This window comes from Rhodohalobacter barkolensis, assembly GCF_002834295.1.
GTDB lineage: Bacteria > Bacteroidota > Rhodothermia > Balneolales > Balneolaceae > Rhodohalobacter > Rhodohalobacter barkolensis.
On the sequence record NZ_PISP01000001.1, the window covers coordinates 1326444 to 1384114 of the forward strand.

Consider the following 57671-nt stretch of genomic DNA (forward strand, 5'->3'; position numbering starts at 1 on the left):
TGCTGAGGAATTTGAAGAGTGGCTATCCACCATCGACGGTAAGTTTGTATTGGTGTCCATGCCGCAAATAACCGGCCGGCCCGACTATAACTGGGAAGAGTGGGCTACGGAAGAGTCGTTCGAAAAAATGCGCCAGGATCGCGACGAACAGATGCGCGCCTGGAGAGCAAATATTGAAAACACCGGATACAATCAGCGTACACTGCCTGAAGCTTTGGAAGAAGCCGGTGCAGCGGGGCTGTTGATGTCGAACTGGAGTCGCGGATTTGGAACCAACAAAATTTTTGGTGCCGCCACGGATAACATCCCTCATATCGATGTTCTGCTCGAAGATTACGGAATGCTTTGGAGACTGGCTGAAAATGGCTCAAGTCCTGTGATTCGGGTAAATGCTCAATCAAAAGATATGGGAGAAGTTCCAACATTTAACACCATCGCTGAAATACGAGGAACGGAGAAACCGGAAGAGTATATCATCCTTTCTGCCCACTACGACTCCTGGGACGGCGGAACCGGAGCAACCGATAACGGTACCGGATCAATCACCATGATGGAAGTTGCCCGAATTCTGAAGAAAATTTATCCAAATCCAAAGCGTACCATCCTGGTCGGTCTTTGGGGAGGTGAAGAGCAGGGGCTGAATGGCTCAAGTGCTTTTGTTGCAGATAACCCGGAGATCGTTGATGGAATGCAGGCGCTGTTCAATCAGGATAACGGAACCGGCCGTGTGGCAAATATCAGCGGACAGGGATTCCTGCACTCCTACGATTATCTTACGCGTTGGCTTTCCGCTGTTCCGCGCGACGTTACCCAGAATATCGAAACCAGTTTTCCTGGACTGCCAAGCGGTGGTGGAAGTGATCATTCATCCTTTGTTTCAGCCGGGGCTCCGGGCTTTATGACAAGCTCTCTAAGCTGGGATTACTATAGCTATACCTGGCACACCAACCGAGATACATACGATAAAATCGTGTTTGATGATGTGAGAAATAATGTGATTCTGATTGCTACACTAGCCTATATGGCAAGTGAAGATCCGGAGACAACGTCTCGGGAAAGACGGATTCTTCCCATAAATCCAAGAACAGGTGAGCAGATGACCTGGCCTGAACCAAGAACACCAAATCGTCAGGGCGGATTGGATTAATTTCATTGATTTCTTCGTGGCACGTCTTCAAGCCGTGACACGAATCTTATAGCAAACATTTCTAAAACATCCGATCATTAAATAAATGGTCGGATGTTTTTTTGTTGCGTACCTACGGCACGCAAATATAATGGAAGGATCCTATTCCCACTTCTACCCATGTTTTGTCCCTGACGGGACATTTCTATTCAGGACAAATTCACTTGAAAGTAATTTCAGAAATATCTTTTTGATAAAAAAAGGGTAAGCACACTCATAATCCTTCGTCCTGTAGGGACGAAACATGGGTAGAAATGTGCATCTGTAACCAAATCATCCGTGCCGTAGGTACGGTACGTATCTGCGCCACCTGAGATGAATCCTAAACGATCGTTAACAGACGCTTTCAGGAGCCGACTAACGGCGTCACGCTGAAAGGTCCTTTTATATAAACTCCCTGATGTTTGCATAAACTCCGTCTATCATCTCTGTACGGGCCTCCACGCTTGACCAGGTGATGTGCGGCAGCATCAACAATCTGGAACTGTTCTGAACCTTCAGCAGCGGATTATCCTCACTCATCGGCTCCTGCTCAAAAACATCCAGTGCAGCGCCGGCAATCAACTCCTCATCCAGCGCCATGGCAAGATCGGACTCATTCACAATTCGCCCCCTTCCGGTATTGATCAGAATTGCAGACTTCTTCATTTTTTTGATCTGATTGTAGGCGATCAAATTATTTGTATTCTCATTCAAAGGCGCATGAATAGACACCACATCAGAAGTTTGCAACAGTTCTTCCAGATCCAAACGTTTGTATGGCTGATCCGTATTTTTACCGGATGTGGAGTAGTAAACCACTTCGGCACCAAAAACCTCTGCAATCTCAGCCACTCTTTGGCCGATTGTCCCCAAGCCGATAATGCCGAATCGTTTCCCTTTCAGCTCATGAAACGGACGATCCAGATTCGTGAAAATCTCGCTCTTTGAGTACTCTCCGCTCTTGATGAATTGATCATAATACTCCAAATCCTGCATCAGCCGAAAGAGCATCGAAAACGTGGATTGAGCCACACTGTCAGTAGCATAACCCGCCACATTTTTGACCTTTACGCCATGTTTCTCAGCCGCTTCCTGATCCACATTATTCATACCAGTAGCTGCAATGGCAATCATTTTCAGCTGACCGGCGTATTTGGAAATCAGTTCTTCATCAAGTACCACTTTGTTGGTGATAACAATCTCTGCATCCTTAATTCGCTCCTCGGTTTGGTCCGGCCGGGTTGATGGATAGAACGTCACATCTCCCAGTTCCTTCAGTTTATCCAGGTTTGGCGGTGTTCCAACGGTTTTGGCGTCCAGAAATACGATGTTCATGATATACTCAATTTATTATCCAAAATTTGATTTGGTACTAAAACAAAAAAAGCGAGATAACTCGCTTTTTAAAATTAAATTTCGATATATAGGATCAGATTATTGAGATACCCATACTCCGTCAACTACAACTTCAGCTGCTGTATTCTGACGGATACTTTTCCTGAAATTCCCGTTTCTGATTTGTTCCGCATTCAGTTCTGTTCCCGATACATCATAATAAAACGTATCTCCGTCTGTAGTAATTTTAAAATAGATCTCATACTCAGAAATATCCGAATCTGTATTTAGGTTTTTCAGCCGGTATTCGACATCTACATAGGTAGTGTCATCTACCACCGCATTTGCCCAGGAGGTGACCTCAGCCTCTAAATCCTCTTCTGACACATCGGGGGTCTCATCAACAGGCGTCAACACAATCTGAGCTGTCGTCACTCGGTCTTCCTGTACATTGACGCTTACTGATACATTACTGTAGCCACTTTTTCTAGCCTGAATCGTATAATTACCAACCGGTAAATTATTCAGGTTGAAGCTGCCGTCACTGTTTGAAGTGATGGAGTTGGATGGAGGGGTCGTAGTCAAATTAACCCTGGGTATTGGATCATCAGAATCACTATCGATGACAATACCTTCAATATCTCCAAAGAGTTGAACATCTACAGTCTCTTTTGAGCAGGATGAGAAAATAAACGCTATTGTGATAAATATAAGTGCTGGAATACTTCGAAATTTCATAAGATGATATTCAAATAATTAATTGTACCCTCTTCGGGTTGTTACTGAGACTCCCGCTCCATCCCCGCTTCCATTTCCGTACTGCTCTATTGATACGGGCAGACCGTCACCTGAGATTTCCAACATCAGATTATTTCCGCTTTGCAGAACCTGGTCCCGGAGTCCATTGCCTTGCCTGAAATTGAAATAGCTGTTAAAACTTCCTTCCTGTGTTAGTCCAAGATTGTTGTCATCTCCAAGTAAATAGATTAATGCCGTATTGAGATTCCCATCCTGTTGAACTCCCGTTCTGTTGTCAATTCCCTCCAGCTGCACAAATGCATAATTTCCAATTCCATTTTGATCGATTTCTGCGATATTGCGCTCGCCAATCTGAATAACCTGTGCGCTGTTACCGGCACCGGTAAGTGTTGATTCAAGGCTCCCGAAAGCAGGTAAATTATCGAATAAGGTAGTAACGAAGCGCTGACTATGCTTTTGCACGGCTTCATTATGCTCTGTATTTGCCTGCGATGGAAAAACCTCGCTGTTTGTCGATTGAGCTGACAAACCTGAAAAACTTGCTACGATGAATATGACCAGTAATATTATTTTCTTCATGTCTCTAAGATAATTTTGTGTGATCGGTTTATAAAATAATTTGTTCTAACAGCACATATGCTTGAAGGCATAGACCACATTTCAATACTGTGTTACCTGTACCTTATTTTTCTCTCCACTCTGGTTTACCTTTATCAAGTTCATTTCACCCTTCAGGCCGTCATCTTTTTGAGTTTGGAAAACTGTGATCAAATTATGAGTTCCATCTTGCCTGACATTCAAGGAATCTTGACTCTGCATTGACATCATCCATACTAAATTATCAGAACCTGCCTGGTCAATCTTTTTCTTGCTAAGAATCTTTTTACAGTTAGCTTTGCCTGAAAAAAGTAAATAGAAGCTGTTGGTATTTTCCTTACTAACAGTCAGAGTTTGAAAATCCCCGAATGAAACACATTTATCTACTTTATCATCGGTGCTCTCAGATTGTGCTGATGCTACCCCTGCTGTGAGCAGAAAAATTAGAGTTAATATGATTCGAATCTTCATGATTTTCTAAAATATATGATGTAGCAGTTTTAAAGGTTCACCAAAAATATGCAGGTACTAATTTCTTAAAACTTTGATATAGTAACCTACGTTTTTGTTAAACCTTTCATTGAACAGGCTACAGCCCTATCAAGGCCATAGCCAAGATTATTTAAAATATCTTCCAACAAATTAATTACTCTGTGTGATAAGTGCAGTATTACCTGATCCGTTAACAGTTACATTTGCAGTGTTTGAAACACCTGTTTGATAAATATTATAATAATTAGCATCTCCAGTAATCATAACATCTGACGTATGGCCCTGACCATCTTGATATATATAACTTGAACCCGTACTGGTCATATTATTCGCTTCTCCAACTATGTCAACATTTGCGGTGTGACCGCCAACGCCTAGTTGCTGTATTTCAACTCGATTGATTGAACCGTTTAAGCTTACATCCATAATATTGTTATCGCCTAACTGGTTTAATCTTGCAACATTGCTGATTCCGCCGCCCTGGTATACATCTATAGAGTTGCCACTTCCTATTTGATCAACTCGTACCTGACTGAAATTATTTCTCTGTGTAATATTGAGAACATTTTGGTCACCGCCAGTATTCTCTTGAATTGCAGGATAGTCAAGACCCGTACCCGGGGCAGAACTAAAACCAGCAACCGTATGCTTTCCATCTTGATCAATAGTTGCAGAGTTATTACCGATTTGTTCAAGATTCACAAAGTTAGCTCCCCCTGTTTGATCAATGTCTGCAAATGAAGAACCAGATCCGTTTTCAGTTTGACTTAAATTTACAGTAGCACCGATAGATACAACTTGATCAATTTGTGCTTCATTAGTATTACCGGTTTGAGTTACGTTAGCATCATTATTCTGTGCGAACGCCAATCCTGCGGTAAACAAAAAAGCTACGAGTAGCGTTAATATCTTTTTCATTTCATTTCATTGATTATTAAAAATAGCCTGCACAAACGTTACTGTGCAGGCTTAAGATTGATTAGTTTTGTGTAATTGTAGCTGAATTAAATGATCCAGTAACATTTACTACAGCTGAATTTGAATCCATTGTTTGTGTAACACTTACACCGTTCTCATTACCCATAATATCAACCATCGCAGTATTGAATGCTGAATTATTTCCAAGTTGAGATAACATTACGGAATTTAAATCACCTTCAATGTCTACGTCTCCGATTCCAGACTCTTGTTCCATACCTACGGTGTTGTCACTTCCGATTATGTCGAGGAAAAACTCATTATTGTTCTTTTGAGCTTCACCACGAAGAGAATAGAGTAGGTTATCATTGCCTACCATAGACACATCAAGAATTCCACCCGGCTGATTTTGATAAAAGGCACTTGTCTCTGAAGTTCCTTCTATTCTGTTGTTATCACCAATTTGAGTAATAGTTGCAACACTTTCGTCAGGGAATCCAAAAAATGCCCTTTGAAGAATGTTTACATAATTATTATCTCCTTCCTGCGAAATATCGGCAGTAGCATCGCCATTTGAGCCACCATCTGTTTGATCAACATATGCCATGTTGCTGAACCCAATTTGTTCAATCATTGCTTCATGGTCTTCTCCTTCTTGGTCAATGGTTGCTTCATTACTTTGTGCAAACGCCATTCCTGCTGTAAACAGAAAGGCTACGGTTAGTATACTTAGCTTTTTCATGGTTGTATCCTGTTTTATTTGATTGTTTGTTCGCCGCATCAAATCCAATTCCGGATTGATACGCACTCACTTTTTTTTCGTGAGATTGTTAACAGGAGAGTGAAAAAGCGCCGTTAGACTGCAAACGAAGATTTATGTATCTTGCATTTTGCAGAGCAGCGTTGTGGATAAATGGTTGGTCGCCTCCTTACGATTTCGTAAGGTCCCGCAGCGTTGCTTTGCGCTTTTATGTGTCTCCTATACTCTTTACATAGTCATATTTAATGTTTACCGTTTAAAATTTGGTTTATAGGTAAATCCAAGATTTACTCCCCAGTGCTGGTCATTATACTTACCCATCTCAACGCCATCCAATCCGTCTTCAAACAGATAGCGATAATTTGCTCCGACCCTTATTCCAAACCGGGTATTCAGTTTGTAGTCAAATCCTCCTTCTACTACTCCGTATGGCTTGAATTTTTTGATATTCCCCAGAAAAAACGTCCCGCCACCGAGTGATATATAAGGTGAAAGGTTTAAATCAGGAGTCAGATAAAAATTCCCCAGGATCTCAGCACTTGAAATTTTATCAAAATAGGCATCGCCTGCACTGATCGTAGTATATTGGCCTGTTCCCTTGATGGAAAATCCTTTTACTAATCCCCGCTCCAAACTTAAACTTACTCCGGGATTTACGTCCGGGTTACCATAGTTTCCAATTACGCTGCCCATAGAACCAAAAGCGTTAAGAGTCCATCCGCTGCGTAAATCCGCTTTTTCCAGCAGTCCAAAATAGTTTCTTGATAGTTGCTCTCGTTTAAATTTCTCAGCATTAAAGGCAAGCCTGTACTCTTCAACTTCATCCGGATCTTTCGGACTCCAGATTTCGTCTTCAATTCCTTCTAAAACCAGCTCTTTCAATGCTTCATCAATCGCCTCCGTTACAGCCATAACAGGAGGTTCGTTGTAGGTGTAACCCAGTTCAGATTCCAGGAGCCTGTTTGCATCTATAAACCGGAATACACCGCTTTCCAACTGTTGCGAAATAATCGACTTGGTTATGTGGACAGTTTTTAAAACTCTACCGCTTTGTGTGGAAACCGCTCTAAGATAAATGGTAACCTGATCTTTTCTGTACTGTGAGGAAGCACCCGTACCCAGATATCTGGCTCCTGCACCTCCGGTCAACACATTAGTATCGTATCCGATGATACCTCCCTCTAACATTACACCCGCAAAAAGCAGAGGGGGCAATGGCGTTGGTCCATTAGGCCCCGCATTTTGCTGGCGAATGTTTTGAATAATCTGACGTTCATTCAGAAGATTTGAAATACTTTCACGCTCAATAGCCACAAACCATCCCGACTCCTCCATCGCTTTCATCAAAATAGAGGTAGCTCCCTGAGTCACAGCCGTCGACCAGCTTGCCACCCTGTCAGATGGCTTATACTGACCGGTTTGATCTCTAAAGCGGTATACTGCCGCAACCACTTTTTCTTCAGGTTCAGGCAAAGATTTCAACGCAGCGGATGATTCGCTGACAATACCGGCCGTCGCGCGCTCAGTATGAAGTGGTTTCATTACACCTGTACAACCTGCAAGTAATAGTGCACTGAAAAGAAAACTAAAATATGTAACGATTTTGTTCATCATCAGAAACTTGGAACTGAAATGCTGGTTTCGTCGCCTGTTAAAATGTTACGGATCACAATTTGCACGTCATCCAATCCGGGCACTACATCGATTGAAAATTCACCAAATTCAAAACTCCTTTCTTCAACCTCTCCATCGCCAAACTGACGATTCACAATATCTCGCGTCAGTTGAGACAGGATTTGTCGTTGAAGTGAACTTTGAAAATCACTTAGTGGATCTCTTTGAAACCTTGAAGCTGCACTGGCTGCCTGATCAAAACGATTTTGCGTATTTGCACTGTTCATCAGCCAGGAGTAATTGCCCGGATTTCCACCGAATGCCGGGTTTTTAGGTTGATAAACAAGTTGCTGGGCAGATGCACCGGATACTGCCAGGAACATCCACAAACAACTTGCAAATAAAATTCCTGTAAATATCTTTCTAAAATTCATATCAGTATATTATTACTTCATTTTTGTTATCACGTAAATATGCATACGTAGTTCTTACCGCATATTTACTGGCCTCTTCAACAAAGTCATACTTAGGTTGCAGCCTCACTTTAAATGTTTCTTCATCATTTACCTTAACTATAATGATTGAACCCAGACTGGGAGCGGGTTGCTCCATTATTCTTATAGAGTAGTTACTGGCCTCAGGCGGAGACTGCCAATGGCGGTAAAATATGTCGTAGAAATCACGCCCGAATTTTGACCGGGTCTCGTCGTGAACCATACCATCCAGCTCCCGAAACATTGCCTGTTCTGTGTTGTTGGACTTCTTCTGCTCCTCACTCTTTTTCTCTTCTATTAGAGCATTAAAGGCTTCACGAAATGCTGCCATCTCCTCTTCATTCACAACCTCACTACTGTCAGCACTACTGCTTTCAGTCTCTGCAATACTTTCCAATGCGGCTAAATCCATCAGTGTACTGATTCTATATCGTCGAAGATGAGATTCATTAACCTTGGCTATAGGCACTTCAGAGACTTTACAGAAAGGATTTTCAAGAACTTCTGCAATATTGAGATTAGCCTCCTTATAGTTGGCTACATTTTGTGGAATTCTAATTTTTTGTCCCGGAAAAATAAGGTGAGGATTGTTTACCTGGTCAGCATTTGCAATATAAATTGGCTCCCAAAAACGGTGATCACCGAATCGTTCAGCAATTCGGTAGAGATTATCCCCTTTCTGTACAGAATAGAGTACATCAGAATCGCTGCAACGTTCGGACTGTACTGAATTCTTATCAGCACTTTGTCCGAATGGTAATAACAGCAAGATGATAATTACCCCAAATAAATTCACTAGCCTACTCTTTTTATTTCTGATTGCTCTTCAATATTATGCTGTGTCTCTCAGCATATATAGTTACCCAAATCTATTCAGCTACGTATACGTAGTATTTTTACTTAGATGAATAAAACCAAAAGCACTCTTTATATCTACAGGAAAGAAAGTCATCAGGGTATTAATTTCAAAAGCAGAAAAATTTAATAAACCGGCTCAGTAAATTAGACAAACACATTTATGTAACTGTTTGACAATAGCTTATGAGGTGAGATTTTTACAATTTATTTAAATCTATGTTAGGGTTAAAATATTTTAACTAAGCATTAGTACTTACGTTGAATAAGAATGCGTAAATTTATTAATAATAGCTTAAAATTTTGATGTGTTTTAGATTGATGGTATGAGGGAGATTAACTAAACTTTAAGTGTTCTCTTTCACCTATTCTTCTCCTCAATCCACTTCGACATATACTTGGTCCCCTGCTGATAGTGATGCATTAACATCGAGCCGATAAAGTTCTTCTTTCTGTGACTCTGCAGATTTTCACTTATAAAAGCTACACGATTAAGAAAATCATCTGTAAACTTTGTTTTATCGAACTTCTGTTTCAACAGATCGAATCCTGATTCCTGCGCGTTCTCCCACTCCTCCTTGTTTTGATGAAGCTCAACCGCGTGTTTTGCAAAATCACTCGGTACATTGGTAACTGCCCCGGGCCAATCATTTACGTCAGCAATTCCCTCTGCTCCAATCGCTGTGGTTACGCTCGGTGTTCCAAATTTCATGGCATCCACAAGCTTTCCTTTCAGTCCTGCACCGAAGCGTAATGGCGCCAATAAAACCCTGGCCCTGCTTATCACCTCTTCGGCCGACTCTGCCCTTCCTTGAACCAAAAAACCTTCCTTCGGATTGTCAAGCTGATCCACTTTCTGTGAGGGATAAGCGCCGTAAATATTAAGCTTTGCATTTGGCAGTTGCTGGCAGATTAGCGGCAAGATTTCCTCCTTCAGCCAGAGCACTGCATTCCAGTTCGGCTCGTGCAAAAAATTGCCAATGGATACAAAATCACTCCGATCTTCGAATGTGATCGGTGAACTTTGCGGTATATCTTCCATCAAAAAGGGAAGATAAAACAGTAGGTCCTCCTGTATCCGAAATCGATTGCGAAGGATTTCAAACTCAAATTCTGAGATAATCAACGAAAGATCACACCGGTAAATACTGGCAATTTCCCGCTTGGTAATGTCATGCTCAAAAAGCATCTCCGGTTCAAACGTACACCCTTGTTTCCATGCAGATTGACGCGCTGCCCGAAGACAATGAAGATCTTCAGTATCCAAAATTCTTACCGCACTTGGGCACTCCTCCGCTACTCGCCATCCAAACTGTTCCTCGGTCATAAACCGGTCGAACATAACGGCATTCGGGTCCATCTCCCTGATGAATTCGTTAAATGTTGGGCTGTTCATCTCAACGTCTGCTCGATGAACATCGTATTCAGCCAAATCAACAGCATAGTCGCTGTCGGATGCTGAGGTTGCAAATGTAACATCGTAACCGGCCTGCTGAAAGAGATCAATCAATTCCATCATTCGACCGCCTGCAGCAGATGAGTCAGGTTCCGGCCAGACTTTCCCGATGATCAGTAATTTTTCCATTTGTGACATGCCTAAAACTATTCATTTCGAACATGATTTACATCCATGAATTGATTAACCGAATGTTTTTCAATCATTAAACTTCTTAATACCTTATGCTTGATTATCATTTATCCAAGCAAACCCATGAGCATACGCTACATTCAGCAAAAAGACGATTTCCATTCCGCCGTTAACCATCTCCTTTCTACAGATCAGATCGCTGTTGACCTTGAGTTTGATCGAAACCGATATCGCTACGGCTTTAACCTTTGCCTGGTACAGATTTATGATGGCGACGACTGCCTTTTGATTGACCCACTGAGTGAGCAGATCCAAATTGAAAAACTTTTCCCGGTTATGGAGAATCCGGAAATTGAAAAAGTTGCTTTCGCTTTTCAGGAAGATCACCGTTTGCTTCATCATATCGGTTGCCGACCCAAAAATATTTTTGATCTTCGAATCGCCTCACAGCTGCTGAACTATCCGCCTGCATCACTCACCAACATAGTCATGGATACTCTTGATGTGGATATGGGAAAATCATCACAAAACAGTAACTGGTTCAAGAGGCCTTTAAAAGAGCATCAGATAAAATATGCTGCAAAAGATGTTCTATATCTGTTTGATCTGAAAGAGAAATTTAAATTCGAGGCCAAAAAGAAAGAGATCCTTCCGTGGATTGATGAAGAGAACCGAAACTGGGATCATGCACAGTACGATGACTCGGACATCAATAATTTCATTAAGGAGAAAGACAAACGTGATCTGAATGAGGTAGAATGGCATGTTTTCGTGAAACTGATGGAATTTCGTGAAGAAATTGCGAGTCAGGCTAACCGGCCATCCTATCAGATAATCAGCAAAAAACTGATCTACAAGATTGTTGAAAACCCGGAGAGACTCAATCAATGGACTGCCGAAAAAGGTGTCTTCAGAAGGTTGAAAACAGCACACATACAGCAAAAAATGAAGAGTCTTGTGAAAAGTGCACTAAAGGAAGCTGAGGACTTGGGGCTTTCCCCGTCAAAATCGGCCAGAGGAGTTCTCACTTCAGAAGAGATGCAGGAAATTAATCAGAGGAAACAACTCATTCAGCAGGCAAAATCAGAATTCTTTACTCCAATCAAAGATAGAATATCGGACGAGTTCGGTGATGAAGTAAGTACCTTTTTATTCAGTAACCGAACCGTTGCGGAAATTGTAACCGGCTCGAACGGATCACTTGAACAGTATAAACGTGATTTGATTGAAAGATATGCTGATGAGCTGAATTTAAATGCGGATCGTTTTATCGATTAACCGTAAGAACATTCAGTTTTCACATAAACTGGAAATAGATAATAGCTGCAAGACCTATCAGAAGCGAAACCCAGATCATAATTGCATAGCGGCTGAGCTCCTCTCCTTCCCTTCTCTCCCTGAAACTTTTGGGCTTTATACCTTGGAGTAAAAAAGTCACCACTCCGGCTAAATTCACACAAATAATGTAGGTTATTGTAAGTATGGCGGCTCCAAAAGCCAGATCATACATGCCGCTGCCCAGCAAGAGTCCGGTAGCAACCATTGGGGGAAGAAGTGCAACAGCCACCATCACGCCAATAACAGCCGCAGAGATTCCTCTTGTAAATGACAAACAACCAGCAACTCCTGCGGATAAACCAAGTGCTATATCGGCAAAACTCACGCTCGTGCGTGATGATATTTCATACACCTCAGGATCGACTTGAATCATGAAACCCATCATGATGGACAATACCATTCCAAGTGAAAATCCATATACGATGGACTTCATTGAGCGAATCATCAGAGCCTTATCTCCCAATGTTGTGGCCAGCGACAAACCTACATTTGGACCTAAAATCGGAGCAATAACCATCGCCCCGATCACCATCGCGCCGCTATCACGAATCAGGCCGTTAGCCGCTACTACACAGGAGAGTGCAATTAAAACAAAGTACACCCACGAGATATCCACTACCGCTTTAATTTCCTCATAAAGCTCATCTCTTGAAATACGCTTTACTCTCTTATCTCCCTGCTCTTTCTCTTTTTGTGTTGGCGGTTCATCCTCTTTCTCCTCATTTGTCTCCTGTTTTGGGATTGTAGCGGCGACAGGGAGTAAAATTACCCGGTAGTCATCACGATGGCCTAGTCTGTCATCAATGTCTGCCAGGATTTTTTCTGTGAGTTCAACATCGGCCAGAATGTGTATGGTGGTTCGGCCGGAAACAGAGTCATCTACCCACTGCTCAATCACATCATCTTCATCGATAATATCTTCATCGAGTTCGCAATCTTCCGGAGTAATAATTTGTATAAGTCGAAGTGCCATGCAGGAATATGATTTTAAATTTCATGTAAATCAAAAAAAAGAAGAGCCGGCTTTTGATCAAAAAGCCGGCTCCTAACCTATCTCGACAGATATGATAGCAGACGTGGTGCGCCTGCATCATTATGTAAGCATTTGTCAATCAAACAAAAATCAATTTGCTCTCTCAATATTCGGTTTTGTGGTTTCAATATTCAACAGTCTATAAACCGGGCAGAATGAAACGGCGCCGGAAAAAACAGGAATTAACCCCAAAAATCCCCAAAAACTGTCAAAGTACAAACCCGCTCCTACTATCAGAGCTCCAAGTGTTACCCGGATAATTGAATCCAGATATCCTACATTTTTCTTTAAAATCATTATGTCAACCTCTCATTTTTTATTTAACAGATTGACGAAATTTCAAATCTTTCGATCTTTGGCTTCATCATCCCTTCTTGTTTCTTTAAATATGATAAGAAACCCATTCATCATTCTACCACATACCGAACCTGATTGTCCTATCATACCTACCATTATCCGTGCATCGGGGAATTCCCTATGCCGGCCATCTTGCGGATCTGCTTCTCAATTAGTCTCATGGAAGCTATACTCTTTTCACTATCTTTAAACATCACGTTCTGTAATTCAAACCCATCCCAGATCCATGAATTTCAAAGCACCCTTTCAATCAATTACCTGGAATGATGACCACATAACCATCATTGATCAGACCTACCTGCCTGAACGGGAAGTTTACGTAGACTTAACCACTGAAGGCCAGGTTTGGGATGCCATAAAAAAGATGAAGGTTCGCGGTGCTCCCGCTATTGGAATTACCGGGGCTTACGGTCTCTATCTGGGTCTGCGAAATGCTCCTGAAACCTCATTCGACTCGTTCTATAATGAAGCCGATCGAATTTCTGAGTATTTAAATTCCGCCCGACCGACAGCTGTTAATTTATCGTGGGCTTTAAAACGTCTCAACGCAACAATCTTTGCGGTGAAGGACAAACCGATCAGCGAGATCAAACAGATTATTCTGGATACGGCCAAAACTATTCACAATGAGGATCGAAGACTTTGTAAATCTATTGGTGAAAACGGACTGGATCTCATTCCCGACGATGCCAGAATTTTAACTCACTGCAATACCGGCGGATTGGCAACGGGAGAATTTGGAACAGCATTCTCTGTAATTTTACACGCTCATCACGCCGGTAAACTAAAACAGGTTTGGGTTGATGAAACTCGTCCGCTGTTACAGGGTTCACGGCTAACAACATGGGAATTGCAAAAAGCGGAGATCCCTTTTCATTTAAATGTTGATTCGGCCGCTGCATTTTTAATGCAACAGGGAAAAGTAGATTTGGTTGTTCTGGGGGCAGATCGAATCACCAAAAATGGCGACACAGCCAATAAAATCGGAACCTATTCGCTGGCTGTCCTTGCTGACGCCCACAACATTCCGTTTTATGTTGCCGCGCCCTACTCCACGATCGATATGGATCTGGAAACGGGCAGTGAAATTGAGATTGAGCAGCGCGATGCGGATGAAGTCACAAACTTTGGGAATAAACAGACGGCTCCCGACAAAGTTGATGTTTACAATCCGGCTTTTGATGTGACACCAAATCGTCTCATTACGGCCATCATTACTGAAAAAGGTGTGATTAAACCCAACTATAAAACTAATTTTGAAAAACTATTCAGTTGATTGAGTTGTACTGAATAATGTATTTAACCACTTTCTTGAAACCATTTTCATCAGATTCCACGGCGTACACATTTCCTTTATCTACTTTTAAAAAAAGACTGTTGCGGGGCCACGTAAATGTATGCTGAACCATTTGGCGATCTTTGTCCGGATTTATAATCCACCACTCAAATTGTGACTCATCTTCCGGTATAAGCGCTAACCAAATGTAATCTCGGTCATCTGTAAACATTGTAAAGAGAGCCGGCCATTGCTTCGGATAGTCGGCACTTGCTCTCGTTAACTGAAGCTGACGATTATGACTGAACTCCTCTTCAATTAACATTTCTGCGTTTAACGTTGCTCTCCGGAAAGGATATCTGATAATTCTTTGAACCAATCCATGTAAATCTCTTTCTCGGATTTCAAATTGTTCAGTCCTGGCCGTGTAGAACTTGCCATTTTGAAATTGCGTTAAAAGTGATCTCTCCGGATATGGCAGTAGAAAGGCAGAGGGCCGGCCGGCGTGATCCCCAATTTGGTATTTTTCAGCCTTTTGCCTGAACAGTTCATTTTCATCCACAGCTCCGGTATTATCCGCAACATAGTAGTAGTGCCACTGATCCGGGTGGATCGCCGGATTTCGATCATCCGAAAATTCAATCAAAAACCTGCTCTCACTCCAGCGCTGAATCGGGACAGGTTTAAGATCTACTGAATCTTCAGGATGAATCTGTATTGCTGATGAAAAATCCGTGGAATTTATAAATTCCAAAGTGGAGAGATGGAATCGTGACAACCGGCTCAACTCATCATCAAAAACAAATAGAGTATCCGCCTCAATTTGGATATTTCTGATGCTCTCAAACTCACCGGGTTCTGTGCCAAACGTTCCAATCGTATCCAGCAGTTCACCCTCCGGTGAATAGTGGTAGACACTTCTGATATTATGGCGTTCGGCCGCTACATAAAGATTCCCATTCCGATCAACATCAAGGGCGGGTAAACTCTCAATAAACAGACTATCGTGATATTCGACAACCGGGGTTAGTTTGAATTGATCCCAATTTGGATTTTCTACGTCCTCAGATGAAATGGTAATAACAGAAATATCCTCTGAGGCATCAGAATTAAATTCACATCCAACACAAAATGAGAGCGTTAAAGTGACAACAATCAGGCTAAAAACTCTCATATTTTGATGTTAAACAGGTGATTAAGTTAAAGAATGCACAACAAAGGATTATTCATCCAAAAAGCCGTGCTCTCTCATCCAATCATCATTGTAGATTTTAGATGTGTAGCGAGTTCCGCTGTCTGGCAGAATCACAACCATCAAGTCATTCTCTCCCAGATTGTTTTCCCTTGCGTACTGCAACGCTCCATAAACGGCTGCACCGCATGATCCTCCAATAAAAAGCCCCTCTTCTTTCGCAAGACGGCGGGTCATCTGAAATGCGTCTTTGTCCCCTACCTGAACAACTGCGTCCAGCAGATCCCGATCAACATTTTTTGGAATGATATCCTCGCCAATTCCCTCGGTCAGATATGGTTTCACTTCACCTTTATCAAATTCACCGGTTTCGAAATACTTTTTATAAACAGAGCCAACACTGTCAATACCTATAACTTTCACATCCGGATTCTGCTCTTTCAAATATTTTGCAGCTCCTGTAATGGTCCCACCTGTCCCCATTCCGGCAACATAGTGTGTGACTTTTCCTTCCGTCTGTTCCCAGATTTCCGGGCCGGTAGTTTCGTAGTGAGCCTCTCTGTTGCTAAGATTGTCGTACTGATTTGGATAGTATGAATTGGGGATCTCTTCACTCAACCTTTGCGCCACAGAGTAGTAACTGCGCGGATCATCCGGCTCAACATTTGTGGGACACACTTCTACCCTCGCGCCCAATGCGCGAAGCAGATCAACTTTCTCCTTGCTCTGTTTGTCTGTTGTTGTAAAAATACACTTGTATCCTCGCACAGCAGCAACCAGTGCCAGTCCCATACCGGTATTCCCTGAAGTCCCTTCAATAATGGTTCCACCCGGTTTGATCAATCCCTTCTCTTCCGCATCATCTATCATTTTGAGCGCAATGCGATCTTTGATACTCTGCCCGGGATTTAAATACTCAACCTTAGCGGCAACGGTGAGAGGTTGTCCGTCTGTAACTTTATTCAGTCTTACAAGCGGTGTATTTCCAATAGCGTCTATAATCGAATTGTGAATCATTTTATAATCTCTTTGAACTGATATACTTTTGCGCAAAATATAGTAAATTTTGATGCCGATATTCTAATCAATCATCTACAGCAATCTGAAGCCTCGAACGCCAATGCACCGTATATTTTTTATACCCTTTTTGATCTGTATCACAGGATTTTTGCTGTTTGGATCAGCAAGAGTTGATCCGGTTGGGCAGAATAATTTATTGGACTTGCGCGACGCTGAAACTGTTCGTGTTCTGATTCTGGAACGGGAGCAACCGAATGTTATTCGAGTCAACGCAAAAGAATCGCCCATCAACTTCAGACTGGACGATAAAAGCCTGACACTTCAACCGGCTGATGGATTTGCATTTCTCTTTTTTGAGAAGGATCACATCCGCTTGCAAATGGATGGCCGTTCTCTGGTTGTGCAAAAAGTTGTTATTGAAAATCCGGCCGGTTTGATTCAGCTGTTCTCCACTGAAACCGGCACAAGATACTACAGAGGTGATTTTGACATCAGCCGGACGAATAGCACAAAAATTCAAATAATCAACTCTGTAGGTCTTGAAGACTATGTTACATCCGTCATTGGAAGCGAGATGAACTTCACGGAAACGGATGCTTTAAAAAGCCAGGCGGTGGTCTCAAGAACATATACACTCTGGAGTATTCATAGAAGTGAATGGACATCTTTTCATTTGAAAGATCATGAGCAGAATCAGGTTTATCTGGGTGAGCTACCCGGCAGGCCTGACTATGCTGAAGCTGCAAAAGCTACGGCCGGTGAAATACTCATGTGGAGTGACAAGTTAATTTTAGCGGCTTATTCAAGTACTTGTGGAGGGGTAACAGGAAATAATATTGATGTTTGGGATGGCGATGACCTGCCCTACTTAAACTCTGTAAAAGACTATCAAATGTGTGAAATATCGCCCCATTATGAATGGGAAACAGACATTCCTACAACTGAGTTCTTTGATTTTATTCGCTCCAGATATGGATTTTCTGCAATACGGTTTAATACAAAAACCCATCCATCGGGCAGGATAAGTGAAATTTCATTTTACGATTCATCAAGCCGTAAGCTTTCATTTGGAGGCAACGAGTTCAGACTGATCTTAAATCGACACTATGAGGATATGAGTTTAAAAAGCACACTCTTTACTGTTCATGAGGATGATGGAACCATCCATTTTTCAGGAAACGGGCTGGGGCATGGCGTTGGGATGTGTCAATGGGGAGCTAAAGGTTTCGCCAATGCGGGATGGAACTACTCCGATATTTTATCATTTTACTTTAGTGGTACAAAAATTGTAGATTTGAACAACATTGAAGATCAAAAAATAGCCCTTTCTAACTGAACACTATGTTTCTCGAACAAGATAAACCAAAAGACTACGACTGCGGATACAATCTCGATTTGATGATTGCCGCAATACCAAGAATTGATGATCAGCAAGAGCGCATCCGTTACGCAAAACGTGTAGTCGGTCTCATCAAACAGAGTCATCCAAACTGGGTCGACAAAAATGGACAGAGTCGCCTGGCCTGGGAATATTACTTTGAACTCGCCGACTATAATCCCAGAGATTATGGAATACAGAACCCATTTGAAAGTGGGCAACAAGACGATGCAGAATAGACCTGTCCCATCCTATTTATAATTGAGTATAATTTAGAACAAATCACTCTTTTTGTTCGATTTTTAATACAAGCGCTTGTTTATACAAACCCTTTAACTCTTTTGTCTTTCAATAAGATAACTGATTTTCCGTTTTGGAATGATAAACTTTCAATTTATATTGAAAGTATTGAAAGAACATGGAGTTTAACAGATATATGGATATTCAATATTCTGATCACATAACACCTACGGAGTTCATTGAAGCGCTTGACTCTCCGTCATTTACAGATTTCTTGAAGGAAGTTCAAAAATCGAAGAAACCCATTCTCACCGTCACCCTCCCGATCGCTCCCATCGATCCATTGGCTGCCCTTGAGATTAATCATGAATTTGAGCAGCAGTTCTACTGGGACCATCCGGAAAATGATATCTCCATTTCTGCGGCCGGCTGCATCCGTGAATTAAAATCCACCGGTAAAGACCGGTTTTCTGACATTTCCGATCAGACTCGATTAATGAAACAGGAAATTGAAGCCTATACCGCGATAAAACACTCTATGGCGGGTCCTCTTTTTCTGGGTGGATACTCTTTTTCTGATCATAATGTTGGCGCAGTTTGGAAGAAATTTGGCGGGGCACGTTTTGTTCTCCCGGAATGGATGATCATCAGAAATGGGAAATTTCACCTGCTCACTCTATCAATTAACAAAGAGAGCTATACGTCGGATGAAATCTACCAGGAAATTATCAGCCGAATTACAGATTTTCTAAACCTTTCCGGAAAACTTCAAGACCGGGGAATGCGTGAAACCACAAAGACCTCCATTCTCTGTACTCTGCAATCGCCCGAAGATAAAGGCCGATGGATCAAAAAAGTTGATCAGGCTCGCAAAATGATTGCAAACCACAAATTTGAAAAGATTGTACTCGCGCGCTCCGTGGAAGTTGAATCGCGCCACAAACCGGTCTTTACGCTACTCACGCATCAGCTGAGACAGAAATATCCGGAGTGTTTTAATTTTATGATTCAAAAAGATTCTGAAACTGCATTTATTGGCGCCACTCCCGAGCGACTTGCTTCTTTCAGAAATCAGATTTTTATGACGGAAGGACTTGCTGGAAGCACATCCCGTGGACGCAGTGCTATTGAAGATGAACTCCTGGCAAATGATCTCCTGATGAGCAGCAAAGACCGGGAAGAGCATCAATTTGTGGTCAAAGCAATTCAGGAAAATCTGGAGCCTCTCAGCGAAAAAATTGATCACCCTACAAATCCACAGATTAAAAAGCTGAAAAATGTGCAGCATCTTTTCACGCCCATTTCGGCGTCTATTAAAAAAGGTGTTCAAATTCACGATTTGATTCGTGAACTGCATCCCACTCCGGCTGTAGGTGGATTTCCAAGAGAAGATGCCGTATCTCATATTCACGAAATTGAACAGTTGGACCGAGGCTGGTATGCAGCACCCATCGGCTGGTTCAACCTGAATGGATGTGGCGAATTTGCAGTTGCCATACGCAGTGCGCTTCTTCATGAAAACAGGGCAACACTCTACGCCGGTTGTGGAATTGTATCAGATTCTGACCCGGAAAAAGAGTGGAAAGAAACCCTGCTGAAATTCAAACCGATGATGGATTCTTTAACCGGAGCTCACCACCATTATGAATAGTCACCTTCGGTGGACATCTGAGTTCCTAAATGCACTGTATCAACACGGAGTTCAACACGCCATCATCTCACCCGGTTCCCGGTCTACACCACTTACAATTGCTGCAGCAATACATCCGGGAATTAAAAAACAGATCGTTCTGGATGAACGGTCAGCCGGATTCATCGCACTGGGAATTGGAAAAGCCACGGGAATTCCTGCAGTATTGATTTGTACATCAGGGACAGCTGCGGCAAACTATCTACCGGCTATCACTGAGGCGAAGGAGTCCGGTGTATCCATGATTGTATTAACAGCCGATCGCCCACCAAATTTACGAGGTATCGGAAGTTCACAAACTGTAGATCAGATCAAACTCTACGGTGATCAAGCCGTTTTTTTTCACGAAGCCGGAGAACCTTGCTTTGATCAAGCTGATTTGAAAAGGCTCCGTTATGCTGCCAAACAAGCTGCTGAAAGTTCCATTGATCTCGGTGGGGCAGCCCACCTTAACTTCCCATTTAGGAAACCGCTTGAACCGACATCAGGAGAGATTCAATTTGAGAAAAAACAACTCTCTGAATCTTATTCAAATGAGAAATTACAATCCAGTATTCAAGTATCTCAGCGGACAATCCGTTTAGATAAAGATATCATAAAATTGATAACCGACTCTAAGAGACCTCTGATTGTTGCCGGTCCTGCAAATTCAAACCATCGTCTCATAAATCAAATAAAAGATTTTTCTGAATGGTTAAACTCACCGGTTATCGCAGAGCCCGGCAGTGGATTTTCAAATAGTGAATATCAGGTACATAGATACGAACAGTTTCTGAGATCAGAAGAGAAAAGAGAATCGCTTCAACCCGATTTAATTCTGCGCTTTGGTGATCAGCCCTTTACCAAATCGATGCTTGTTGCGCTTGATGCCTGGTCAGAAGTCCCAACTATATATTTTTCTTCTCGAAAGTCCACTCAGGATCACTCCATGAGCGTCAATCACAAGGTTGAATGCCAGTCTTCTGATCAATTTGATTATGCCGATCTCCAATTTGAATCAGATCCGGATTGGATTTCAAAGTGGAAGAAAGCAGATCAGTTCGCTGATATACAACTCAAGAAATCGATTGAAAAAACTGAAGCACTCACGGACGGACATGTATTTCATTTTCTGTCAAACCGACTGGAAAAGAATTGGAAGATCATGTTATCCAACTCGTTTATACCTCGGGATATGGCGATGTTTGGCGAGTCAAGAATTGGACAGTTTGTGAATCGAGGAGCTGCCGGAATTGATGGAATACTGTCTACGGCCATTGGAATAGCTAAATCAACTGAAAGTCCTGTTTGCTGCGTTACCGGTGATCTCGCATTTTTGCACGATTCAAACGCTCTTTTAAGCCTTCAGAAAATTCAACACCCTTTCATCATAGCTGTAATTAATAACGGTGGCGGAAATATTTTCAAGATGCTTCCGGTTTCTGAGAACAAGGAGTTCTTCCGGGATTATTTCATCACCCCACAAAATGTTAAGATCCAAGAACTGGCCGAGGCACACAGTATTCCGTTTAGAAGAGTTCAGTCAAAGGACGAACTGAAGTCATTGGATCTAATGGATATAGATGGAGTTCAGCTCATTGAATTTGTAACCGACCCTGATGAAAGCATGAAACAGAGGCGAACACTCTGGGAGATGTAAATGAAACTTTATGCCGATGGAATTGCGTACCATCTTACCATCCACCAATCTGAACCATCTCTTCCCAACCTGATTCTCTTTCATGGATTCATGGGTTCGGGTAAAGTTTTTGAACCGCTGGTAGACCGACTGAAGTCTTTTTGTAATCCCATCACAATTGACCTTGCGGGACATGGTAACACTGAGACACCGGCTAACACAGAGTTATTCCATGCAGATCGGCAAGTTGCTCAGCTAAAATCGATTCTTGATCGGCTCTCATTTGATCGGCTTTTTGCATTTGGATACAGTATGGGCGGCAGACTGCTTTTTCAGTTGATTACCACCTTTCCTGAACTTTTTGATGGAGCCATACTTGAGAGTACACACTGCGGATTAAGCTCAGATAAAGAGAAAAAACAGCGAATTACCGTTGATGAACTTCGGGCTGAGTCGATTCTGAACAACTTTGATCAGTTTCTTAAAGAGTGGATAAACCTGCCTCTTTTCAAGCACACTCCGGACACGGCCAGGAAAGCTTATCAAACCATTATGGAAAATCAAAAACCCGAGTGCATGGCTGCTTCTTTGCGTGGCTTTGGATCAGGTACGATGCCGACTGTTTGTGATAAGTTGCAAGATGTGCAATTCCCTCTCTATCTTATTGCCGGAGAATATGACCAAAAGTATGTTGATCGGATGGCTTCTATTGCCAAACTGTGCAATGATTCAACGTTTCAGATTGTTGAAAAAGCCGGTCACCGGATACACACCGATCAGCCTGATACCTGGATTCAAATTTTAAAAAATTTTATCACACAACATTATGTCTGACTGGAAAACTGTAAAAGAGTACGAAGATATCACCTATAAAAAACGTGATGGTGTAGCACGAATTGCGTTTAACCGACCGGAAGTGAGAAATGCTTTTCGCCCGCAAACTCTGTTTGAACTGGAAGAGGCTTTAATTGATGCCCGGGAAGACACTTCGATTGGTGTAATTCTGCTCTCAGGAGAAGGACCTTCTAAAAAAGATGGCGGTTGGGCATTTTGTTCCGGCGGGGACCAAAAAGTTCGTGGTAAACAGGGGTATGAAGGAGTGGATGGCGTTCAGAGACTCAATGTACTTGATATTCAGAGGATCATCCGGTTTATGAGCAAGGTGGTTATTTGTGTGGTGCCGGGTTGGGCCGTTGGCGGCGGACACAGTCTACACGTTGTTTGTGATCTTACACTTGCCAGTAAAGAACATGGAATTTTCAAGCAGACCGATGCGGATGTGGCCAGTTTTGACGGCGGATTCGGTTCTGCTCTTCTCGCACGACAAGTAGGACAAAAGCGGGCTCGTGAAATCTTCTTCTTAGGAAGAGATTATTCGGCACAGGAAGCATATGAAATGGGTATGGTAAACGAAGTGGTTCCTCATGATGAACTGGAAGAGACCGCTTTTGAATGGGCTCAGGAGATTCTCGGCAAGAGCCCAACCGCTATACGCATGATTAAATTCGCTTTAAACCTGGTGGATGACGGTATGGTGGGGCAGCAGGTGTTCTCAGGCGAAGCAACCCGTCTCGCTTATATGACCGATGAGGCCGAAGAGGGGCGAAAAGCATTTTTAGAGAAGAGAAAGCCAAACTTCAAGAAGTTCCCCTGGTTGAGTTTGTAACCCTTGCCCCCGACTGTCGATTGCCTTTTTCGACCGTCGGGTTGTCTTACCCTCGACCGTCGAGTGGAATTACCACCAATCTCTGCCCTGATGATGAGTACTCGACTGTCGAGTTCATTCGAGTAAGAAATTTCGGCTTGTGGGGTTGAGACCAATCACAGAATTCGTCGGACGACTGAACATTTGAAGTCCAAAGCATAGTTTTTTCTCAAAGTCGTCAGACGAGGTTATCTCTCGACCGTCGAGTGGAACAACCGCCAATCCTCGCCCTGCTCATGAACACTCGACTGTCGAGTTTATTAGAGAAATGAATGCCAATTTGTGATGATTAGCTCAATCACATAACTCGTCAGACGACTGAACGTTTGGAGCTCATAGCGTAGCTTCTCTCAAAGTCGTAAGACGAGGGTTTATCGAAATCTTCTCATAATCTCTTCCATCGACATGTACATCAATGTGGGATGCTGAAGGGGATCTTTGTAGGGTTCTTCACAGGCAAAAAGCTGATCAATCAGTAACTCCATTTCCTGCTCGGTGAGTCGTTTTCCTCTGGGAATGGCTGTTCTGGAGGCAAATGCAATCGCTACTTTCTCCCGGGCTTCGAGCTTCAAGGTTTTATCCAGATCCCGGTACTGATGAAGCATATCCCGTAGAACCTGGCGCTCATCTCCGATATCAATATCGGCCGGCACACCATTGATGATAGCTGTGTTACCACTCAAAAGATCAATACTAAAACCCATTCGCTGAATGATTGGAAGCAATTCTTCCAAGAGAGAAAATTCGGATGCACTGAGCTCTATTGTTCTGGCAAAAAGAAGTTGTTGGGTAAACGGCAGAGATTCTTCAGTGGCGCTCAATGTGTTTTCGTAAATAATTCGTTTGTGAGCTGCATGCTGATCGATAACGGTTAGCCCGGTTCGCGTTTGTGTTAAAATATACCGGTTGTGCAGTTGCCAAAAGGTTTTATCACCGCTACTTGATTTTTTAGCACTCTCCTTGCCTCCCCCAACACTGTCTTCATTCTGTTCAGCTTCTCCGTAAAGTTGCCGGGCGGTTTCGTTTCCATCCCGGCCGGAAGATTGTCCAAAATTGATTCTCGAAGGAAACTGAACCGGCTCTGATGGGCGTCCCCGCTGTTGAAACTGTTGACTACCGGTGTTATCCCTTTGTCCGATCTGATCAAAACTGAGATCAAAATCATTTTCCATAAAATCAGACTTCCCAACATCCGGTACCACAAAATGTTCGTTGAGTGCTTTTTTCACAACCGATCGGGCCAGCTGTGTAATACTCCGCTCGTCATCAAATTTCACCTCCATCTTAGCCGGATGAACATTCACATCCACCTGAGCAGGATCTATTTCTAAAAAGATGGCATAAAACGGATACTCATTTTGTTTGGTCCAAGCGTCAAACAAACTTAAAATCACATAAGAGAGATAGCGATGCTGAAAGGGTCTTCCATTCACGAACAGGAACTGTTCTCCGCGTGATTTCTTGGCAAGTTTCGGATCAGCAAGCAGACCGTGTATTTTTACATAGCTTGTCTCTTCGTTAAACGGAATCAGGCTGGCGCGGTATTGCTTACCAAATATATCGGCCACTCTCTGTTTCAGCTCCTGTTTTGGAAGATGGTAGATCCTATCACCATCCGCATGCAGTTCAAATTCAATATCAGTATTGGCCAAAACAATATTTTGAAACACGCGAATGATATGTTTCAGTTCTGTGGCATCGGTTTTTAAAAATTGTCGCCTTGCAGGAACATTATAAAACAAGTTTCGAATGGCAACGGAGGTTCCGTCATCGGTAGCAACAGGTTCAAAACGTTTCTCCTCTCCACCCCAAATCTCAAGAAGAATTCCCGACTCATCGTCCACCCGTTTGGTTTTCATCTCAACCTGAGAAATAGATGCAATTGAGGCCATAGCTTCGCCTCGAAAACCCATGGTTCGAATTCTGAACAGATCTTCCACAGATTGAATCTTAGACGTCGCATGCCGCTCAAAACAGAGTCTGGCATCAGCCGCTGACATACCACAACCGTTGTCGATAACCTGAATGAGTGTGCGTCCGGCTTGCTGTACAATCAGCTTAATTCGGTCGGCACCGGCATCAACCGCATTATCGAGAAGTTCCTTGGCTACCGAAGCAGGTCGCTGTATCACTTCGCCTGCGGCTATTTTATTGGAGAGCTCCGGGGGCATAGTGTGTATGATAGACTGCCCCTTATCTTCGGTTTGATTCAACTGCTTAACTTTGAAGATTTAAATTTTGATTACTTACAGAATTGACATCAAAAATATTACCGCGGCGAGTCCGACAGCATATACCAGAATTCGCACGTTCTGACTTTTTTCACGTTTTCTGCGACTCAAACTTCGCGTTTTGAGCTGAATGCGTTTCTTTCGCTTCTCCTCTTCTTCGGGATTGTGATATCTGAGAGGTATTTCAAATTTTTTGGGCCTGGCTCTATGCCCCATCATAGGTCTGATCATAATAAAACTCCGTTATTTAGCCTTTTAACGAACAAAAACGCGTTGTCGTGTAAAGATACAATTTGACCGGAGAAATGTGGAGTTTTTTCTTTCCGATCCATTAATTGAAATTCACCACTAAAGAACCCTTCTAGTCCCAATGTATCTGCCGGCCCAATATGACTCAGACAGGTTTGAGATCATCACTCCGCTGGATACCGAAGCGTGCAGAAAGTCTCCATCTTCCATTGCTATCCCTACGTGAAGAACATTTCGGCTGGTTCTAAAAAAGATCAGATCACCCGGCCTGATACTCTCTCTTCTCACTCCCGATCCCTCTTGCAGCTGATTACGCGTATTGCGCGGTAGATCTTCACCGAAAAAATCACGATAAACTACCTGTGTAAAGGCTGAACAATCGATTCCGTTAATACCGTTTCCACCCAGTTGATAAGGCGTTCCCTCCCATTCGCGGTGAGCACTGTGGAGCTGATTTACAACACGATCAAATGATGAAACAGAAGCAGCTGCCGGAAGATTACCGGAACCGGAAGGTTGTGATTGAGGACCGCTATCTCTCGGCACTACACCGCAACCGGTCAGTAAAAATAAAAAGGAGATAATACTTAGATATCGCTTCGTTGACATAGAGCCTTTGAGGTTCACAATTTGCAATGGGATGTTGTATCTTTGCCCTAAACAAAAGAATAATACGAAACCATGCAATTACTTGTAAATATCGATCACATAGCAACGCTTCGGAATGCCCGCGGTGAGGGATATCCCGATCCTGTTGAAGCTGCCGAAGTTTGTGAAAAAGCCGGAGCCGCCGGAATCGTGTTTCATTTGCGGGGTGATCGCCGTCACATTCGTGATGAAGATGTCTACCGATTGAAAAAATCTGTGAAAGGCGCTCTCGACTTTGAAATGGCCGCCACAGAAGAGATGATTGAAATTTGTAACGAGATCAAACCGGAACTCTGCACGCTTGTTCCCGAAGGCCGCGAGGAGCTGACGACTGAAGGCGGACTCGACATGAAAAAAGTCTATGATGACTTTAATAACCGAGTTTTCCCGAAGTTTAAAGGAACCGGGATTAAGATGAGCCTCTTTCTGGATCCTAATCCGGAGGATATCAAACTGGCTCATAAATTAGGGGCTGATGCCATTGAACTCCATACAGGAGTTTTTGCAAATGCGCAGGACGAACATAGCCGGAAAAAGGAACTCATTCGGTTGAAAGAAGGTGCTGAGCTGATTCATGAATTTGGGATGACAGTCAACGCCGGACACGGCCTGAACCTCAACAATTTACCCCTTTTGATTGAAGAAGTACCACATTTACACGATATCAGTATTGGACACGCTTTAGTATCCAAAGCTGTTTTCTGGGGTTTGGATCGAACCGTGAAGGAGTATTTGAGGATTATGGACCAAGCATATAATGAATAATTTTAATGCAAATATAGTTTAACTTTTTTAACACACCCCTAAATCCCCTCTCAAGAGGGGACTTGTAGAACCACAAAATAGATTAATTTGACTGATCAACCACATAAGTCCGGATACGTAGCTCTCATTGGAAAACCCAATGCAGGAAAATCTACGCTGATGAATCATATTCTGGGCACAAAAATATCCATAACCACCCACAAACCTCAGACCACGCGACACCAGGTGGTCGGTATCTACTCGGATGATGATACTCAGGTCATCTTCCTGGACACTCCGGGGGTCATTACGCCAAAATATGAGCTTCAGCGAGCGATGATGAATACGGTTGAAAGAGCCCGTGCCGACGCTGATGTGATTCTTTTCATCTTCGATCCAACTGATAAATTCCCGACTCATGAAGTCATTGAGCTTCTCAGAACCATCAATAAACCTATTTTCCTGGTGGTCAATAAGATGGATCAGGCAAGCCGTTCCAGAGCTGAAGCAAAAGTGAATGAGCTGAAAGAGAAGTTGCGTTTTAAGGAAATCCACTACGTATCCGCACTACAGGGAAATGGTATAGATGAACTTTTACAGTCGATCCGAACCCAACTCATTCCCGGTCCTCCCTACTACCCAAAAGAGGATTTAAGTGAACACCCTGTACGATTTTTTGTATCCGAACTCATCAGAGAACAGGTATTTCTTCAATTTCAGGAAGAGATTCCCTACTCCTGTACAGTGGATGTGATCAGCTACGAAGCGGATGATGATATTGACCGGATCAGTGCCGACATTATTGTTAATCGAAAATCACAAAAAGGTATTTTGATTGGGAAAAAAGGAGCCGCCATCAAAGAACTCGGTATCAAATCACGCGAAGCCATAGAAGACTTTATCGGCAAAAAAGTATTCCTGGATCTTCACGTAAAAGTTCGCGAAAAGTGGCGCGAGCAGGAAAATTGGGTTCGGAATATGGGGTATTGACAAATATCTCAAACAAGTTCATATTTATCCGGTGCTGAAAACGTTACCCTGTTTTCCTTTACATTTTAGCTTAGTCCAAACTTAACGTCTACCCATCTATGAAGAAATTTACCGGCTCACTCATTCAATGTCTGATTCTCGTTGCATTTATTTTAACATCGGCAACTGCTCAGCCGTCGACTCTCACAGTTCCTCTGATTGAAGATGGACAAGCTCAGATCATCGAGGCGTTCCAGAACCCTGAAGAGTGGATTCGCCATGATCTTTGGGTAGAAACCGATTTTGACACAGATGGAGACGGAAATCCCGACAGGATGTACGTATCCGTTACACGACCGGCTCAAACCGAAAACGGTGACCTGAAACTACCCGTTATCTATGAGACTAGCCCCTATTATGCCGGAACCGCTCGTCCGCCATACGATTTCTTCTGGGATGTAAAGCAGGAACTTGGAGAAGACCCTCCGGTTCGGAAACCGGGTCCTGAAATTGAACGCCGTGGTGAACGACCTATCATCTCCAATTCACACACTTCCACGTGGGTTCCGCGCGGATTTATCGTGGTTCACTCCACATCACCCGGAACCGGACTGTCTGACGGTTCACCTTCTGTTGGTGGAGAAAATGAAGCACTGGCTCCAAAAGCTGTCATTGACTGGTTAAACGGCCGGGCTAACGGATACACAACACGAGATGGAGACGAAGAGGTTGAGGCATTCTGGACCAATGGCAATGTGGGGATGACCGGAACATCCTATAACGGATTTTTACCGTTTGCAGCGGCCACAACCGGCGTGGATGGATTGAAGGCGATCATACCGGTAGCTCCAGTAACTTCTTTCTACATGTACTATCGGTCCAACGGGTTGGTACGATCTCCCGGCGGTTACCTTGGTGAAGATGCCGATGTACTTTATGACTTCGTACACAGCGGGGACGAAGCTAAACGAGAATACAACAACCGCACCATGCGAGATGGCATCATGGCCGAGGGACTGGATCGAAAAAACGGAGATTACAACGATTTCTGGGAAGAACGGGATTACCTCAAACAGATGGAGAATTATAAAGCTGCAACATTGATGGCCCACGCTTTTAATGACTGGAATGTAATGACAGAGAACAGCTATCAGGCCTATGAAAAACTACAAGAAATGGGTGTGCCATCCATGGTTTACTATCATCAGGGTGGTCACGGTGGCGAACCTCCACACGAATTGATGAATAAGTGGTTTACCCGATACCTTTTTGAGGTTGAAAACGGAGTTGAGGATCTGGAAAGATCATGGATTGTACGTGAACGTGATGAGCGTGAAAATCCTACCCCCTACGAAAATTATCCACATCCGGCAGCCTCTCCGGTTACGTTTCATCTGACATCCGGTGCACCCGAAAGAGGTGGATTGACGCTTTCGCAACCCGAGTCTCAGGGAAATGAAACACTGGTTGATAACTACTCCTTTACGGGTTCAGCACTGGCTCAGGCCGAATGGACAGATCACCGATTAATCTACCTGACACCTGAACTTCAGGACTCTGTTCATATCTCCGGAGTGCCTTCGGTTTCCGTTACATTGGCGAGCAGTAAACCGGCTGCAAACTTAACCGTATGGCTCGTTTCGCTTCCGTGGAATGAGGGTCGAAACTCTCAAATTACCGATAATATTATCACGAGAGGTTGGGCGAGTCCGCAAAATAGAAACTCACTTCGGGAAAGTGAACCATTGGAACCCGGAGAATTTTATACTGTTGAATTTGACCTTCAACCGGATGATCAGATCATCCCTTACGGTCAGCAAATAGGTCTGCTTATTTTCTCTAGTGACAAAGAGTATACTCTTTGGCCACAACCGGGTACAGAGTTAACTATTGACCTGGACAATACAACCTTAACACTTCCGGTAGTGAACGGCAGGGATGCACTTTCAGGCATGAATTAAGGACAATCATACTTCAAATAGTGCAGATGAATTTTTGCCAAATGAGATGGTGAAAAAATTATTTGCATTTTCTTTGAAGACCGTTCTATCTTAAGAGCAATGAAAAATTCAAACCTACATTACACAACTTTTATGATCTGCCCCATGTGTATGCATAGTCACACATAGAGTAGAGGGTATATTTTTCATTAAGAAATTTGAAAGGCCCTCTGGAAACAGCAGGGCTTTATTTGTTCAGATAAATTGAACAGCGTTCTTTAAAATTAATGAGTCTTATCAAGAAAGGTGGAGGGACAGGCCCTTTGAAGCCTTAGCAACCGCCTCTCGAATTTATTCGGGAGGGTTAGGTGCTAAATCCTGCCCGTTTTGGTTTTCAACAACCAAAATTTGGGAAAGATAAGAAGCCGGCTCACCTGTTGTTACTTCAGGTTCTGTTTAAGCCTCTTCTGAAAATCTTTCCCACAGGATTTTCGGAAGAGGCTTTTTTATTTCACGATTTCAGCAATCAAATAATCATACAACAAACAGAACCATGAGCAGCAACGGAAAATCCAAAAACTACCGATTCGAAACCCTTCAGCTCCACGCGGGTCAGGAACCTGATCCAACAACCGGATCAAGGGCTGTGCCAATCTATCAAACTACATCTTACCAGTTCAACAATACTGATCATGCCGCAGATCTATTCGGGCTGAAAGAATTTGGGAATATCTATACCCGAATCATGAATCCTACTACAGATGTATTTGAAAAACGAATTGCAGCTTTGGAAGGCGGAGCTGCAGCTGTAGCCACTGCATCCGGTCAGTCTGCGCAGTTTCTGGCTATAACTACTTTGGCTCAGGCCGGAGATAACATCGTGGCTACGCAAAATCTCTATGGCGGAACTTATAACCAGTTCAAGGTAACCCTGCCCCGTCTTGGCATCGATGTGAAATTTTCTGAAAACGATGAACCGGCTGAATTTGAAGCACTCATTGATGATAAAACCAGAGCGATTTACGTGGAGAGCATTGGTAATCCTCGCGGTAATGTACCTGATTTTGATGGTATTTCAGCCGTTGCCAAAAAACATGGTGTCGCTCTGATTGTTGACAATACATTCGGAGCCGGCGGCGCCATTGCCCGACCTATCGACCACGGCGCCAACATTGTGGTAGAGTCGGCCACAAAATGGATTGGCGGACATGGAACCAGTATTGGCGGTGTAATTGTGGATGCCGGAAACTTTGACTGGGGTAACGGGCGATATCCTCTCTTCACTGAACCGGCTCCGGGTTATCACGGACTGAACTTCTGGGAAGTATTCGGCGAAGGCGGTCCGTTTGGAAATATTGCACTTGCAATTCGGGCCCGGGTTGAAGGTCTTCGGGATATTGGAGCAGCACAATCGCCATTTAACAGTTTTCTACTTCTTCAGGGATTGGAAACTCTCTCGCTCCGGGCTGAGCGACACACTACAAATGCACAAAAATTAGCCGAGTGGCTGCAGGAACAGGACTCCGTTTCGTGGGTAAACTACACCGGACTTCCGGATCATCCGCATCACGAGAATGGAAAGAAATATCTCAGAAACGGGCGGTTCGGAGCAGTTCTCACATTTGGAGTAAAAGGCGGTTTTGATGCTGCTAAAACTTTTATAGAAAATGTTGAGCTGGCGAGCCATCTGGCAAATGTGGGGGACGCTAAAACATTAGTCATTCATCCCTCGTCAACCACTCATCAGCAGCTGAGTGATTCAGAGCAGGAAGCCGGTGGCGTTAAAAAAGACCTAATTCGAGTGTCGGTTGGAATTGAACACATCGATGACATCATCGAAGATTTTGAGCAAGCTTTTGAAAAAGCGGGGAACCGATAAGCCCAATGAAAACTTGGCGGCCTGAACTTCTCTGATCAAATATATGGATAACTCATAATGAATAAAGGTATCACTACAACAACTTTGGAAACGGATTTCATTACTGAATCCGGATTTCGGTTTGAAAAAGCGCCGGTTGCCTATAAAACCTGGGGTGAACTCAATAGTGAAAAGGATAACGTCATCTTGATTTTTCACGCACTGACGGGACACGCAGCCGCTGATGAATGGTTTCCCGGGATCTTTGGCGAAGGAAATATTTGCGATCCGGATGAGCATTTTATTATCTGCATCAACGTACCGGGAAGCTGTTATGGTTCTGTAGGTCCTCAATCCATCAACCCGAAAAACGGTAAAGCTTACAAAAATGGCTTTCCCGAAATCACCATTCGGGATATGGTTCGATTTCAACAACAACTGTTGGATCAACTTGGTATTACCGGAATTGAACTCGTAATCGGCGGTTCCATGGGCGGAATGCAAGCTCTGGAATTCATATTTATGGATCGCCGTGCTCGTTCAGCTGTACTGATCGCCATGGGGAAAGCTCATACCCCATGGGCGATCGGTATCAGCCATGCCCAGAGAGCAGCCATTAAAAATGACCCAAACTGGAACAATGGAATTTATGAACCGGAAAACGGTCCGTTCCGGGGTGTAGCTACAGCACGAATGATGGCGATGGTGACCTATCGGGCACCTGAAGATTACAACCAAAAATTTGGGCGAAAACATCAGAATGAAGATGGCCAGTTTCAGATCGAGTCCTATCTCAACTACCAGGGACAGAAGCTGGCAAAGCGAATGGACGCTCACACCTATATCACTCTTACAAAGGCGATGGATTCTCATGATATCTCCCGAAATAGAAGTGACTTTGAACTGATTTTGAATCGCATTGAAATTCCGATTCAGGTCATTGGGATCACTTCAGATCACCTCTACCCTGTTGCCGAACAGAAAGAGCTGGCGAATCTTTTGCCTAATGGTCGTTTCGCAGAGATCGATTCACACGCAGGCCATGACGGATTTCTAATCGAATTTGATCAGCTCAATAGTATCATCAAACCCTTTACCCACCGAAAAGAACTTTTAATCTACTGAGATATGTCACAATTGCACGCCATCAAAAAAAACCGAGTCCCATTTGCCAAACCGAAACCTGTTAAAAAAATATTTATTGCCGGTGTTGGAGCTGTAGGTTGCACGCTGGTTAAACAGATTGAAGGTCACCACTCACTTCGAGTTGTAGGTATTTGCAACTCTCAACACGTACAGTGGTTCAGAAGAGAAGAAGCGAACTACAGGAGAAGTGAGTTACAAATTTCACCTGACAAACATTGGGATAATATTATCCGGAAACTAAGCTCATACAAAAAAGGGAGTGTTATATTTGTGGATGCAACGGGAAGTTCTGAAGTCTCGGCTCTCTATCCACAGTTGTTTGAAAACCATATCCATGTTGTAACTCCAAGTAAGCTTGCCAACACACAAAGCCAGGAAACCTTTGAAAACCTTCATCAGCTTGCCAATGAGTTTGATGTGGAATTTCACTACGAAACCAACGTAGGGGCAGGTCTGCCGGTTGTAAACACCATTAAAAATTTGATTGCTTCAGGAGATGAAATCATCGAAATCAGCGGTGTGGTTTCCGGAACAATGACGTATCTCTTCTCTGAGTTGGAAAATGGAGCTTCCTTTAGCGAAACCGTGAACAGAGCACGAACACTGGGTTATGCTGAACCCGATCCCAGGGATGATTTATCGGGAGAAGATGTGGCCCGAAAGTTTTTGATCTTGGCACGAATCTGTGGTGTTCGAATAGAACGAGATGAAGTAAATGTAGAATCACTTATTCCTGAAAACCTCAAGAATGTTGATGCAACCCAATTTCTTGACAGATTGGCTGAAGCAGACAACAACTGGCAACAAAAGATCGCCTTAGAAAAAGAAAAAGACCGGGTGTTGAGATACACGGGCAAATTGGAAAACGGAAAAATTGACGTCGGTATTGAAGCCGTTCCCAAACTATCCGCATTGGGAAATCTGACAGGTACTACAAATCTCATTACGATCAGAACAAAACGATATAACGACCAGCCGCTTACTGTTCAGGGACCCGGAGCAGGGAAAGAAGTTACCGCAGCCGGTGTACTGGCAGATATTCTGAAGATTTGACGGGCAAACATAAAAAAACCTCCTTACAAAAAAATGGAAGGAGGTTTATCTTTGCCAGCAAGAAACTATTTTGCACCACCAAGAAATACTACGGGCTTACTCATTACCTCCATATCGGGTTCAAACTGATCCGGAACTAATATCATAGCAAAAGCTACCTTGCCGGCTCCTCCACCACTGCTCAGAGCCCTTCTGCCGGCATCCATTGCCATCCGTTCAGCATCTCTGCTTGATTTGATGAAATGATCTCCGGGGAAAAAGTGGTCACCCGGGAAAAAATGATCTCCGGGGAAAAAGGTGTCACCGGGAATATGCGTTGAATTGGGATATGACTGAATAAGAAAATTCAAAAATTCTCGTCCACTGATATGCCTTCCTAACATAACAGGTCTTTCTGAGATTTTGACGGGATAACCATTCTGACCAACAATTCCTCGCTCTCCGATGGCGTATATATATAGTCTTCCTCCAACTTCAGTTCCGAATCGATCTGCTTTCAGATAGATTTGCCCCCTTTCTGTTACCCATTTGGAAAATTCTTCAAATGTGATTCCCTTTTCGCCGCTGTTCCCAACCATAGCCCTGTAGTTATTCTCTTCAAACTCTAACTGATACGCTATCTGTTTGGTGCCCTCTTGTGCTTGTAAGTCACTGAATAGAAATGACAGGCAAGTCAGTACACCGATTACTCCCACTACTAAATATCTCATGATTCGATTATTTAAGATTTATATTTAACGATATACACAATGACAAAATGGATACCGTATTTATTTTATAAGCGTAAGTAGATTCAGAGGTATGTCATCGCTCTCAAAGTTTTTTGTTTTCTGACATTTATTTGCATTCCATCACCCTTCCACTCTCTCCCACCAACCACCCACCGGAAAACACCTACGCAAATTTCAGCCTATACAGTTACTGTAAGCCACTTTTTCCAATGCGTTGAGTTTCCTTAAAAAATTTTCATCCACGCTAAACTTTTTTTCTTGACAAATACAGAGGCTATGAGGTACATTGTGGGGAGAAGTGGGAGATAGTGGGGAATTTATTAGCAAGGTTCCCGTACCCGGTCAAACCGGCTATCAATATGTTTTTAGCAATCCAGGCTCTGAGTAGCACAGAGTCTATAATAGAGAAAACCCGTGCCAAGTTTTAAAGGGGAATACGAACACAGTGTAGATAATAAAGGCCGTGTTGCTTTTCCGGCCAAACTACGCAAGATCCTCAAGCCTGAGGCCCAGGAGAGGTTTACCCTTTTGCGAGGCCTCGAACCTTGTCTCTATCTCTACCCACAAGACGAATGGGAACTTGTTGAAGATAAACTCTCACAAATCAATAGTTTTTCCCGTCAAGGCCGAACCGTTAAACGAAATTTCCTTCGATTTGCTGAAGATCTGGTTCTGGACAAACAAAATCGCCTTTCTCTTCCATCCCACTTAATGGAATGGTCCGGAATCTCAGACAGCGCCATCTTTATAGGCAGTGGTGAACGAATCGAAGTTTGGTCACCTAAAAAACTTGAAGAAGTTGATGCCGAACTCAGTTTTGAATCCTATCAGGACCTTTTTGAAGAGGTTATGGGCGGACAAAACAATGGAGGGGAATAGATGACAGGCTACTACGAGCACTTTCCCGTCCTATTAAATGAGTCTGTCGATTATCTCGTTACCGACCCTAAGGGTATATATATAGATGGTACACTTGGCGGTGGCGGACACAGCAAATCTATATTAAACAGACTAGACTCTGAAGGACATCTCTATGGAATTGACCAGGATCCGGAAGCTTTAAAAGCAGCCGGTGAGCGAATTGGTAATGACGAACGGTTCACCGCTTTGGAAGGTAATTTTGGTTATCTCTCTACCCTCATTCCAAAAGAGCATCAGGGACAAATCACCGGAATTCTTTTTGATTACGGAGTTTCCACGCATCAGATAAAAGAACCTGAACGAGGCTTCAGCTTTCAGCACGATGGCCCACTGGATATGCGAATGAGTGCTATGAGCGGTGTTTCTGCGCATAGCGTTGTAAATGAATACGATTATAAAAAACTGCGCGATGTAATCTTTCACTATGGCGAGGAACGAATGAGCCGACAAATTGCTCAGGAAATTATTAACCGCCGTCCTATTGAAACAACCGGAGAACTACGAGATGCCGTAGAGAGTGTTGTTAAAGGAAGGCACTCCATTAAATCCGTTGCACGGGTTTTTCAGGGAATCCGGATTGAAGTAAACCGGGAAATTGAAGTATTAAAGCTTGCCCTGCAGGATTCACTTAATCTTTTAAAAGTTGGCGGACGAATTGTTGCCATCTCTTATCACTCATTGGAGGATCGGTTGGTTAAGTACTTTTTCAAAAGCGGGAATTTTGAAGGTAAAATTGAAAAGGATTTTTACGGGAAATCACTCAATACCATTGAACCGGTAACAAAACAAATCATCACCCCCGGGGAAAAGGAAATTGAGACAAATCCGGCAGCCCGGAGCGCAAAAATGCGTGTTGCAGTGAAAATCAGTGAGGTAAACTGATGTATATCCAAACACCTATCAAAGAAAAGAAGAGCGTAAAGCCTAACCGGCGTGGTCTTTCAAACGGTAAACCATCCGGATGGAAAACCAAAAACTCACTTGGCAGCAATGGATTTAAGGGAACCACAAATTCTTACGGTACCCGCAAGAAAGAGCCTACACAAAAAAAGAAATCTGCCCTTCCGGCTTTTACCCCCTGGAAGGTTATACTCGCAAGCTTCTTGATTGGAGTTTGCGGGATTCTCTATATCGGACATGTTTTCAGTACTCAGCAGGCACTTCAGGAAGTGCGACAACTGGAAATTGAGTTCAACAAAGTACAGCGTCAGTACAACGCTTCCAGATTGGAATATGATCGTTTGGTTGGTCCAAAGGAAATTTACCAGCGGGCAAGGCAGCAGGGATATATCAATGCCGGTCCTGCCGATCAGATCATAACCGTAAAACCTTAGCCATATCATGAACGAAAGAACTGCAATTATGGGACGTATGTTTATGCTGCTGGGACTCCTGTTCCTGCTGCCTGCGGCCATTTTGCTGCAAATCTTTCGTGTAAACATGCTCGAAGCCGATGGGCTGAAAGAACTCTGGAATAAACAGGCTATAGACACTATTCCAATTTCTGCTCAGCGCGGGAATATTTTTGACACCAACGGTTCGCTTCTGGCAACAAACAGTGTGAATTATAAAGTTGCCGTAGACCCTCTAGCCCCTACTACAACCCGCGAGCATCTAAATAATATTGCCACCGTCTTAAGCCGTCATACCGGCAGGTCTGCAACTCATTATCAGAATGTGATTCGAAACTCCTCGAATCGATCCAGATATATTGTTTTGGAGCGAAGTATTCCTGTAAACGCTTATGATGATTTAAAAGAGCTTGGTTATCGCAGTTTAATTCTTGAAGAGGAGTATCGAAGAAATTACAATTTCGAATCGCTGTCAGCCCATACACTCGGTTTTGTAAATCACAACGTTGATGGAATGTCCGGATTGGAAAACAGCTACAACAACCTTCTCAAGGGACGTGACGGACTTCAGCAAGTTCGGAAAGATCGTAGCAATCGAATCTTTGCATATGTTGGTGCACCCCAAAAATTACCGGAACAGGGAGTAAATCTTCATACCACAATTGATGCCTACATTCAGGCAATCACTGAAGAGGAGCTTGAATCCGGTATTAAACGGCATAGGGCAAATTACGGAACAGCAATTGTAATGGATCCCAAAACCGGTGCCATTAAAGCATTGGCAAACTACCCTACGTTCGATCCAAATAACCCCTCATCCATCGATAGTGAAAATCGCAGAAATTATGCGGTTTCAGATATGATTGAGCCCGGGTCAACTTTCAAGCTTGTTACAGCTATTGCCGCTGTTGAACAGGGCGTTGTAGACTTTGAGGAAATATTTGAAACTCCTGAGAACGGCCAAAAGATAATTCATGGTCAGATGATGCGTGATCATGATCCTCTTGGCGACCTGGATTTTACCGGAGTTATTGCAAAGTCATCCAATATTGCAACATCAGAAATTGCAATGCGCCTGAAGCCTGAAACCCTCTATCAATATGCCAGGAACATGGGTTTTGGAACTCCAACCAACATTGATCTTCCGAATGAAATGGATGGCAGACTCCAAAGACCCTATGAGTGGAGTCGTGTTACCCTGCCCTGGATGTCGATTGGTTACGAAGTGCAGGTCACTCCTATCCAAATGCTACAGGCCTATGGTGCCTTTGCCAATGGCGGCAGGATGATGCGTCCGTATATAGTAGAAAAAATTACAGATGAATATGGCAATATCATTGAGGAAAAGCGTCCGAATATGGTTCGCCGAATCGCTAAGGAATCAACTATCAACAAACTTACACCCGTTTTTGAAGAGGTTGTAACCGATTCGGGTACAGCCGGTTGGGCCAGCGTTGAAGGGTTACGAATTGCCGGTAAAACCGGAACTGCTCAAAAATTAGTTGATGGCAGATATCAGGCAACATACCGAGCTTCATTTGCCGGGTTTTTTCCTGTTGAAGATCCAAAATATGTGATGTTTGTACTGCTTGATGAACCACTTTCCAGTATTTATGGCGGATACACCGCAGGATCTATTTTTAAAGAAATTGCCACTCGTATAGCAGGGTTGGATAATGAGATTCACAGAAACCTTTTAGAAGGAAACTTTGCAATAGCCGACAGTGTCGTGACACCAAAGATTGAAGGATTACATCGTAATGATGCACAGATGCTATTAGACAGTAAAAATCTGACCGCCAGCTTTACAGGATCGGGTGATTTTGTATTGGAGCAACAACCGGAACCCGGAGAAAGAATTACCGGAAACACTTCTCTGAATGTAAAGTTGGGAACTATGGAGTCCGATTCTATACCGGACGGCTATGCACTGATTCCAAACCTTCGCGACATGAGTATGAGGCAGGCCACAACTCTGCTTCTTTCACGCGGTTTAGAGATTGAAATGATCGGGTCAGGAACTATTTATACACAATTCCCTCGTGCAGGAGACTTCATGAAAAAAGGAAGAACTGTCACTGTGCGTGGTAAGGCACGAGAAATGCAACAAGCAACGGTAGTAGCTGCAAACGAATGACTTTCGATGAACTCATAGCATTTTGTGATCCTATTTCAGTTCAGGGCAATGAGCCTGAGAAAATGGGTAAACTATGCCTTGATTCCAGAAAGGTTAACACCGGTGATATTTTTATAGCCATTGACGGTTCACAGGCAGACGGACATAGTTTTGTACCTCAAGCTGTAGAAAGCGGTGCATCTGTGGTAATCGTTGAACAAGAAATGAGTCCGGCCGGCAGTGAAGCTGTTCTGTTGGTTAAAAATACACGGGAACTGCTGTCCCCTCTGGCTCAGCGTTTAGCTGGAAATCCGGCTGAAAAACTTACCATCATTGCCATAACCGGTACAAATGGTAAAACAACCGTTGCTACTCTGGTGTGGCAAATGCTCAGGGAACTTGAGCAAGATGTGGCTCTACTGGGAACGATTTCTAAACGAATTAACGACACAACCTTTGAGAGCAAGCTGACCACTTCGGATCCTGTTGAGCTGGCATCCGACATGAAGAGATGTTTAGAATCCGGATGCAAATATTTGGTTATGGAGGTCTCTTCTCATGCATTGGATCAAAAAAGAGTTGACGGAATCCCATTTGAAGTAGCGGCATACACCAATTTGAGTCTCGACCATCTTGATTACCACTCCACAATGGAAGAGTATGCGGATGCTAAGAAAATTCTTTTTGACGGGCTTTCATCCGGTAGCTGGGCTGTCATCAATGCTGATGATAAATACGCCCGGCACATGGTGAAGAATACTTCAGCTAAAGTGATCGATTTTTCCTTTAAGGAGAATGGAACTGTAAATGCTGAAATTCTAAAGACAACGCCTGAACAGACCCTTCTCGATGTGGAGGGAATTAAATTTTTTACGCCGCTTGTCGGAAAATTCAACGCCTACAATGTAGTTGAAGCCTTGTTGATTGGCACAGCGCTCGGTTATGACGGAAAACTCCTCGCTGATGTATTACCTGCATGCAGAGGAGCTGAAGGCAGGCTTGAAAAGGTAACCACAAAGAATTCAACGCAGAGTCTGCCAATGGTATTTGTGGATTACGCACATACCCCGGATGCGCTTGAAAATGTAGCCTCTACCCTTTCAGAGTTGAAGAAAGAGAATCAGAAACTTCTGATTTTGTTTGGCTGTGGCGGCGATCGAGACAGATCAAAACGGCCCGAAATGGCCAAAATATCTGAAAAGTACGGTGACCGTGTGATCGTAACATCTGACAATCCACGCAGTGAAGATCCACAAAAAATTATACAGGATATTGAAACCGGATTTAGTTCAACATTTTCTTACAGATCTATTGTTTCCCGAAAAGAGGCCATCCATACAGCAATTACAGAAAGCAGCAGTAACACCATAGTACTTATTGCAGGTAAAGGCCACGAAACGTATCAGGAAATTAACGGAATCAGAAATCATTTTGATGACCGTGAAGAGGCCAGGGAAGCTTTGAATAAATTGATGAGAAAACTGAATTCCAGGGGGGTGAACTGATGCTATACGCTCTGCTCGACTGGTTAAATCAACATTACGCTCCACCGGGTTTTGGTGCATTTGACTTTATCACAACCCGAACGGCCCTGGCTGCGGTAACCTCACTGATCATCAGTTTGATCATCGGTAAAAAAATTATTCACTGGCTTCAAAAACTTCAGCTAAAAGAGGTTATTCGGGATGATATTGGCCTGGACTCACACCTGAGTAAAGCAAATACTCCAACCATGGGGGGTGTGATTATTATCCTTGCCACTTTAATTCCTGCCCTGCTTTGGATGAATATGAACAGTATTTACACCTGGATGATCATATTTGTGATGTTTGTACTGGGTATTGTAGGGTTTATTGACGACTACATCAAAGTTGTGAAAAAGGATAAATCCGGTTTACATGGCTGGTTTAAAGTTGGCGGACAGGTATTTGTAGGACTTGTTTTAGGAGCTGCTCTCTATTTCTGGCCCGCTTTTGATGATTTCAACACTCTATCCACTGTTCCATTTCTGAAAGACGTAAATATCGACTATGCGTTTATGGGTGAAGAGTATGGATGGTTGATCTACATTCCACTGGTAATTTTTATTATCACCGCAGTGAGCAATTCCGCAAACCTGACCGATGGACTGGATGGGCTGCTGTCAGGAACTTCTGCTATTGCCGGTGTTATTTTAGGAATCTTTGCTTACGTATCCGGCCGAGTTGACTTTTCAAACTTCCTCGACATCATCTATTTGCCGGGATCAGGGGAACTTACCATTTTTGCAGCCTCACTTGTAGGCGCTTGTTTGGGATTTTTATGGTATAACTCCCACCCGGCCTCCGTATTCATGGGTGATACCGGTTCCCTGGCTATTGGTGGAGCAATGGGAGCGTTGGCATTGATGATTCACAAAGAACTTTTACTGCCGATTATTTGCGGCATTTTTATGGTTGAAACGCTTTCAGTCATTATTCAGACAAGTTATTTCAAATATACGAAACGAAAATACGGTGAAGGTCGCAGGGTCTTTTTGATGACTCCGATACATCACCATTATGAGAAAAAAGGATGGGCTGAATCTAAAATTGTAGTTCGATTCTGGATCATCGCCATACTGCTTGGAATTTTGAGTCTTTTAACTCTGAAACTCCGATGATAGACGTCAAGAACAAACATATCACGATTGCCGGAGCAGCCCGAAGCGGCGTTGCTGCAGCGATACTTCTGAAACGGAAAGGTGCGATTCCATTTCTTTCAGATACAGGTGAAATACGTTCAGACTTTGCGGAAAAACTGCATAAGGAGTCAATTGAGTTTGAAGAAAATGCCCATACCGAAAAAGCTATGCAGGGTGATTTTCTGGTGATGAGTCCAGGTGTACCTACATCTTCTTCAATTGCTCAATCCTATTTAAACGACAACAAACCTGTTTTTTCAGAAATCGAGATGGCAAGCTGGTTCAACCGTTCACCCATTATTGCAGTTACAGGCAGTAATGGAAAAACAACGGTGGCGAACTGGATGCATCATACATGGACCACCGCGCAAAAGGAGCACATTGTTGCCGGAAACATCGGGTATGCTTTCTCCGAGCTTGTGGATCAGACAGACGAAAATAAGGATGTACTGTTAGAAGTAAGCAGTTTCCAACTCGATCATATCGATACCTTCAAACCAACGGTATCAATGATTTTAAATATTACACCGGATCACATGAACCGGTATGACAATGACATTGAGAAGTACGCGGCATCCAAATACAGGATTGCAGAGAATCAAACCTCAGATGATTGGTTCATTTTTAACTCCGATGACAATAGAGTTTCCGGTTTTGCAAAAAAGCTATCCGAGAGGGAGAACGCTCCCAAAATGATGGCTTTTTCTACAAAATCTGAAGTACCTAACGGCGCTTTTATTCAAAACGGACAGTTGATTTTACGACTCGATAACAAAGAGGAGATCCTCATGGATATTGATGATATCGCACTACCCGGTAAGCATAATCTAAGCAATGGTATGGCAACGGCACTGGCTGCCCGAGCATCTGAAATCAGAAATGAACACATCCGCGAAAGCCTCCGAAGCTTTGAGGGTGTGGAACATCGCCTGGAATTTGTTCGCACCTACAACGGTGTGAAATACATTAACGACAGTAAAGCGACCAACATCAATGCTGTATGGTTTGCCTTGGATAGCTTCAACGTACCCATCGTACTCATTTTGGGCGGTCGAGACAAAGGAAATAACTACCAGGAACTTGAAAGTCAGCTTCGCGAAAAAGTACATACGGTCATTGCCATCGGTGAAGCCAGAGAAGCCATTAAAAATCAGTTAAAATCTACAGTTCCGAACCTGACTGAAGCAGAAACCATGAAAGAAGCTGTAAAGAAAGCTTCTAAAACTGCAAAGCGCGGCGAAGTGGTATTGCTGAGTCCGGCCTGCGCCTCTTTCGACATGTTTGAAAACTATGAACATCGCGGTGAAGTGTTTAAACAAGCCGTACTCGAACTTTAATCAAATTAACAGAACAGATAGTTGTACTACACCACACCAAATAGCAAAGTAGGATCGATCTTCGGCACAACACGCGAAGAGCTCGACACACCTGTACAGGGAAGTGACCGGGTGATTCTTGTTTGCGTTTTTATGTTGATGATGGTGGGTGCAATCGCAGTCTACTCCTCTATCGCTTATTTTGCACAGGCTCACAATTCCACGGCCGGTGCTCTTGTTTCGGGACATGTTGTAAAGCTTGGAATTGCTTTTATAGCCATGATCTTTGTTTCGAAACTAAACTATCGGGTATTGGCAAAGTTTAGCCGAATCGCAGTTGTATTCAGCTGGATCTTGTTAATCGCCGTTATGATCTATGGTGACATGGTTTTTGGAGCAAGACGATCTCTCTCTGTAGCCGGATTCTCTTTTCAGCCGTCATCTTTTGCTGCAATGGCTCTGATTCTCCACATAGCCGTATTACTGCATGAAAAACAGGATTACATCAAAGATTTTAAACGAGCTTTTATCCCAATTTTGATCTGGGTAGCGGTAACCTGTTTCCTGATTGCTCTGGAAGACTTCAGTAGCGCAGCACTACTTATGGGGATTACCATCTGTATGATGTTTGTAGGTCGAATCAGTGCTGTTCAACTGCTAGGGCTGGTAATGCTCGGGTTGATTGGCGGTTCAGCTTTAATACTGAGTTCAGCAGAGCGTACCAGCAGGGTAACCAATTACATCACACAGGTAAAAGACATTAACAGCGAGAAGCTTGAATCCAGCAGCGGCTATCAGGCACAACAGGCGCACATTGCTATTGCCAGGGGTGGCCTGATCGGTGTTGGCATCGGGAAAAGCACACAGCGTGATTTCCTCCCGGCACCATACAACGATTTCATTTTTGCAATCATCGCTGAAGAGTATGGAATTATCGGATCTTCTGCAGTGATGCTCATTTTCATCGTCATACTTTACCGCGGAATTGCAGTCATTGCCCGACACTCCCCCGATGCGCTTGGGACCCTCCTGGCACTTGGGGCCACCCTCATGATCACCCTTTACGGTTTTGTAAATGCGGCCGTTGCCACCGGGTTATTCCCCGTTACGGGGCTACCGATGCCTTTCATCAGTTACGGAGGCACAAGTATGCTTTTTGCAGGAATAATGGTGGGGATACTGCTCAACATTTCGAAACACAACAGACAGATTCAAAACAGATTTTATAACGGTTAATGACAACTGCCACGAAGAACATATCATCCACAGACACCCGCACAGCTGCGGCAGAACCCATTCGGGTTTTGCTGGCAGCCGGCGGTACGGGTGGACATGTCTATCCGGCGATTGCCATCGCGGATGCACTTCGTAAGGCAGATCCCCGTACAAAGATTTTGTTCGTAGGCACTCGCGATCGTATGGAGTGGGAAGCAGTTCCAAAATCCGGATATGATATTAAAAGTGTATGGATCAGCGGATTTCATCGGCGCTTGACTCCGCAAAATCTTCTTTTTCCATTTAAGCTGGTGACCAGTATCGTACAAAGTTTTTCCATCATTAAATCCTTTAAACCGGATGTAATGGTTGCCTGCGGTGGTTTTGCCGCCGGTCCAATTGGCTGGGTTGCTGCAAAATTAAACATTCCGATTGTCATTCAGGAGCAAAACAGTTATCCGGGAGTTACGAACAGGCTTTTAGCTAAACACGCCGTTTCAATATTCACGGCTTTTGAGGATGCAAAAAAATATCTACCGGAAGAAAAAATCACGCTGAGTGGAAACCCGGTGAGAGGTCAGCTCAAACAGAGTGATTCATCAGCCGCTCGTGAAGCTTTTGGCTTTAACTCGGAAGCACCGGTATTGTTGATTTTAGGAGGAAGCGGCGGTGCACTGGCGCTGAACAACATCATGCAGAAAGAGCTGGATCATCTTCACAATGAAGCCGGACTTCAAATCATATGGCAGTGTGGAAAACGATATTTCGAAGAACTAAACAAGCAGATTGATACGGATTCTTATCCAAATTTACGACTCACTCAATATATAGATGACATGCCGGCCGCGTACGGTGCCGCAGATTTGGTAGTCACAAGAGCAGGTGCGGGAACCTGCAGTGAACTTATGCTGCTGGGTCAGCCGGCCGTTTTGGTGCCTTCCCCTAATGTAGCGGGAGATCATCAGGCAAAGAATGCCAAATCGATGGTAGAAACAGGTGCCGCTGAACTTCTTGAAGAGTCTGACATCGAAGAAAAATTTTCAGAAGTCATCACAGCATTGATCATGGACAAAGAAAGGTTACAGAAAATGAATGAGGCCATGAAATCCCTGGCAAAACCCGACGCTGCCAAAACCATTGCAAAAGAAATTTACACACTTGCACAGAAACGAAACCGATGAGTAACAAGATTCAAACACAACCCGTATTTGGCCGAACCAAACAGATCCACATGGTTGGAATTGGTGGGATCGGTATGAGCGGCATAGCAGAGATTCTGCTGCTGAGGGGATACAAAGTTACCGGTTCCGACAGTAGCCTTAGTGACACCACTGAAAGACTTGAAGAGCTGGGTGCAACCATTTTTAAAGGTCATAGTGCATCCAATATTGAAGGTGCAGATGTTGTGGTTTACACCAGTGCCGTTAAAGCTGAAGAGAACGAAGAGACGAAAGCTGCATTAACGGCTCAAATTCCGGTTATCAAGCGATCTGAAATGCTTGCCGAACTGATGAGAATGAAGTATGGGATCGGCATAGCAGGCACACACGGTAAAACAACCACTACTACCCTGGCGGGTCACGTGGTTCAAGATGGTAATTTTGATCCCACAATTATCGTGGGCGGGCGTGTACACAGTTTCGACAAAACCAACGCAGTTGTTGGCAAAGGAGACATTGTCATTGTGGAAGCGGATGAGTTTGACCGAACGTTCCTGCGCCTATCCCCTTCATTGGCCGTTATTACGAATATTGAAGCAGAACATCTGGATATCTACGAAGATCTGGAAGATGTTAAAGATGCGTTCATCGAATTTGCCAACAAAGTTCCTTTTTACGGAGCTGTGATTGTCTGTCTGGATGATCAGAATGTGAGAAGTATTCTCCCGGATATTGAAAGAAGAACCATCACTTATGGTTTCACGCCTCAGGCAGAAATACGGGCTGTTAATGTTGGACAGAAGGGTTTCAGAAGTGCATTTACAGTACTTCACCAGGAAGAACCACTTGGAGAAATTGCGTTGATGGCCCCCGGCGATCATAACATCAAAAATGCGCTGGCTGCAGTAGCCATTGGCTTAGAGCTTGGAATGGAGTTTGAAGACATCAAAAAAGGTCTGGAACGATTTAAAGGTGTCTTTCGCCGGTTCCAGCCTAAGATGGACGACAAAAATATTTTAGTGATTGACGACTATGCCCATCACCCTACCGAAGTGCAGGCAACCATAAAAGCGGCTCGACGTGGTTGGGAAGACAGACGGATTGTTGCTGTATTCCAACCACATCTCTACTCCCGGACACAGGAGATGCACCAGGAGTTTGGGCTCTCATTCTTTGATGCTGAGGTATTGGTTGTTACAGACGTCTACCCATCCAGGGAAAAACCGATTGAAGGTGTAACCGGCAAACTAATTGCAGACGCTGCCAAAACCTACGGACACCGTGATGTGCACTATGTTAGAGATAAACGCGATCTCCCCACTCGACTGACAAGTATTGTGGAAGACGGTGATATCGTGATAACCATGGGTGCCGGAGATATTTACAAATTTGGCGAGCAGTTTACTGAATTGATTAAACAGAAATAAAACTTTTTTGAGCAAGAAAAAATCACATAGCAAAAGTAAAAGCAACGGGACAAAGCGACCTGTTACACTCATTGCAGGAGTCTTCTTTATTGTTGGACTGGCTGTTCTGGGCGGGTACTACTTTGAGCAAAACACCCGGATTACCGATGTGGATTTTTCCGGACATCGTTTTACCTCTTCTGAGGAGCTACAGGCTACTATTGCTGAGATTTCACCTGTAGGTATGCTGGCAGACAGTGTGGATTTCGGAATGTTGATGAACTCGATCCATTCACTGCCTTATGTGGAAAATGTAAATGTAACCATGGGTTTTCGCGGCAAACTGCAATTCAATGTAACGGAACGAAAACCTTTGGCACTCTTGATTGACGGCAGTAAAAGAAATTATGTAGCTGAAGGCGGAATCAGGCTGCCGATCATACCTGAAAAGACTGAAGATGTACCCCTGGTTTATGGATTTGCGGCAGAACCGCTCAGCGACACGCTGAAAACGGAAGCATTCCAACAGGTTGAAGATTTTTTAACCGCGGCGCGAGAAAATCGCTTTGGATGGATTACGATCAGCGAAGTGGCGTGGAACGAACGTGAAGGAGTCGTTGCCCTCACGGCAGAAAACGGAGTAAAACTGCTGTTTGGTCATTCAGATTTTGAAACAGGACTCAAACACTGGCAGGCATTTTATGGTGAAGTAATCTCGACGAAGGGAATTGGAGCATTTCGCCAAATCGATCTCCGGTTTAGAAACCAGGTGGTCACCAAAGAACTGTAACCCCAATAACACTGATTTAGCAATCAACAAGACAAGCAGGTAGACTTATGGAAATAGAAAATGAAAATGAACGAATCGTAGTAGGCCTCGACATTGGCACCACGAAAGTTTGTGCTGTGGTGGCCTCCATTGATGAACAGGATAGAATTCACATTCTGGGCGTTGGCAAGGCCCCCAGCGAAGGTTTGAACCGTGGTGTGGTTGTGAACATCGATAAGACGGTTCAGGCCATTAAAACCGCAGTTGAACAGGCTCAGCTCGCCTCCGGTATTGAGGTGAATTCCGTAAACGTAGGAATTGCGGGCGATCATATTCGCAGCATCAGAAGTAAGGGTGTGATCACCATCAACAATAAGGATAAAGAAATTACGGTGCATGACGTGGAGCGTCTGCTTGAAGACTGCCAGCGCATTATGCTGCCGCCAGATCAGCAGATACTGCATGTAATACCGCAGGAGTTTGTGGTGGATGGCCAGGATGGAATCAGCGATCCCGTGGGAATGAGCGGAATACGGATGGAGGCTGAGGTTCACATCATTACCGGATTGGTTTCGGCGGCAAAGAATCTATATCGATGCGTGGAGCGTGCAGGTTTTGAGGTGGCCGACATCATCCTTGAACCGCTTGCAAGTTCTTATGCTGTACTTGATGATGAAGAGAAAGAAGCCGGAGTTGTATTGGTCGATATCGGTGGCGGAACAACCGATCTGGCTGTATTTCAGGATAACACAATTCGCCATACAGCGGTTATCGCCATTGCAGGTAAAAAAGTTACGGACGACATCCGGGTTGGCCTTAGTGTTCTCGACGATCAGGCGGAAAAACTGAAGCAGCAGCACGGTGAGTGCTTTGTGGATATGATCGAGGAAGATGAGTCGATTACCATCCCCGGTATTGCGGGACGCCCGCCCAAAGAGATTACAAAAAGCATTCTGGCCAAAATTATACAGGCCCGAATGGAAGAGATTTTAGAGATCATCGCCATTGAGGTGAAACGAAGCGGTTATGCCGATTCACTGAGCGCCGGTATTGTACTTAGCGGCGGCGGAGCTCTGATTAAGAACATCTGCCCCCTAGCCAACGAGGTACTGGGGATTGATGCAAAAATCGGGAAACCATTGGGACTCTCCGGAGGCCTGATAGAGGAGGTTAACAGCCCGATGTACGCAACCAGCGTAGGCCTTGTGCTTCACGCTATAAAATCCGGAGGTCCGGAGAACCAGGCAATTGTGCCGTCATCCACAAAAGGTTCAGGTGTGGAGAAAGTGATGAACAGCATCACGCAGCGCATGAAGAGCTGGTTTAGAGAACTCTGATCGAAGGATGTCAGAACAATCAATAATCACAAATAGCAATCTACAGACAACACACATTAGCAATCATAAATAAGGAGTAATCATGGAATATAATAACACGCGCTTTAGCTTCGACGAGAAAGGTCAGGATAATGCGAAAATTAAAGTCATCGGAGTCGGTGGCGGAGGCGGAAACGCCATCAACAATATGATCCGCAAAGGATTGGACAGCGTTGAATATATCGCACTAAACACTGACGCACAGGCACTGAAAAATAACTCGGCCGATGTGGCCATCCAGGTTGGATCGAATCTTACATCCGGACTTGGAGCAGGTGCACGACCCGAAATTGGACGGGAAGCGGTTGAAGAGAACCGACATGAAATTGATGAAGCGGTCGATTCGGCCGATATGATCTTTATCACTGCCGGAATGGGCGGTGGTACAGGAACAGGTGGTGCACCGGTTGTTGCCGGCATTGCCAAACGAAAAGGAATTCTTACCGTTGGTGTGGTAACTACGCCATTCCTGGTGGAAGGAAAAGTTCGAATGAAATATGCCCTTGAAGGTATTACCGAACTGAAAAAAAATTGTGATACCGTAATCGTAATTCCAAACGAGCGGCTTCTCGATATCTCTGATGAGAATACATCTCTGATGGAAGCCTTCGAACAGGCCAATCACGTTCTCTACAATGCAACCCGCGGAATATCGGATCTTATCTTGATGCCGGGTCTGATTAACCTTGACTTTGCAGACGTTCGCACAACAATGATCGACGGTGGAGCCGCAATTATGGGTTCTGCTACAGCCAGCGGCCCCGACAGAGCTGAAATTGCCGCACGCGAAGCGATCAACTCTCCCCTGCTTGATGGAGTGAGCATTCGCGGTGCACGTAACGTACTGGTGAATATTTCTGCAGGTGCTAACCTGGGAATGCGTGAAACCACAACGGCAACCAGCATAATTCAGCAGGAGGCCGGTGAGGATGCGGAAATCATATTGGGTACAGTACTCGACGATGCTTTCGAAGATGAGCTGCGGGTAACAGTTATCGCAACAGGATTTGAACTGAGCGAAGACAAAACAAAAGCTCGCGTTGCACCCAATAAGAAGAGCGAACCGATTCTTAAAACGAAAAGCACAAATCTACCGAAAGCAAGCGACATTGCTCAGCGACACAACAGTACGCTGGACGGTACTTACTATAAAGGTGAAAAGAACCTCAAAAACCTTGATACCCCGGCCATTCACCGGCGAGAGGTTAAGCACATGCGCTCTCAGGAAGAGGTGCAGGCAGACGACGATATGCAGCACCGTGAATCGATTGAACGTAAAAAAGCTAGCAACGATAATAACAGCGTGTCAAATCGGGATGAGCGTATTGATAAGCGTGATACCGAACAGCCCGCATTCTTACGAAAAATCATGGATTAATCCGATTACCTGAACCGGATTTATGATTGCTTTAAACCCATAGATAGGCTTTCTCTGCCTATTCTATAGATTGCTAAATCAAAAAGGAGTTCCTTTGACCGGGGCTCCTTTTCTTTTTTTATTATACATCTTACCTCAAATCATCTATTTTCAGGCAAAAATAATGGTACGTACACAAAAGATGATTCTATGCCCAAAATGTTACTTCTTGTTTTCATTTTTGCACTCAATCCATTGGTTCTACTTTCAGATTCATACCCTGACGATAAAATTGATCACATAATCAAAGTTCAATATCAATCTATATACAGTTACTGCAAACCGGACGAGGATCCGAATTTTTCACGGATCTACGAGGATGAGCTATACTACTATTACACCGGCAAGAAGGTAATTAGCGGGCTGATTTATCAAACCAATAAGGATGCACCGGTAACCTTCGACAGCCGTACCGATCAGGCGTGTCAATTTGAACTCACACAAGGATTTCAAGTAGATCTTTCACTACTTGATGAAGACTTCTCGATTCACAGTGCCTGGGAAAAAGCACCCGAATGTGATCCATCTGAGGGTGAACCCTATCTTTCCGGCATCTATTCCCTAAACATTACGGGATTTAAAATCTCCAAAGCGTACATTGATAACTACGATCCACAACGTATTCGGAGTCAAATGGATATGAGTCGGTTTGAGTTTTATGCAAACTATGGTAAAGTTGATGAGGTCATTGCCCCGGCTGAGGTAAAGTGCCCGATTGTTTTGCGGTAGGTCTATACCGGGCTAGTGCTCGTAGATCATTTTTCGCGTCATTCCACCATCAATCACAATGTTTTCCCCGTTGATAAAATCATTTTCCGCATCGGCTAAAAACAAGCAGGCCCTTGCAATATCATCCGGTTTCCCAACTCGATTGGATGGATGTTGTTCATGATCAATATCACGAAGTTTGTCGTAGTCACCGGTATGAATCCATCCGGGACTGATACAGTTTACTGTGATTTTATCTTCTGAATATGATACAGCCTGAGAGTGTGTCAGCGCCAGCAATCCTCCTTTTGATGCGGCATACGCCTCTGAATTTTTTTCCGACATCAATGCACGTGTTGAGGCGATGTTTACAACAGATCCTTTCTCGTTTTTCTTCATATGCGGAACTACTTCACGGGTCAGAAGAAAGCTTGCCCTCAGATTGGTATTCAAAATCTGATCCCATTTTTCTACAGACAATTCATCCGGGCGGATAAACTCTGAAATTCCTGCATTGTTGATCAAAATATCAATTCTCTGATATCTTTTAATTGTCTCTTTTACCATATTCTGGATCGATTTCGGATCGGATACATCACAATGTATAAACTGTGCCTGCCTTCCCTCGCTAAGCAGTTCATCCTGTAATGAATTTCCATTTTCGGCATCCAGATCTGCGATCACAACATTATAGTAATTCGTTGCAAAAAGCTTGGCAACGGCCCTACCAATTCCATTCGATGCTCCTGTTACGATTACTGTACGATTCATAAATTTTTGGATTTATTTTTTGTCAAAATAACTGACCAGCTGATTTTCTATGCATCAACAAAATGAAGATACATTGTTATTCATGTATATCTGTAATTAAACCTATTGTATATCGAAATCCCATAAAAAAACCCGAGACAGAAATCTGCCCCGGGCTAAATGTTCACCCCAAACAATGAACATGGCATTAACGAACATTAAAAATTTACTCAATATCCCATGTATTTCCGCTGTTGAACAGATCGCTGACGCTTTCAAATGATGAATGCTCCCGAACGGTTGCAATACGGTCATGAACCGTTTTATCAAAATTGGGTTTATCTGATTTTCGGATTACCCCCATCGAAACAGGAAAGTCTGGCAATTCCAGTTTGGCAAGTGCAAGCTGCAAAGCAGAATCCGGTTCATGAGCATCATGTTTCAAAAATGTCGGATCATTTTCATCATACGGTGCTTTTTTTAGCTTCATTCCTTCCAGTTTTAAACCATACTGTTGATCTTTTCCGAACACCATCGGCTTTCCGTGCTCCAACACCAGCTGGTTATCGTCTTTGGTGTCTTTTCCGGTTATCTGTTCATGGATACCATCTGTAAAGATCACACAGTTTTGCAGCACCTCAATCACAGACGTTCCTTTATGCCGATAGGCCTCCATCATCACCTCTTCCATCAATTTCGGATCTTTGTCCGGCACGCGAGCAAAAAATGTAGCTCCTGCACCTATGGCAACTTCACCGATATTGAAAGTGTTTTCATAGTTTCCTTCAGGTGCTGTTTTGGTCTTGGTACCCTCCGGAGTAGTTGGCGAGGATTGACCTTTAGTCATCCCGTAAATCTTGTTGTTAAAGATGATAATGTTGAGATCAATATTCCGGCGGCAGGCGTGGATAAAATGATTACCGCCAATAGCCATACAGTCACCGTCGCCTGTAGAAACCCATACATTCAGTTCCGGATTCGCCAGTTTTGCGCCTGTGGCAACAGCTATAGCCCGTCCATGAATAGAGTGTATTCCATAGGTATCCAGATAGTAGGTTATTCGTGATGAACAGCCGATTCCGGATACACTCAGAAAGTCCTCCTTGGCATGATCCATCTGAGCAAATGTCTTCTGCATATTCGCCAAAATCATATAATCGCCGCAGCCCGGACACCAGCGTACATTCTGGTCACTCGCAAAATCCTTTCGGGTCAATGCTTCGTTCTTATCTTTTACGTCAGTCTGCATAACTAATTCGTTAATGTGTTAATGATTTCGGCTTTGATTTCGGAGGTAAAAAATGGCTGCCCCTGAATCTTGTTGTACTTCCTGTAGTTAAACTTCGGAAACTTGGTTTTCAGATAATTCGCAAATTGTCCGTTGTTTAATTCACACACCAGAATCTGATCGAATCGGCTAAATACCTCTTCTGTGTTCTCGGGCAACGGGTTGATATAATTGAAATGTGTAAACCCAATATTCTCTTCACCCTCTTCCAACATTTCTGTTACAGCCGTATTAATTGCACCGTGTGTACTGCCCCAGCCTATAACCAGTAATTTCCCTGATTGTGCACCAACCACACTTTGACGCGGAAGTTTTTTGGCAATCTTTGCAATTTTCTCTTCACGAATTTTGGTCATTTTTTCGTGATTCTCGGGCTCGTAAGTCAGATTTCCGGTATCAACCTGTTTCTCCAAACCACCAATGCGGTGCTCAAAACCTTTATCACCCGGACCTTTCCAATAGCGGGTCAGAAATTCGGGATCTCGTATGTAGGGCAGCCACTCATCGGCGCTTCCCTCAAAATCTTTTATTTTAATATCCGGCAGATCTCCATTTTCAGGTATCCTCCACGGACTTGTACCACTAGCCAGATACGTATCAGACAGAAGAATGACCGGTGTTGAGTGTTCCATGGCTAGTCTGGCAGCTTCATAGCTGTAGTTGAAACAGTCATCCGGAGAACTGGCAGCCATTACTACAAGCGGAGCGTCACCATGGCGTCCGTAAAGAGCCTGGTTCAGATCACTCTGCTCAGTCTTGGTCGGTAAACCGGTAGACGGACCCGCACGCTGAACATTTACAATTACCAGTGGAATTTCTGAGATCACGGCTAAACCGATCGCTTCTGACTTGAGTGACAATCCGGGACCGGATGTTGTTGTGATCGAGAGATTGCCACTGAATGATGCTCCAATTGCAGCACAAACCGCCGCAATTTCATCTTCAGCCTGGAAGACAATGGCTCCCATGTCTCTTCTGGCTGAAAGTTCATGCAAAATTTCGGAAGCCGGAGTAATCGGATATGAGCATAGAGACAGTTTTCTTCCACTGTTTTCTGATGCCGCTAAAAATCCCCAGGCAATGGCTGTATTTCCATCAATATTCCGGTAGGTACCTTTCTGCATTTTAGCAGGCGGAATAATGATTGATGTACCGATGATCTCAGTGTTCAGAGCAAAATTAAACCCGGCCTCTAAAGCCAGTTTATTCGCTTTGACAAGAACAGGCTTCTTACTAAACTTCTTCTCTATAAACTTAATAAGAGTATCCAGCGGTCGGCCAAACATGTATGTGACAAGCCCCAGTGCAAACATATTCTTGCTTCGGGTCATCGCCTGATTTTCCAGTCCTAAATCTTTAAGAGCTTCTTTAGTCAGGGAAGTAGCAGGTGCTTTAATAACTTTATACTCATCAAGAGATTTATCTTCCAGTGGGTTTTCTTCGTAGTCCGCTTTCTTAAGGTTTCTTGATGTGAAGCTATCCTTATCCGCAACAATGGTTCCGCCTAACTTTAAAAATCGGAGATTCGCTTTTAAAGCAGCAGGATTCATAACCACAAGTACATCAACTTCATCACCCGGCGTGTAAATTTCCGTTCCGCCGAACTGAATCTGAAAACTGGATACACCGCCCACACTTCCCTGAGGCGCTCTGATTTCGGCCGGAAAATCGGGAATGGTAGTCAAGTCAAGCCCGGCCTGACCTGATGCTTGGGAAAACATATCACCCGTTAACTGCATACCATCACCGGAATCTCCGGAAAATCGAACAACCACTTTTTGCATGGTTGGTGTCAATACATTATTAGCCATGAGCCTGTGTGTTAAATTTTTATTTTGAAGAGAAAGTGTTCTCCCCTACGATTATCCGTGTAGGAATGATTGTCTTTCCAGAAGCACATCTTCACTCTCTTCGTGCTCGGGGTGAGTTATAATGCAGTCGGGTACCGGGCAAAAAGCAACACACTGCTCTTCATCATGAAAACCTTTACACTCTGTACATTTATCCGTAACAATAAAGTAGAACTCGTCTGAAAGCGGTTCCTGCATTTCATCTGCGTCAACTTCATTTCCGTTTTGAAGGGTTACCGATCCGGAAAGGTTTGTTCCTTCTGCCATGGTCCATTCTGCTCCGGGTTCGTAAATGGCCTGGTTAGGGCACTCCGGTTCACACGCTCCGCAGTTGATACAAGTGTCAGTTATAAAAAGAGCCATAATTGTATTTTTTTAGTTGAAGATTAAAATCTTGGTTTCGTTTAAATGCTCCATTAGGAGATCTGAATCGATCTTTTGAACTAAAGTAGATATTTAGACAAAAAACTCTAATTAAAAGTAGTGAAATTTGTTGCACCTTCCAATATCACGGGTTTCCACCGGGTTAATTTAGATTCACTATAGATTAGATCCCGGCTCATTCTTTTAATAAAATTAATTCGGATCTGTTCAAATAGAATATCTATTAACAAGACTTTATTTCTTACTTAACTTGAGTTCTACATAAGAATCTTGAATATGATTCTCCCCTCCTGTGTAAGGAGGGGTTGGGGGAGGTAGATTTGATGATTTCAGGCTTCAAACCTGATCCGATTTTGGTCACAACCACCTCTGCCTTCCGAAGCTTCAGCGCAGGCAGGCCTAAGTCCCCTCCTTGAAAAGGAGGGGATTTTTCAATGCCTTTACATTTATTTTAAATCGAAATCACATTACTTGAGATCTTCTAACCTGAAACCCTGAAGAATCTTAATGTAATTAGCTCGTTCAAACGCACTGGGATCGGCAACCGATGCAGAACTCATAGCACCTTTCATCTCTTCCAGAGACTGATACTCCTTCTCTTCCATCCAAACTTTCATCTCACTTAGCATGAATTTCAGTGCATCGGGTCCTCCATAAAGCAGCGCCGAAGCCATCATAGTCACATCGGCTCCCGCCAGAATCATCTTAATCACATCGTGTGCGGTATGAATTCCGGTAGTAGCCGCCAAACTGCCTTTTATATGCGGTCTCAACATGGCAATCCAACGCAGTGGAAGGCGTTTCTCAAATGTGCTGCTTAAATTCAGATTCGGATTCACGTCCATTGCCTCCAGATCAATATCCGGCTGGTAGAATCTGTTGAAAAGTACCAATCCATCAGCTCCTGCACTCTCCAATCGTGTAGCCATATTCGCAAATGCGCTGAAGTAAGGACTCAATTTCACAGATACGGGAATGGAAACTGCTTCTTTCACTGCTTTCAGATCGTCGATATACATCTGCTCAACTTTTTCCGATGTCTGACTCGGGTCTGCCGCGATATAGTAGATATTTAACTCAATGGCATCGGCACCGGCCTCCTCCATTTTACTTGCGTATGCCATCCACCCCCCTTTTGATACACCGTTCAGGCTGGCGATTACAGGAATATCAACCGTTTTCTTGAGATTTTGAATCTGCTCCAGATAATCTTCCGCATGGAGATTGTGGTACTCATCCGGTTCAGGAAAGTAGCTGAGCGCCTCAGCATAGCTTTCACCCGAGGTTGTCAAAAAATGATCCAACGCTTCATTTTCGCGGGTGATCTGCTCCTCAAACAATGAGTACATCACAAGTGCAGAAGCCCCGGCGTCTTCAAGTTTTTTTGCGGTATCCAATTCACTCGTCAATGGTGAGGCTGATGGAACCAGTGGATTCTTAAGGGTCAGTCCAAGATATTTAGTCTCTAAATTCATAAAGCGTTCTGTTTTATAAAAGGAATAATTTTTGAGTTAAGCCCGGACTTGATTTATAAAATCCGGGCTGCTTATTTCTGATTCTACTTGCCTGATCCGTTTTCGGATTCTCCATTTTTCTTGACAGGATCGTACACTTTCACCATCTCTTCGTATACCCTCCACTGCTCTTTCACTTCAGACTGGGCCTGTGTCATCAGCTGTTTTGCGACTTTGGGCTGAGACTTGGCAAGCATCAGATAGCGCATCTCGTTGTAAGCATATTCCTCGAGATTGATCTTCGGCGGTTTGGAATCGAGCTGGAATGGATTCTTGCCTTCCTCCTCTTTACGCGGATCAAATCTGAAAAGCGGCCAGTAACCTGAGTCGACAGCCAGTTTCTGCTGATTCAGTCCAAACTTCATATCGTAGCCGTGAGCAATACAGTGACTATATGCGATGATAATGGATGGCCCCGGATAACTTTCCGCTTCAAGCACAGCTTTAATCGACTGCATATCGCTGGCCCCC

The 57671-nt window shown here is 43.7% G+C and carries 52 protein-coding genes, 1 pseudogene and 1 riboswitch (2 of these 54 cut by a window edge); of the genes and pseudogenes, 29 read left to right on the plus strand and 24 right to left on the minus strand.

Going from position 1 to position 57671, the window contains the following annotated elements; translation table 11 throughout:
• A protein-coding gene (locus tag CWD77_RS05510; protein ID WP_101072206.1) for a M28 family peptidase crosses the window boundary here: on the plus strand, positions 1–1147 show its 3' portion. The gene continues 407 nt to the left of window position 1, outside the view; 1147 of the gene's 1554 nt are visible here — the last part of the coding sequence; its start codon lies beyond the left edge, outside the window; its stop codon occupies positions 1145–1147.
• Between the two features lie 423 nt (positions 1148–1570).
• On the opposite strand, the gene CWD77_RS05515 is transcribed toward CWD77_RS05510, so the two are convergent.
• From CWD77_RS05515 to CWD77_RS05560, 10 genes are all read right to left on the minus strand, one after another.
• Positions 1571–2503 carry a D-2-hydroxyacid dehydrogenase gene (locus tag CWD77_RS05515; RefSeq protein WP_206017947.1) on the minus strand — a complete coding sequence of 311 codons (933 nt, stop codon included), beginning with the start codon at positions 2501–2503 and terminating at the stop codon, positions 1571–1573.
• Positions 2504–2602: 99 nt separating this feature from the next.
• Entirely contained in the window at positions 2603–3241 is a 639-nt protein-coding gene (locus CWD77_RS05520) for a carboxypeptidase-like regulatory domain-containing protein (protein ID WP_101072208.1), read from the minus strand.
• Positions 3242–3259: 18 nt separating this feature from the next.
• Positions 3260–3841, minus strand: a complete 582-nt coding sequence (locus CWD77_RS05525; protein WP_101072209.1) for a hypothetical protein — start codon at positions 3839–3841, stop codon at positions 3260–3262.
• A gap of 81 nt (positions 3842–3922) precedes the next feature.
• Positions 3923–4330, minus strand: coding sequence for a hypothetical protein (locus tag CWD77_RS05530; RefSeq protein WP_101072210.1), 408 nt, complete (start codon positions 4328–4330; stop codon positions 3923–3925).
• Positions 4331–4501: 171 nt separating this feature from the next.
• The gene (locus CWD77_RS05535; protein WP_101072211.1) at positions 4502–5269 is read right to left on the minus strand and encodes a hypothetical protein; all 768 of its coding nucleotides are present in this window, start codon (positions 5267–5269) and stop codon (positions 4502–4504) included.
• A gap of 61 nt (positions 5270–5330) precedes the next feature.
• Positions 5331–6011 carry a hypothetical protein gene (locus CWD77_RS05540; protein WP_165779083.1) on the minus strand — a complete coding sequence of 227 codons (681 nt, stop codon included), beginning with the start codon at positions 6009–6011 and terminating at the stop codon, positions 5331–5333.
• 267 nt (positions 6012–6278) lie between these two features.
• On the minus strand, positions 6279–7643 hold the full coding sequence (locus CWD77_RS05545) for a CsgG/HfaB family protein (protein ID WP_101072212.1): 1365 nt from the start codon (positions 7641–7643) through the stop codon (positions 6279–6281).
• Complete coding sequence (locus CWD77_RS05550) at positions 7643–8077, minus strand: curli production assembly/transport component CsgF (protein WP_101072213.1); 435 nt, start codon at positions 8075–8077, stop codon at positions 7643–7645. The genes CWD77_RS05545 and CWD77_RS05550 overlap by 1 nt, the downstream gene beginning before the upstream one ends.
• A gap of 1 nt (position 8078) precedes the next feature.
• Positions 8079–8906 carry a CsgE family curli-type amyloid fiber assembly protein gene (locus CWD77_RS05555; RefSeq protein WP_165779084.1) on the minus strand — a complete coding sequence of 276 codons (828 nt, stop codon included), beginning with the start codon at positions 8904–8906 and terminating at the stop codon, positions 8079–8081.
• Between the two features lie 447 nt (positions 8907–9353).
• A complete protein-coding gene (locus CWD77_RS05560; RefSeq protein WP_101072215.1) occupies positions 9354–10586 on the minus strand; it encodes a glycosyltransferase family 4 protein in 1233 nt (410 codons plus the stop codon).
• 117 nt (positions 10587–10703) lie between these two features.
• Between CWD77_RS05560 and CWD77_RS05565 the strand changes: the two genes are divergently transcribed.
• Positions 10704–11858, plus strand: coding sequence for a ribonuclease D (locus CWD77_RS05565; RefSeq protein ID WP_133120190.1), 1155 nt, complete (start codon positions 10704–10706; stop codon positions 11856–11858).
• 19 nt (positions 11859–11877) lie between these two features.
• Here CWD77_RS05565 and CWD77_RS05570 read toward each other — a convergent pair whose 3' ends face one another.
• The gene (locus CWD77_RS05570; protein ID WP_101072217.1) at positions 11878–12891 is read right to left on the minus strand and encodes a TIGR00341 family protein; all 1014 of its coding nucleotides are present in this window, start codon (positions 12889–12891) and stop codon (positions 11878–11880) included.
• A 150-nt stretch (positions 12892–13041) separates the two neighbouring features.
• Positions 13042–13248 (minus strand): YgaP family membrane protein, encoded by a 207-nt coding sequence (locus CWD77_RS05575; RefSeq protein ID WP_101072218.1) that lies wholly within the window; start codon positions 13246–13248, stop codon positions 13042–13044.
• Positions 13249–13534: 286 nt separating this feature from the next.
• Here CWD77_RS05575 and mtnA point away from each other — a divergent pair, with 286 nt between their 5' ends.
• Complete coding sequence (gene mtnA, locus CWD77_RS05580; protein ID WP_101072219.1) at positions 13535–14584, plus strand: S-methyl-5-thioribose-1-phosphate isomerase; 1050 nt, start codon at positions 13535–13537, stop codon at positions 14582–14584.
• Here the strand turns inward: mtnA and CWD77_RS05585 are convergent.
• Positions 14577–15758, minus strand: a complete 1182-nt coding sequence (locus tag CWD77_RS05585) for a 6-bladed beta-propeller (RefSeq protein ID WP_101072220.1) — start codon at positions 15756–15758, stop codon at positions 14577–14579. The two genes, mtnA and CWD77_RS05585, sit on opposite strands and share 8 nt — an antisense overlap.
• 51 nt (positions 15759–15809) lie before the next feature.
• Positions 15810–16793 (minus strand): annotated as a pseudogene (locus tag CWD77_RS05590) (PLP-dependent cysteine synthase family protein); the annotation flags it as partial.
• 103 nt (positions 16794–16896) lie between these two features.
• Here CWD77_RS05590 and CWD77_RS05595 point away from each other — a divergent pair.
• The 6 genes from CWD77_RS05595 (at position 16897) to CWD77_RS05620 (ending at position 23388) form a co-directional block, all read left to right on the plus strand.
• Complete coding sequence (locus CWD77_RS05595; protein ID WP_101072222.1) at positions 16897–18132, plus strand: SpoIID/LytB domain-containing protein; 1236 nt, start codon at positions 16897–16899, stop codon at positions 18130–18132.
• Between the two features lie 5 nt (positions 18133–18137).
• The gene (locus CWD77_RS05600) at positions 18138–18413 is read left to right on the plus strand and encodes a DUF4290 domain-containing protein (RefSeq protein WP_101072223.1); all 276 of its coding nucleotides are present in this window, start codon (positions 18138–18140) and stop codon (positions 18411–18413) included.
• A 179-nt stretch (positions 18414–18592) separates the two neighbouring features.
• The gene (locus CWD77_RS05605) at positions 18593–20065 is read left to right on the plus strand and encodes an isochorismate synthase (RefSeq protein ID WP_101072224.1); all 1473 of its coding nucleotides are present in this window, start codon (positions 18593–18595) and stop codon (positions 20063–20065) included.
• Entirely contained in the window at positions 20058–21743 is a 1686-nt protein-coding gene (gene menD / locus CWD77_RS05610; protein WP_101072225.1) for a 2-succinyl-5-enolpyruvyl-6-hydroxy-3-cyclohexene-1-carboxylic-acid synthase, read from the plus strand. Before CWD77_RS05605 ends, menD begins: the two co-directional genes overlap by 8 nt.
• On the plus strand, positions 21744–22556 hold the full coding sequence (gene menH / locus CWD77_RS05615) for a 2-succinyl-6-hydroxy-2,4-cyclohexadiene-1-carboxylate synthase (protein WP_101072226.1): 813 nt from the start codon (positions 21744–21746) through the stop codon (positions 22554–22556).
• The gene (locus CWD77_RS05620; protein ID WP_101072228.1) at positions 22549–23388 is read left to right on the plus strand and encodes a 1,4-dihydroxy-2-naphthoyl-CoA synthase; all 840 of its coding nucleotides are present in this window, start codon (positions 22549–22551) and stop codon (positions 23386–23388) included. The genes menH and CWD77_RS05620 overlap by 8 nt, the downstream gene beginning before the upstream one ends.
• A gap of 410 nt (positions 23389–23798) precedes the next feature.
• Here CWD77_RS05620 and mutL read toward each other — a convergent pair whose 3' ends face one another.
• The 3 genes from mutL to CWD77_RS05635 form a co-directional block, all read right to left on the minus strand.
• The gene (gene mutL, locus CWD77_RS05625) at positions 23799–25598 is read right to left on the minus strand and encodes a DNA mismatch repair endonuclease MutL (RefSeq protein ID WP_101072235.1); all 1800 of its coding nucleotides are present in this window, start codon (positions 25596–25598) and stop codon (positions 23799–23801) included.
• Positions 25599–25673: 75 nt separating this feature from the next.
• A complete protein-coding gene (locus CWD77_RS05630) occupies positions 25674–25889 on the minus strand; it encodes a hypothetical protein (RefSeq protein ID WP_101072236.1) in 216 nt (71 codons plus the stop codon).
• A 117-nt stretch (positions 25890–26006) separates the two neighbouring features.
• On the minus strand, positions 26007–26516 hold the full coding sequence (locus CWD77_RS05635) for a C40 family peptidase (protein WP_101072239.1): 510 nt from the start codon (positions 26514–26516) through the stop codon (positions 26007–26009).
• Positions 26517–26588: 72 nt separating this feature from the next.
• Here CWD77_RS05635 and CWD77_RS05640 point away from each other — a divergent pair, with 72 nt between their 5' ends.
• From CWD77_RS05640 to CWD77_RS05665, 6 genes are all read left to right on the plus strand, one after another.
• Positions 26589–27320: a pyridoxine 5'-phosphate synthase gene (locus CWD77_RS05640; protein ID WP_101072241.1), complete on the plus strand. Its 732-nt coding sequence runs from the start codon at positions 26589–26591 to the stop codon at positions 27318–27320.
• An 87-nt stretch (positions 27321–27407) separates the two neighbouring features.
• On the plus strand, positions 27408–28289 hold the full coding sequence (gene era, locus CWD77_RS05645; RefSeq protein ID WP_240596667.1) for a GTPase Era: 882 nt from the start codon (positions 27408–27410) through the stop codon (positions 28287–28289).
• A gap of 98 nt (positions 28290–28387) precedes the next feature.
• Positions 28388–30229 (plus strand): Xaa-Pro dipeptidyl-peptidase, encoded by a 1842-nt coding sequence (locus CWD77_RS05650; RefSeq protein ID WP_101072249.1) that lies wholly within the window; start codon positions 28388–28390, stop codon positions 30227–30229.
• A gap of 270 nt (positions 30230–30499) precedes the next feature.
• Positions 30500–30632: riboswitch (SAM riboswitch) on the plus strand.
• 129 nt (positions 30633–30761) lie between these two features.
• Entirely contained in the window at positions 30762–32087 is a 1326-nt protein-coding gene (locus CWD77_RS05655; RefSeq protein WP_101072251.1) for an O-acetylhomoserine aminocarboxypropyltransferase/cysteine synthase family protein, read from the plus strand.
• 57 nt (positions 32088–32144) lie between these two features.
• Positions 32145–33191: a homoserine O-acetyltransferase MetX gene (gene metX, locus CWD77_RS05660; RefSeq protein ID WP_101072252.1), complete on the plus strand. Its 1047-nt coding sequence runs from the start codon at positions 32145–32147 to the stop codon at positions 33189–33191.
• 3 nt (positions 33192–33194) lie between these two features.
• Positions 33195–34265 (plus strand): homoserine dehydrogenase family protein, encoded by a 1071-nt coding sequence (locus CWD77_RS05665; RefSeq protein ID WP_101072253.1) that lies wholly within the window; start codon positions 33195–33197, stop codon positions 34263–34265.
• Between the two features lie 65 nt (positions 34266–34330).
• Here the strand turns inward: CWD77_RS05665 and CWD77_RS05670 are convergent, their stop codons facing one another.
• Complete coding sequence (locus CWD77_RS05670; protein WP_101072254.1) at positions 34331–34975, minus strand: hypothetical protein; 645 nt, start codon at positions 34973–34975, stop codon at positions 34331–34333.
• Positions 34976–35410: 435 nt separating this feature from the next.
• Between CWD77_RS05670 and mraZ the strand changes: the two genes are divergently transcribed.
• The 14 genes from mraZ (at position 35411) to CWD77_RS05740 (ending at position 51435) form a co-directional block, all read left to right on the plus strand.
• Positions 35411–35875 (plus strand): division/cell wall cluster transcriptional repressor MraZ, encoded by a 465-nt coding sequence (gene mraZ, locus CWD77_RS05675; protein WP_101072258.1) that lies wholly within the window; start codon positions 35411–35413, stop codon positions 35873–35875.
• Complete coding sequence (gene rsmH / locus CWD77_RS05680; protein ID WP_101072263.1) at positions 35876–36799, plus strand: 16S rRNA (cytosine(1402)-N(4))-methyltransferase RsmH; 924 nt, start codon at positions 35876–35878, stop codon at positions 36797–36799.
• Positions 36799–37251 carry a hypothetical protein gene (locus CWD77_RS05685; RefSeq protein WP_101072264.1) on the plus strand — a complete coding sequence of 151 codons (453 nt, stop codon included), beginning with the start codon at positions 36799–36801 and terminating at the stop codon, positions 37249–37251. Before rsmH ends, CWD77_RS05685 begins: the two co-directional genes overlap by 1 nt.
• A gap of 7 nt (positions 37252–37258) precedes the next feature.
• Entirely contained in the window at positions 37259–39406 is a 2148-nt protein-coding gene (locus tag CWD77_RS05690) for a penicillin-binding protein (RefSeq protein WP_101072265.1), read from the plus strand.
• A complete protein-coding gene (locus tag CWD77_RS05695) occupies positions 39403–40890 on the plus strand; it encodes a UDP-N-acetylmuramoyl-L-alanyl-D-glutamate--2,6-diaminopimelate ligase (protein ID WP_101072266.1) in 1488 nt (495 codons plus the stop codon). The genes CWD77_RS05690 and CWD77_RS05695 overlap by 4 nt, the downstream gene beginning before the upstream one ends.
• On the plus strand, positions 40890–42026 hold the full coding sequence (mraY, locus tag CWD77_RS05700; protein WP_101072267.1) for a phospho-N-acetylmuramoyl-pentapeptide-transferase: 1137 nt from the start codon (positions 40890–40892) through the stop codon (positions 42024–42026). Before CWD77_RS05695 ends, mraY begins: the two co-directional genes overlap by 1 nt.
• Positions 42023–43384: a UDP-N-acetylmuramoyl-L-alanine--D-glutamate ligase gene (gene murD, locus CWD77_RS05705; protein WP_101072268.1), complete on the plus strand. Its 1362-nt coding sequence runs from the start codon at positions 42023–42025 to the stop codon at positions 43382–43384. Before mraY ends, murD begins: the two co-directional genes overlap by 4 nt.
• Before the next feature lie 21 nt (positions 43385–43405).
• Positions 43406–44599 carry an FtsW/RodA/SpoVE family cell cycle protein gene (locus CWD77_RS05710; protein ID WP_101072269.1) on the plus strand — a complete coding sequence of 398 codons (1194 nt, stop codon included), beginning with the start codon at positions 43406–43408 and terminating at the stop codon, positions 44597–44599.
• Positions 44599–45759, plus strand: a complete 1161-nt coding sequence (murG, locus tag CWD77_RS05715) for an undecaprenyldiphospho-muramoylpentapeptide beta-N-acetylglucosaminyltransferase (protein ID WP_101072270.1) — start codon at positions 44599–44601, stop codon at positions 45757–45759. The genes CWD77_RS05710 and murG overlap by 1 nt, the downstream gene beginning before the upstream one ends.
• Positions 45756–47165 (plus strand): UDP-N-acetylmuramate--L-alanine ligase, encoded by a 1410-nt coding sequence (gene murC / locus CWD77_RS05720; RefSeq protein ID WP_101072271.1) that lies wholly within the window; start codon positions 45756–45758, stop codon positions 47163–47165. Before murG ends, murC begins: the two co-directional genes overlap by 4 nt.
• 7 nt (positions 47166–47172) lie before the next feature.
• Positions 47173–47934 (plus strand): cell division protein FtsQ/DivIB, encoded by a 762-nt coding sequence (locus CWD77_RS05725; protein ID WP_240596672.1) that lies wholly within the window; start codon positions 47173–47175, stop codon positions 47932–47934.
• Between the two features lie 47 nt (positions 47935–47981).
• A complete protein-coding gene (gene ftsA, locus CWD77_RS05730) occupies positions 47982–49250 on the plus strand; it encodes a cell division protein FtsA (protein WP_101072272.1) in 1269 nt (422 codons plus the stop codon).
• An 82-nt stretch (positions 49251–49332) separates the two neighbouring features.
• The gene (gene ftsZ / locus CWD77_RS05735) at positions 49333–50667 is read left to right on the plus strand and encodes a cell division protein FtsZ (RefSeq protein WP_101072274.1); all 1335 of its coding nucleotides are present in this window, start codon (positions 49333–49335) and stop codon (positions 50665–50667) included.
• A gap of 189 nt (positions 50668–50856) precedes the next feature.
• Positions 50857–51435, plus strand: coding sequence for a hypothetical protein (locus tag CWD77_RS05740; RefSeq protein WP_101072276.1), 579 nt, complete (start codon positions 50857–50859; stop codon positions 51433–51435).
• Between the two features lie 12 nt (positions 51436–51447).
• Here CWD77_RS05740 and CWD77_RS05745 read toward each other — a convergent pair whose 3' ends face one another.
• From CWD77_RS05745 to nifJ, 6 genes are all read right to left on the minus strand, one after another.
• Positions 51448–52185 (minus strand): SDR family NAD(P)-dependent oxidoreductase, encoded by a 738-nt coding sequence (locus CWD77_RS05745; protein ID WP_101072278.1) that lies wholly within the window; start codon positions 52183–52185, stop codon positions 51448–51450.
• 205 nt (positions 52186–52390) lie between these two features.
• Positions 52391–53413 (minus strand): 2-oxoacid:ferredoxin oxidoreductase subunit beta, encoded by a 1023-nt coding sequence (locus CWD77_RS05750; RefSeq protein ID WP_101072280.1) that lies wholly within the window; start codon positions 53411–53413, stop codon positions 52391–52393.
• A 2-nt stretch (positions 53414–53415) separates the two neighbouring features.
• Complete coding sequence (locus CWD77_RS05755; RefSeq protein ID WP_101072281.1) at positions 53416–55263, minus strand: 2-oxoacid:acceptor oxidoreductase subunit alpha; 1848 nt, start codon at positions 55261–55263, stop codon at positions 53416–53418.
• A gap of 51 nt (positions 55264–55314) precedes the next feature.
• On the minus strand, positions 55315–55665 hold the full coding sequence (locus CWD77_RS05760) for a 4Fe-4S binding protein (RefSeq protein WP_101072282.1): 351 nt from the start codon (positions 55663–55665) through the stop codon (positions 55315–55317).
• A 488-nt stretch (positions 55666–56153) separates the two neighbouring features.
• The gene (locus CWD77_RS05765; protein WP_101072283.1) at positions 56154–57161 is read right to left on the minus strand and encodes a dihydroorotate dehydrogenase-like protein; all 1008 of its coding nucleotides are present in this window, start codon (positions 57159–57161) and stop codon (positions 56154–56156) included.
• Between the two features lie 83 nt (positions 57162–57244).
• A protein-coding gene (gene nifJ / locus CWD77_RS05770; RefSeq protein WP_101072285.1) for a pyruvate:ferredoxin (flavodoxin) oxidoreductase crosses the window boundary here: on the minus strand, positions 57245–57671 show its 3' end. Its footprint extends 3170 nt past the window's final position; 427 of the gene's 3597 nt are visible here — the last part of the coding sequence; the start codon falls outside the window, past its right edge; its stop codon occupies positions 57245–57247.

Bases quoted from the DNA above. Each gene is read 5' to 3' on its own strand.
- menD (WP_101072225.1), top strand. From the start codon at position 20,058: ATGAATAGTCACCTTCGGTGGACATCTGAGTTCCTAAATGCACTGTAT.
- CWD77_RS05520 (WP_101072208.1), bottom strand. From the start codon at position 3,241: ATGAAATTTCGAAGTATTCCAGCACTTATATTTATCACAATAGCGTTT.
- CWD77_RS05525 (WP_101072209.1), bottom strand. From the start codon at position 3,841: ATGAAGAAAATAATATTACTGGTCATATTCATCGTAGCAAGTTTTTCA.
- ftsA (WP_101072272.1), top strand. From the start codon at position 47,982: ATGGAAATAGAAAATGAAAATGAACGAATCGTAGTAGGCCTCGACATT.
- CWD77_RS05695 (WP_101072266.1), top strand. From the start codon at position 39,403: ATGACTTTCGATGAACTCATAGCATTTTGTGATCCTATTTCAGTTCAG.
- murD (WP_101072268.1), top strand. From the start codon at position 42,023: ATGATAGACGTCAAGAACAAACATATCACGATTGCCGGAGCAGCCCGA.
- CWD77_RS05640 (WP_101072241.1), top strand. From the start codon at position 26,589: ATGCAATTACTTGTAAATATCGATCACATAGCAACGCTTCGGAATGCC.
- ftsZ (WP_101072274.1), top strand. From the start codon at position 49,333: ATGGAATATAATAACACGCGCTTTAGCTTCGACGAGAAAGGTCAGGAT.
- CWD77_RS05550 (WP_101072213.1), bottom strand. From the start codon at position 8,077: ATGAATTTTAGAAAGATATTTACAGGAATTTTATTTGCAAGTTGTTTG.
- CWD77_RS05585 (WP_101072220.1), bottom strand. From the start codon at position 15,758: ATGAGAGTTTTTAGCCTGATTGTTGTCACTTTAACGCTCTCATTTTGT.
- CWD77_RS05650 (WP_101072249.1), top strand. From the start codon at position 28,388: ATGAAGAAATTTACCGGCTCACTCATTCAATGTCTGATTCTCGTTGCA.
- CWD77_RS05600 (WP_101072223.1), top strand. From the start codon at position 18,138: ATGTTTCTCGAACAAGATAAACCAAAAGACTACGACTGCGGATACAAT.
- metX (WP_101072252.1), top strand. From the start codon at position 32,145: ATGAATAAAGGTATCACTACAACAACTTTGGAAACGGATTTCATTACT.
- CWD77_RS05765 (WP_101072283.1), bottom strand. From the start codon at position 57,161: ATGAATTTAGAGACTAAATATCTTGGACTGACCCTTAAGAATCCACTG.
- CWD77_RS05635 (WP_101072239.1), bottom strand. From the start codon at position 26,516: ATGTCAACGAAGCGATATCTAAGTATTATCTCCTTTTTATTTTTACTG.
- CWD77_RS05760 (WP_101072282.1), bottom strand. From the start codon at position 55,665: ATGGCTCTTTTTATAACTGACACTTGTATCAACTGCGGAGCGTGTGAA.
- mtnA (WP_101072219.1), top strand. From the start codon at position 13,535: ATGAATTTCAAAGCACCCTTTCAATCAATTACCTGGAATGATGACCAC.
- menH (WP_101072226.1), top strand. From the start codon at position 21,744: ATGAAACTTTATGCCGATGGAATTGCGTACCATCTTACCATCCACCAA.
- CWD77_RS05570 (WP_101072217.1), bottom strand. From the start codon at position 12,891: ATGGCACTTCGACTTATACAAATTATTACTCCGGAAGATTGCGAACTC.
- CWD77_RS05745 (WP_101072278.1), bottom strand. From the start codon at position 52,185: ATGAATCGTACAGTAATCGTAACAGGAGCATCGAATGGAATTGGTAGG.
- CWD77_RS05630 (WP_101072236.1), bottom strand. From the start codon at position 25,889: ATGATCAGACCTATGATGGGGCATAGAGCCAGGCCCAAAAAATTTGAA.
- CWD77_RS05670 (WP_101072254.1), bottom strand. From the start codon at position 34,975: ATGAGATATTTAGTAGTGGGAGTAATCGGTGTACTGACTTGCCTGTCA.
- CWD77_RS05605 (WP_101072224.1), top strand. From the start codon at position 18,593: ATGGAGTTTAACAGATATATGGATATTCAATATTCTGATCACATAACA.
- CWD77_RS05655 (WP_101072251.1), top strand. From the start codon at position 30,762: ATGAGCAGCAACGGAAAATCCAAAAACTACCGATTCGAAACCCTTCAG.
- CWD77_RS05685 (WP_101072264.1), top strand. From the start codon at position 36,799: ATGTATATCCAAACACCTATCAAAGAAAAGAAGAGCGTAAAGCCTAAC.
- mutL (WP_101072235.1), bottom strand. From the start codon at position 25,598: ATGCCCCCGGAGCTCTCCAATAAAATAGCCGCAGGCGAAGTGATACAG.
- CWD77_RS05560 (WP_101072215.1), bottom strand. From the start codon at position 10,586: ATGTCACAAATGGAAAAATTACTGATCATCGGGAAAGTCTGGCCGGAA.
- CWD77_RS05575 (WP_101072218.1), bottom strand. From the start codon at position 13,248: ATGATTTTAAAGAAAAATGTAGGATATCTGGATTCAATTATCCGGGTA.
- CWD77_RS05665 (WP_101072253.1), top strand. From the start codon at position 33,195: ATGTCACAATTGCACGCCATCAAAAAAAACCGAGTCCCATTTGCCAAA.
- rsmH (WP_101072263.1), top strand. From the start codon at position 35,876: ATGACAGGCTACTACGAGCACTTTCCCGTCCTATTAAATGAGTCTGTC.
- CWD77_RS05690 (WP_101072265.1), top strand. From the start codon at position 37,259: ATGAACGAAAGAACTGCAATTATGGGACGTATGTTTATGCTGCTGGGA.
- CWD77_RS05540 (WP_165779083.1), bottom strand. From the start codon at position 6,011: ATGAAAAAGCTAAGTATACTAACCGTAGCCTTTCTGTTTACAGCAGGA.
- murC (WP_101072271.1), top strand. From the start codon at position 45,756: ATGAGTAACAAGATTCAAACACAACCCGTATTTGGCCGAACCAAACAG.
- mraY (WP_101072267.1), top strand. From the start codon at position 40,890: ATGCTATACGCTCTGCTCGACTGGTTAAATCAACATTACGCTCCACCG.
- murG (WP_101072270.1), top strand. From the start codon at position 44,599: ATGACAACTGCCACGAAGAACATATCATCCACAGACACCCGCACAGCT.
- CWD77_RS05595 (WP_101072222.1), top strand. From the start codon at position 16,897: ATGCACCGTATATTTTTTATACCCTTTTTGATCTGTATCACAGGATTT.
- CWD77_RS05545 (WP_101072212.1), bottom strand. From the start codon at position 7,643: ATGATGAACAAAATCGTTACATATTTTAGTTTTCTTTTCAGTGCACTA.
- CWD77_RS05535 (WP_101072211.1), bottom strand. From the start codon at position 5,269: ATGAAAAAGATATTAACGCTACTCGTAGCTTTTTTGTTTACCGCAGGA.
- CWD77_RS05530 (WP_101072210.1), bottom strand. From the start codon at position 4,330: ATGAAGATTCGAATCATATTAACTCTAATTTTTCTGCTCACAGCAGGG.
- CWD77_RS05620 (WP_101072228.1), top strand. From the start codon at position 22,549: ATGTCTGACTGGAAAACTGTAAAAGAGTACGAAGATATCACCTATAAA.
- CWD77_RS05740 (WP_101072276.1), top strand. From the start codon at position 50,857: ATGCCCAAAATGTTACTTCTTGTTTTCATTTTTGCACTCAATCCATTG.
- CWD77_RS05755 (WP_101072281.1), bottom strand. From the start codon at position 55,263: ATGGCTAATAATGTATTGACACCAACCATGCAAAAAGTGGTTGTTCGA.
- CWD77_RS05750 (WP_101072280.1), bottom strand. From the start codon at position 53,413: ATGCAGACTGACGTAAAAGATAAGAACGAAGCATTGACCCGAAAGGAT.
- CWD77_RS05565 (WP_133120190.1), top strand. From the start codon at position 10,704: ATGAGCATACGCTACATTCAGCAAAAAGACGATTTCCATTCCGCCGTT.
- CWD77_RS05515 (WP_206017947.1), bottom strand. From the start codon at position 2,503: ATGAACATCGTATTTCTGGACGCCAAAACCGTTGGAACACCGCCAAAC.